This window comes from Aurantimonas sp. C2-5-R2 (assembly GCF_036549495.1).
GTDB lineage: Bacteria > Pseudomonadota > Alphaproteobacteria > Rhizobiales > Rhizobiaceae > Aurantimonas > Aurantimonas coralicida_A.
In genome coordinates this window covers 1-48,614 of record NZ_JAZHLJ010000029.1, presented here as the reverse complement: position 1 = coordinate 48,614, position 48,614 = coordinate 1, and the positions used below count along the sequence as shown (strand labels likewise).

General features: G+C 64.6%; 51 protein-coding genes and 1 pseudogene. 22 read left to right on the top strand and 30 right to left on the bottom strand.

Going from position 1 to position 48,614, the window contains the following annotated elements; translation table 11 throughout:
- Positions 1-305: 305 nt before the first annotated feature.
- The 4 genes from VQ044_RS13790 to VQ044_RS13775 all read right to left on the bottom strand — a co-directional run bounded on the left by VQ044_RS13790 (position 306) and on the right by VQ044_RS13775 (position 4,093).
- Positions 306-839 carry a hypothetical protein gene (locus VQ044_RS13790; RefSeq protein ID WP_442872918.1) on the bottom strand — a complete coding sequence of 178 codons (534 nt, stop codon included), beginning with the start codon at positions 837-839 and terminating at the stop codon, positions 306-308.
- An 84-nt stretch (positions 840-923) separates the two neighbouring features.
- Positions 924-2,036 (bottom strand): YcjF family protein, encoded by a 1,113-nt coding sequence (locus VQ044_RS13785; RefSeq protein WP_327647765.1) that lies wholly within the window; start codon positions 2,034-2,036, stop codon positions 924-926.
- Positions 2,033-3,484 carry a YcjX family protein gene (locus VQ044_RS13780; RefSeq protein WP_327625347.1) on the bottom strand — a complete coding sequence of 484 codons (1,452 nt, stop codon included), beginning with the start codon at positions 3,482-3,484 and terminating at the stop codon, positions 2,033-2,035. The genes VQ044_RS13785 and VQ044_RS13780 overlap by 4 nt, the downstream gene beginning before the upstream one ends.
- Positions 3,485-3,565: 81 nt before the next feature.
- A complete protein-coding gene (locus VQ044_RS13775; protein ID WP_327625346.1) occupies positions 3,566-4,093 on the bottom strand; it encodes a SixA phosphatase family protein in 528 nt (175 codons plus the stop codon).
- Between VQ044_RS13775 and VQ044_RS13770 the strand changes: the two genes are divergently transcribed.
- Both VQ044_RS13770 and dksA read left to right on the top strand, forming a co-directional pair.
- Positions 4,092-4,328, top strand: coding sequence for a hypothetical protein (locus VQ044_RS13770; RefSeq protein WP_327647764.1), 237 nt, complete (start codon positions 4,092-4,094; stop codon positions 4,326-4,328). The genes VQ044_RS13775 and VQ044_RS13770 overlap by 2 nt on opposite strands.
- Positions 4,329-4,388: 60 nt before the next feature.
- Complete coding sequence (gene dksA / locus VQ044_RS13765; RefSeq protein WP_327647763.1) at positions 4,389-4,805, top strand: RNA polymerase-binding protein DksA; 417 nt, start codon at positions 4,389-4,391, stop codon at positions 4,803-4,805.
- A gap of 319 nt (positions 4,806-5,124) precedes the next feature.
- Here the strand turns inward: dksA and VQ044_RS13760 are convergent, their stop codons facing one another.
- On the bottom strand, positions 5,125-6,708 hold the full coding sequence (locus VQ044_RS13760) for a hypothetical protein (RefSeq protein ID WP_327647762.1): 1,584 nt from the start codon (positions 6,706-6,708) through the stop codon (positions 5,125-5,127).
- Positions 6,709-6,952: 244 nt separating this feature from the next.
- Between VQ044_RS13760 and cckA the strand changes: the two genes are divergently transcribed.
- Positions 6,953-9,496 carry a cell cycle histidine kinase CckA gene (gene cckA / locus VQ044_RS13755; protein WP_442872920.1) on the top strand — a complete coding sequence of 848 codons (2,544 nt, stop codon included), beginning with the start codon at positions 6,953-6,955 and terminating at the stop codon, positions 9,494-9,496.
- 25 nt (positions 9,497-9,521) lie between these two features.
- On the opposite strand, the gene VQ044_RS13750 is transcribed toward cckA, so the two are convergent.
- Together VQ044_RS13750 and VQ044_RS13745 are read right to left on the bottom strand one after the other, a co-directional pair.
- Entirely contained in the window at positions 9,522-10,442 is a 921-nt protein-coding gene (locus VQ044_RS13750; RefSeq protein WP_327647760.1) for a pseudouridine-5'-phosphate glycosidase, read from the bottom strand.
- Positions 10,442-11,410: a carbohydrate kinase family protein gene (locus VQ044_RS13745; RefSeq protein WP_327647758.1), complete on the bottom strand. Its 969-nt coding sequence runs from the start codon at positions 11,408-11,410 to the stop codon at positions 10,442-10,444. The genes VQ044_RS13750 and VQ044_RS13745 overlap by 1 nt, the downstream gene beginning before the upstream one ends.
- A 164-nt stretch (positions 11,411-11,574) precedes the next feature.
- Between VQ044_RS13745 and recA the strand changes: the two genes are divergently transcribed.
- Both recA and alaS read left to right on the top strand, forming a co-directional pair.
- Complete coding sequence (recA, locus tag VQ044_RS13740; protein ID WP_327625337.1) at positions 11,575-12,651, top strand: recombinase RecA; 1,077 nt, start codon at positions 11,575-11,577, stop codon at positions 12,649-12,651.
- 166 nt (positions 12,652-12,817) lie between these two features.
- The gene (alaS, locus tag VQ044_RS13735) at positions 12,818-15,481 is read left to right on the top strand and encodes an alanine--tRNA ligase (protein ID WP_327647756.1); all 2,664 of its coding nucleotides are present in this window, start codon (positions 12,818-12,820) and stop codon (positions 15,479-15,481) included.
- 186 nt (positions 15,482-15,667) lie between these two features.
- On the opposite strand, the gene VQ044_RS13730 is transcribed toward alaS, so the two are convergent.
- Positions 15,668-16,879 (bottom strand): NADP-dependent isocitrate dehydrogenase, encoded by a 1,212-nt coding sequence (locus VQ044_RS13730; RefSeq protein ID WP_327647755.1) that lies wholly within the window; start codon positions 16,877-16,879, stop codon positions 15,668-15,670.
- Between the two features lie 179 nt (positions 16,880-17,058).
- On the opposite strand from VQ044_RS13730, the gene VQ044_RS13725 reads away from it, so the two are divergent.
- The 3 genes from VQ044_RS13725 to murI all read left to right on the top strand — a co-directional run bounded on the left by VQ044_RS13725 (position 17,059) and on the right by murI (position 20,176).
- On the top strand, positions 17,059-18,537 hold the full coding sequence (locus VQ044_RS13725) for a carboxylesterase/lipase family protein (protein ID WP_327647753.1): 1,479 nt from the start codon (positions 17,059-17,061) through the stop codon (positions 18,535-18,537).
- An 89-nt stretch (positions 18,538-18,626) separates the two neighbouring features.
- Positions 18,627-19,400: an RNA methyltransferase gene (locus tag VQ044_RS13720; RefSeq protein ID WP_327647752.1), complete on the top strand. Its 774-nt coding sequence runs from the start codon at positions 18,627-18,629 to the stop codon at positions 19,398-19,400.
- Positions 19,397-20,176 (top strand): glutamate racemase, encoded by a 780-nt coding sequence (gene murI, locus VQ044_RS13715; protein WP_327647750.1) that lies wholly within the window; start codon positions 19,397-19,399, stop codon positions 20,174-20,176. The genes VQ044_RS13720 and murI overlap by 4 nt, the downstream gene beginning before the upstream one ends.
- 19 nt (positions 20,177-20,195) lie before the next feature.
- Here murI and VQ044_RS13710 read toward each other — a convergent pair whose 3' ends face one another.
- Positions 20,196-20,705, bottom strand: a complete 510-nt coding sequence (locus VQ044_RS13710; RefSeq protein ID WP_327647748.1) for a hypothetical protein — start codon at positions 20,703-20,705, stop codon at positions 20,196-20,198.
- 153 nt (positions 20,706-20,858) lie between these two features.
- Between VQ044_RS13710 and VQ044_RS13705 the strand changes: the two genes are divergently transcribed.
- Together VQ044_RS13705 and rpsD are read left to right on the top strand one after the other, a co-directional pair.
- The gene (locus VQ044_RS13705) at positions 20,859-21,017 is read left to right on the top strand and encodes a YqaE/Pmp3 family membrane protein (RefSeq protein ID WP_206454445.1); all 159 of its coding nucleotides are present in this window, start codon (positions 20,859-20,861) and stop codon (positions 21,015-21,017) included.
- Between the two features lie 223 nt (positions 21,018-21,240).
- Complete coding sequence (gene rpsD, locus VQ044_RS13700) at positions 21,241-21,858, top strand: 30S ribosomal protein S4 (protein ID WP_327625351.1); 618 nt, start codon at positions 21,241-21,243, stop codon at positions 21,856-21,858.
- A gap of 395 nt (positions 21,859-22,253) precedes the next feature.
- Here rpsD and VQ044_RS13695 read toward each other — a convergent pair whose 3' ends face one another.
- On the bottom strand, positions 22,254-22,907 hold the full coding sequence (locus VQ044_RS13695; RefSeq protein WP_327647747.1) for a glutathione S-transferase family protein: 654 nt from the start codon (positions 22,905-22,907) through the stop codon (positions 22,254-22,256).
- 399 nt (positions 22,908-23,306) lie between these two features.
- Between VQ044_RS13695 and ttcA the strand changes: the two genes are divergently transcribed.
- Both ttcA and VQ044_RS13685 read left to right on the top strand, forming a co-directional pair.
- Positions 23,307-24,203 carry a tRNA 2-thiocytidine(32) synthetase TtcA gene (gene ttcA, locus VQ044_RS13690; RefSeq protein ID WP_327647766.1) on the top strand — a complete coding sequence of 299 codons (897 nt, stop codon included), beginning with the start codon at positions 23,307-23,309 and terminating at the stop codon, positions 24,201-24,203.
- A complete protein-coding gene (locus VQ044_RS13685) occupies positions 24,200-25,024 on the top strand; it encodes an inositol monophosphatase family protein (RefSeq protein ID WP_327647745.1) in 825 nt (274 codons plus the stop codon). The genes ttcA and VQ044_RS13685 overlap by 4 nt, the downstream gene beginning before the upstream one ends.
- Before the next feature lie 28 nt (positions 25,025-25,052).
- On the opposite strand, the gene VQ044_RS13680 is transcribed toward VQ044_RS13685, so the two are convergent.
- The 10 genes from VQ044_RS13680 to purC form a co-directional block, all read right to left on the bottom strand.
- Positions 25,053-26,330, bottom strand: coding sequence for a multidrug effflux MFS transporter (locus VQ044_RS13680; protein WP_327647744.1), 1,278 nt, complete (start codon positions 26,328-26,330; stop codon positions 25,053-25,055).
- Between the two features lie 165 nt (positions 26,331-26,495).
- Positions 26,496-26,843, bottom strand: coding sequence for a Grx4 family monothiol glutaredoxin (gene grxD / locus VQ044_RS13675; RefSeq protein ID WP_327647742.1), 348 nt, complete (start codon positions 26,841-26,843; stop codon positions 26,496-26,498).
- Positions 26,844-26,988: 145 nt separating this feature from the next.
- A complete protein-coding gene (locus VQ044_RS13670) occupies positions 26,989-27,222 on the bottom strand; it encodes a BolA family protein (protein WP_327647741.1) in 234 nt (77 codons plus the stop codon).
- Between the two features lie 97 nt (positions 27,223-27,319).
- Complete coding sequence (purL, locus tag VQ044_RS13665) at positions 27,320-29,545, bottom strand: phosphoribosylformylglycinamidine synthase subunit PurL (RefSeq protein WP_327647739.1); 2,226 nt, start codon at positions 29,543-29,545, stop codon at positions 27,320-27,322.
- 113 nt (positions 29,546-29,658) lie between these two features.
- Positions 29,659-30,165, bottom strand: a complete 507-nt coding sequence (locus VQ044_RS13660; RefSeq protein WP_327647738.1) for a hypothetical protein — start codon at positions 30,163-30,165, stop codon at positions 29,659-29,661.
- Position 30,166: 1 nt separating this feature from the next.
- Complete coding sequence (locus tag VQ044_RS13655) at positions 30,167-30,559, bottom strand: hypothetical protein (protein ID WP_442872921.1); 393 nt, start codon at positions 30,557-30,559, stop codon at positions 30,167-30,169.
- 20 nt (positions 30,560-30,579) lie between these two features.
- Positions 30,580-31,260 (bottom strand): phosphoribosylformylglycinamidine synthase subunit PurQ, encoded by a 681-nt coding sequence (gene purQ / locus VQ044_RS13650; RefSeq protein WP_327647735.1) that lies wholly within the window; start codon positions 31,258-31,260, stop codon positions 30,580-30,582.
- A complete protein-coding gene (locus VQ044_RS13645) occupies positions 31,257-31,514 on the bottom strand; it encodes a hypothetical protein (protein ID WP_327647733.1) in 258 nt (85 codons plus the stop codon). Before VQ044_RS13645 ends, purQ begins: the two co-directional genes overlap by 4 nt.
- Before the next feature lie 21 nt (positions 31,515-31,535).
- Positions 31,536-31,778 (bottom strand): phosphoribosylformylglycinamidine synthase subunit PurS, encoded by a 243-nt coding sequence (gene purS, locus VQ044_RS13640; RefSeq protein ID WP_327625317.1) that lies wholly within the window; start codon positions 31,776-31,778, stop codon positions 31,536-31,538.
- Positions 31,779-31,848: 70 nt separating this feature from the next.
- Positions 31,849-32,613: a phosphoribosylaminoimidazolesuccinocarboxamide synthase gene (purC, locus tag VQ044_RS13635; RefSeq protein WP_327625316.1), complete on the bottom strand. Its 765-nt coding sequence runs from the start codon at positions 32,611-32,613 to the stop codon at positions 31,849-31,851.
- 260 nt (positions 32,614-32,873) lie between these two features.
- On the opposite strand from purC, the gene VQ044_RS13630 reads away from it, so the two are divergent.
- Together VQ044_RS13630 and VQ044_RS13625 are read left to right on the top strand one after the other, a co-directional pair.
- Positions 32,874-33,194: a DUF1476 domain-containing protein gene (locus VQ044_RS13630; protein WP_327625350.1), complete on the top strand. Its 321-nt coding sequence runs from the start codon at positions 32,874-32,876 to the stop codon at positions 33,192-33,194.
- Positions 33,194-33,964, top strand: coding sequence for an HpcH/HpaI aldolase family protein (locus tag VQ044_RS13625; RefSeq protein ID WP_327647732.1), 771 nt, complete (start codon positions 33,194-33,196; stop codon positions 33,962-33,964). The genes VQ044_RS13630 and VQ044_RS13625 overlap by 1 nt, the downstream gene beginning before the upstream one ends.
- Before the next feature lie 10 nt (positions 33,965-33,974).
- Here VQ044_RS13625 and VQ044_RS13620 read toward each other — a convergent pair whose 3' ends face one another.
- From VQ044_RS13620 to VQ044_RS13590, 7 genes are all read right to left on the bottom strand, one after another.
- Positions 33,975-34,535 (bottom strand): RBBP9/YdeN family alpha/beta hydrolase, encoded by a 561-nt coding sequence (locus VQ044_RS13620; RefSeq protein ID WP_327625314.1) that lies wholly within the window; start codon positions 34,533-34,535, stop codon positions 33,975-33,977.
- Between the two features lie 113 nt (positions 34,536-34,648).
- The gene (locus tag VQ044_RS13615) at positions 34,649-34,831 is read right to left on the bottom strand and encodes a hypothetical protein (protein WP_327647730.1); all 183 of its coding nucleotides are present in this window, start codon (positions 34,829-34,831) and stop codon (positions 34,649-34,651) included.
- Positions 34,832-34,922: 91 nt separating this feature from the next.
- Complete coding sequence (purB, locus tag VQ044_RS13610) at positions 34,923-36,233, bottom strand: adenylosuccinate lyase (RefSeq protein WP_327647729.1); 1,311 nt, start codon at positions 36,231-36,233, stop codon at positions 34,923-34,925.
- Positions 36,234-36,325: 92 nt separating this feature from the next.
- On the bottom strand, positions 36,326-37,075 hold the full coding sequence (locus VQ044_RS13605) for a DUF2259 domain-containing protein (protein ID WP_327647728.1): 750 nt from the start codon (positions 37,073-37,075) through the stop codon (positions 36,326-36,328).
- Between the two features lie 32 nt (positions 37,076-37,107).
- Complete coding sequence (locus VQ044_RS13600; protein WP_327647726.1) at positions 37,108-37,431, bottom strand: hypothetical protein; 324 nt, start codon at positions 37,429-37,431, stop codon at positions 37,108-37,110.
- Entirely contained in the window at positions 37,428-38,483 is a 1,056-nt protein-coding gene (locus tag VQ044_RS13595; protein ID WP_327647725.1) for a P1 family peptidase, read from the bottom strand. Before VQ044_RS13595 ends, VQ044_RS13600 begins: the two co-directional genes overlap by 4 nt.
- A gap of 4 nt (positions 38,484-38,487) precedes the next feature.
- The gene (locus VQ044_RS13590) at positions 38,488-39,597 is read right to left on the bottom strand and encodes an ABC transporter substrate-binding protein (protein WP_327647724.1); all 1,110 of its coding nucleotides are present in this window, start codon (positions 39,595-39,597) and stop codon (positions 38,488-38,490) included.
- 209 nt (positions 39,598-39,806) lie between these two features.
- On the opposite strand from VQ044_RS13590, the gene VQ044_RS13585 reads away from it, so the two are divergent.
- From VQ044_RS13585 to VQ044_RS13550, 8 genes are all read left to right on the top strand, one after another.
- A complete protein-coding gene (locus tag VQ044_RS13585) occupies positions 39,807-40,313 on the top strand; it encodes a flavin reductase (protein WP_327647723.1) in 507 nt (168 codons plus the stop codon).
- Positions 40,314-40,349: 36 nt separating this feature from the next.
- The gene (locus VQ044_RS13580) at positions 40,350-41,267 is read left to right on the top strand and encodes an AAA family ATPase (protein WP_327647721.1); all 918 of its coding nucleotides are present in this window, start codon (positions 40,350-40,352) and stop codon (positions 41,265-41,267) included.
- A complete protein-coding gene (locus VQ044_RS13575; RefSeq protein WP_327647719.1) occupies positions 41,264-42,523 on the top strand; it encodes a vWA domain-containing protein in 1,260 nt (419 codons plus the stop codon). The genes VQ044_RS13580 and VQ044_RS13575 overlap by 4 nt, the downstream gene beginning before the upstream one ends.
- A 76-nt stretch (positions 42,524-42,599) precedes the next feature.
- Positions 42,600-42,929, top strand: coding sequence for an XdhC family protein (locus VQ044_RS13570; protein WP_327625304.1), 330 nt, complete (start codon positions 42,600-42,602; stop codon positions 42,927-42,929).
- Entirely contained in the window at positions 42,929-43,645 is a 717-nt protein-coding gene (locus VQ044_RS13565) for an XdhC family protein (RefSeq protein ID WP_327647717.1), read from the top strand. The genes VQ044_RS13570 and VQ044_RS13565 overlap by 1 nt, the downstream gene beginning before the upstream one ends.
- A complete protein-coding gene (locus tag VQ044_RS13560) occupies positions 43,642-45,297 on the top strand; it encodes a molybdopterin-binding/glycosyltransferase family 2 protein (RefSeq protein WP_327647716.1) in 1,656 nt (551 codons plus the stop codon). Before VQ044_RS13565 ends, VQ044_RS13560 begins: the two co-directional genes overlap by 4 nt.
- Positions 45,298-45,358: 61 nt before the next feature.
- Positions 45,359-46,138, top strand: a complete 780-nt coding sequence (locus VQ044_RS13555) for an SDR family oxidoreductase (protein ID WP_327647715.1) — start codon at positions 45,359-45,361, stop codon at positions 46,136-46,138.
- Between the two features lie 418 nt (positions 46,139-46,556).
- Complete coding sequence (locus VQ044_RS13550) at positions 46,557-46,838, top strand: usg protein (protein ID WP_327625300.1); 282 nt, start codon at positions 46,557-46,559, stop codon at positions 46,836-46,838.
- A 23-nt stretch (positions 46,839-46,861) separates the two neighbouring features.
- On the opposite strand, the gene VQ044_RS13545 is transcribed toward VQ044_RS13550, so the two are convergent.
- From VQ044_RS13545 to VQ044_RS13535, 3 genes and pseudogenes are all read right to left on the bottom strand, one after another.
- The gene (locus tag VQ044_RS13545) at positions 46,862-47,896 is read right to left on the bottom strand and encodes an endonuclease/exonuclease/phosphatase family protein (RefSeq protein WP_327647714.1); all 1,035 of its coding nucleotides are present in this window, start codon (positions 47,894-47,896) and stop codon (positions 46,862-46,864) included.
- A gap of 91 nt (positions 47,897-47,987) precedes the next feature.
- Positions 47,988-48,152 (bottom strand): annotated as a pseudogene (locus VQ044_RS13540) (JAB domain-containing protein); the annotation flags it as partial.
- A gap of 104 nt (positions 48,153-48,256) precedes the next feature.
- Entirely contained in the window at positions 48,257-48,487 is a 231-nt protein-coding gene (locus VQ044_RS13535; protein WP_327647713.1) for a helix-turn-helix transcriptional regulator, read from the bottom strand.
- Between the last annotated feature and the right edge of the window lie 127 nt (positions 48,488-48,614).

Genomic DNA, 48,614 nt, shown 5'->3' with positions numbered 1-48,614 from the left:
ATCACCGGGACCCCCTCGAAATTCCTCGCAGCTTCTTTGAACGCATCACTGCCGCCGCGTGCTACCCGGCGTGAATGGCCAAAGTCGAGCTTAGATCAACAGTGTCCTGAACGCCGGAGTTCTGTAGGCCTAAATTTTCCGATCAGAGCGTGTACTCCGAACGTCAGCCTTTTCTGCAGAGCTACCGTTCATCTAAACGGAACGCGAGAGGCAGTGAAGACATCGTTTCAAAGGTCCTGTTTCATAGGTCTGACACTTTGGCCTCAGCTTTTCGTCCACGCTGCGTCTACCGGCAGCCCGCTTTCCTACTTCGTCAGCGCGCTCTGACGGGTGCCGCCGGTGCGCTTCAAATTCATGCCGATGACCGGCACCAGTTCGGACGCCACGCGGACCGAGACGGTGATCGCCATCGCGCCGGCTCCGTCGAGGCGGGCGATCATGGCGCCCTTGAGCTGCTTGCGGTCGAGGCCGACGACGATGCGGTCGCCGTCGACATTGCCGGAGACGATATCGAGGCCCTTGCCCTTGGCGCCGTCCTGGAAGGCGCCGGTATAGCCCTTGCCGGAACGCACCACCTCGGCCCGCATCGGCTGCGAGAACACGCCGACGCGGCAGGAGCCGTCCAATTCCATGCCCAATTTCTTCGGATGCTGGGAGCCGGCGAAGTCGCAGACGAATTTGGTGCCCTTGTATTTGCCGGCAACGATCTCGCCGGGTCCCGACCACTGGCCGACGACCTGGCGGAAGAACGCCTCGTCAGGTTCGGCAAGGGCAGGCGTCGCCAGCGCCGAACCGGCGGCGACGGCGAAAGCGAGACCGGCGGTCAGCATGCGGGACATGGGGCGAACCTTCCTGGCAGACGTAGTAGCTGGAACAGGCTGCCTTTATCGCCCGGAAGGGTTAATCAAGCCTTGCCGCGGTCTTCACGATTTGTCGCGTGACGTGTCATCCGAGGCTGACCGGGACGGCCGAATCGCGCCGATTGCGGTGAGATCGCCGAGGACGTCGCCGATCGACGGCCGGCGAACCCGCAGGAAGGGCAGGGGCCGGCAGAGATCCATCGCGGCAAGGCCCACGCGAGCTGTCAAAAGCCCATTGACCACGCCTTCACCGAGCCGTGCCGACAGCTTTGCCGCGACCCCGTGGCCGAGCAGTTGCTGCATGACGCCGTCGCCGATCGCGATCGTCCCGGTGACGGCCAGATGCGCCACCACGTCGCGGGTCAGCCGCACCAGGCCGAGCGTGCCGGGCCGGGCGCCGTAGAGTTCCGACATGCGGCGGATGAGCTTGACGGTCTCGAACAGCACATAGGCGACGTCGACCAGTGCCTTCGGACTGACGGCGGTGACTACCGACACCCGCTTGGCCGAAACGAGAACGAGGGCGCGCGCCTCGGCGTCGAGCGGCCCGAGCAGCTCGCGTTCGGCCAGCGCGATGAGATCGGCGCCGTCGATCACCTCGTCGTCGAGTTCGGCCATCCGCGCCCGGCCGTGGGCGGTCTTCGGCCGTTCGGAGAGAAGTGTGGTCAACGTTCGCACGACGGTTTTCGCGTCCGCGGAGGAATTGGCCTCGTAGGCGGCGAGCGCGGCCTGGCGCTCCCGGTCGACGGCGGCAAGCCGCATCAGGCCGATGATTTCCCGCAGGGCCACGCCAAGCGCGCCGACGACGAGCAGGATGGCAACGACGAGCGCCGCCCATCCGAGCCACTGCGACCGGGCGAACAGATCCCGAATCAGGGCGTCGACGGCGAGGCCGACACCGAGCGAGACGAGAACCCCGAGGGCGCCGAGGAACAATTTGCCGAAGGAGAAGCCGTGGCGCCGCCGTGCGGTCTGCTCGATCTCAAGCTCCAACATCGCCTCACGCTCGATGGCGTCGTCAGGCTCGATGGTGATCCGCGCCAGATCCTCGATGGCGCGCGGGGACCGCCCCGGCGTTGCGGTCTTTTGCTCCTGGTCGGAGCGGGGAATGCCCGCCTCTTCCAGCCGATACGCGCCGGGACGCCGGCCGGGACGGGGGCTCTCGTCGCCGCTCATGCCAGGCGATCTCCCAACAGGAATTCGAGGGCCCGGTCGAGCCGGATATGCGGCAGCGAGAGCGTCATCCCGGCCGCGTCGCGTTCGAGCTTCGGCGGCTTGAAGCGCACGAACCGGATTGGGTCCGCCGCGCCGCCGTCGCTGTCGACGAACAGCCGCGCGGGATCGGCAGGCAGATCGCCGGGAAAGATCGCGGTCTCGGTCTTGCCGTCGAAGGTTTCGTCGCCAATCGTCTCGCCGGCCGCGGGGGTGCCGACGATGACGGGCAGCGTGTCGCCGCGGTCATCGACGCTCGCCTCGCGGGTCGCCCGGATCGCGGCAAGGGCGAGAACGTCGGTTCGGGCGCCGGAAAATTTCGCGCGAGCGATGGCGTCGTCGAGCATTCGGCGAACGATGGATTCGAGCCTGCGATGGCTGTCGCGGTGGAGATGGTCGGCCTTGGTCGCGGCGACGAGGATGCGATCGATCCGCCTTGTCAGGAACGATCCGAGCCAGCTTGAGCGGCCGGGACGGAAGCAGGCGAGGATGTCGGCGAGCGCGGTTTCGAGATCGCGGACGGCCTCGGGGCCGGCGTTGATCGCCTGCATCACGTCGACGAGCAGGATCTGGCGGTCGAGCCGGGCGAAATGCTCGCGGAAAAAAGGTTTTACCACCACCGTCTTGTAGGCCTCGTAGCGCCGCGCCAGCAGCGCCGCGAGCGAGCCCTTCGGATAGGTGTGGCCGGGCTCGACCGGCAGCGGGGCGAAGGTGAGGGCGGGGGAGCCTTCGAGGTCGCCCGGCATCAGGAATCGCCCCGGCGGCAAAGTCGACAGGGCCGTCCTGTCGGCGCGGCAGGCTGTCAGATATTTGGCGAAGGCGGCGTGCAAGGCCTGGGCTGTCGGCTCGTCGGCCGGGGCTGCGAGATCCACCGTTTCGAGCAGCGCGAGATAGTCGCTGGCGAGAGGGCGGCGCGAGGGCAGCCGGGCGCGCGCGATCGCTTCAGTCGAGAAAGTCGAGAAATCCTTGTCCAGCAGCGGCAGGTCGAGCAGCCATTCGCCCGGATAGTCGACGATATCGATCGATAGCCGGCCACCGGAAAACATCCGTCCCCAACCCGACGCCGATTCATACTCGATCGTCAGCCGCAATTCGGAAATCGCCCGGGTCGATTGCGGCCAGGCCCGCTCCTCGAGGATCGTGCGGATATGGTCCTCATACTGGAAGCGCGGCACCGCGTCGTCCGGCTGCTCCTCCAGATAGCTGCGCAGGATGCGTCCCCCGGCCTGGGCTCCAAACAGCGGCAGCCGGCCCCCATGCAGGAGGTTGTGGACCAGCGCGGTAATGAAGACCGTCTTGCCGGCCCGCGACAGACCGGTGACGCCGAGACGCACGGTCGGGTGGAAAAGGCCGGTCGTCCGATCGGCGAAGGTATCGAGGACGAGACGGGCCTCGTCGGCAAGAGAGGTCATAGGCTGGGCGAAAATCCTCTGGAGACGGGCTGTCGGCGATATAGGCAGTGACGATGGGCGTCGAAAGTGCGCCTCCTTCGTCTAACGCAGATCATGGGGATCGACGAATTCGCGCAGCCGGCCGGTGCCCCGTTCGATCGCGTCCAGCGGCCCTGAAAACTCCACGACAGCGAGGCCGCAGGTGGGGAAGCCCATCCGAATGGCTTCGATGGCGGCGGGATCGCCATCCGCGATGAGCGACAGGGTGAATTCCTCGATCACCGGATTGTGCCCGACGAGGAGGATCGCATCGCAATCGCCGTGGCGCCGCGCGGCGTCGTAATAGGCCTCGACTCCCATGGCATAGAGGGCGTCCGAGGCTTCCTCGCGGCCTTCAGTCGGAAGTTTGGGGCGAATCCGGTCATAGGTCTCGCTCGCCCGCTTCGCCGTCGAACACACCACCACGTCGAAGCGGTAGCCTTTCCTTGCGATGAACTCCGCGAGCCGGTCGGCTTCCTTGCGTCCTCGCGCATCCAGCGGACGGTGGTGGTCGCGCTGGCCGGGAAGGGCCCACGATGAATGCGCGTGGCGCAGGATGTAGAGGCGGCGGCTGGGCGATAAGGCGGACATGGCGATGGACTATGCCGAAACGACGGCATCGGGCAATCCGGTGACGGTCAAGCGCGCGCGCTGCTTACCCGGAAAGGCGGCATCGCGGCTCTTCATGCCGAAACCCGCGAACGCACGGGCCGGCACGGATCTCGCCTGTCATAGCCGTGTCACGGCGCTGGTCGATGATTCCCCTCGAAAAGCGAAGAAAAACGGGATGTTAGAAACCCGTTCACTTTCAAGTTGTAGTCTATGAACAACTTGTTCGCTGCGGAAAGCGTCGTTATAAGCCCGATTGCGTGAACGGAGGTGCGTGATGAGCGAGACACTCAATATCGAGGCGACCTTGTCCGAGGACGGGCAGTTCATGAATGATGGCCAGAGGGATTATTTCCGCAAGAAGCTGCTGGCTTGGAAGGCGGAAATCCTGCGCGAGTCGCGAGAGACGCTTGCCGCCCTGGCCAATGACAACAGCAATCTCGCCGACGCGGCCGATCGCGCCTCGTCGGAAACGGACCGCGCCATCGAGTTGCGGGCGCGCGACCGCCATCGCAAGTTGATCGCCAAGATCGACGATGCGCTGGAGCGGATCGACGAGGGCACCTACGGCTATTGTGAAGAGACGGGTGAACCGATCAGCCTGAAACGGCTGGACGCCCGCCCGATCGCGACGATGTCCCTGGAAGCGCAGGAGCGGCACGAGCGCCGCGAGAAGGTCTATCGGGACGAGTAGCTCCTCGGACGGGGCCGCTTACACACCAAGATTTCGGCTGGCGCCTATAGGCTCAGCCAGCGAAAATTTGGTTTGGTCCCGAGTGACGGGGCGTGAATCGAAGAGCCACTGAACTCCCTCCATCACTGGTTTTCCGCACCTGCCATTTCGGCGGATGAGCCGCTACCAGCCACCGCTCTCTTCCAAGATCCTCGCATACACCCTGCCAAATGTGTCGATGTCAGAGCAGCGACCGGCCTCGGTATCGTGCGGCGGCACGCCTTGCCTTCAGGGTTTCAGCGTCAGACGCACACGAATAAGTTTCCGGGGATTGCCCGATTCAGTTGGCCTTGCGATCGCTGTCGTCGCCGAAATTGAAGTCGCCCAGCAACCGTTCCATTTCCTCTTCGAGTGTCAAAGGCACTGGCGCCGCGGCGGTGCGGGGCGGCGTGTCCGGCTGAACTGCCGAGCGAGGAGGCGTATCGCCTCCGGTGGATGAGGCAGGCGGCGCTGGTGCGACAACGCGCGGTGCCTCGGTCGCCGTCGCGGGATCCGGCTCTGATCTGGAGGCCTCGACTGGGGGCGCTCCGCGCGGCGCATCCGCACCTGGATCGCCGTCGTCGGGCTTGTCGGCGAAGAAGGCGTCGTTGCCAAAATCCGCATCCATCTCGGCCGAAAGGAAGTCCTCGAGACTCGGCTCGGCATCCGGAACGGACGGACGTTTCGGCGCGGCCTCTGTCTGGCTTGAGGACGTGGAACTCCCCCCGGCGGCAGGCGGCCCCGAACGCTGCCGATCCCGCTGGTCGGGACCGGCAAGCGATGTGTTCGCGTTATCTTGAGGTATCGTCGCCTCGGCTGCTTTAGGGGCTGGCTGCGGCATTTCCGGCGGCGCTTTGCGATTTTGTATCGCCGTGGCGAAGCTCCTGACCGACAGCGGCTGCCGCGGCGGGTCCCGGCGATCGACGGCATCGACGGCAATGGCCGGTGCGGTCGCATCCTGCACGCGTTCGAGGGTTGGGGACTGGGCGCGATTCATTTGCGCGCGCAGATCGGCGCGGGGCTGCTCGGCCTTGGAGGCCATCGGATCGCGTTGCACATCCGGCACTGCCAGCGACGGCTCACGTCGGCCGGAGGCAGGCGAGGCGGGGAGCGCCGCGTCCGATTTGGAGGCGGGAGACTCCGACGAGACGTTCCCGGCATCCGTCGTCGACCGGCTCTGCCGCAGGTTGAGCGTCGGCGTCGCGATGGAACGTGGAGGAAGGCTCCGCGCGGATGCGGGCGAGCAATCGGTATCTATTTCCGGGATGGGGGCCGCACTGTATGCGGGCGCCTTGGCCTGTTCGGTGCCGGCCGCCATTGGAGCTGGCGGGACCGTCGGGGCCGGAGGCACCGGCAAGGGCGCCGTCATCGGCGCGGGACGGGACTTGTTCTCGGATGGGGTCCGCGATGCGACCGCTTCCTGGTGGCGTGGTTCAGGGCGTGGAGCCAGCGGTTTCGCTTCCGGGGCAGGAATCGGAACGGGGATCGGTGCGACACCTTGAGCGGATGCGGGTTCCGGCGACATATCGTCTTCGAATTCCGGGAAATCGCCGCGTGGTTCGTCCCGACGGGCGCCAGTCGTGGCTCGAACGCGCAGAATGCTGCCCTCGATGAGAACGTCGTTCTGCCCACCGACGAGCACGAGATGTTCGACCTCGTCGCGTCGCACCAAGACGAGGCGGCGTTTCTCGTCGATTCGGGCGACATCCATGACCGCCAGTCGCGGAGCGCTCCCCTTGAAGCCGATGCCGATTCGGCTGCCGAAGGCTTTTTTGGCGAGCACGATCATCAGTATTGCCAACAGGCACACGGCGGTCGCCACGATCGCCACCCAGACGATTGACGCGAGACTTTCGCCTACTAGGTCGACGATCCATTGGGGCATGGGCGCGATTTCCTCCTGCGGCGCCGGAGACCAGCGAAGTTTCCTTCCGTCGCCCAACCCGGTTGACCGATCTTTCGGTCCGGGGCAAGTGCAACGTCAGCTTGGCTGTTCATAATGCGTGGACAACGGTGCGCGAAGTCAGCATGGGCATTTTTCGTGGTCTTGGTTGAATAAAGCTTGGACGCGATCACTCGCCTCGGATTCGCTTTTGATTCATAGTTGCGGCAAGCAGGGGCGAATCGACATGGATGGAGCGGCGATGGGCGCGGCCGAGAAGCCTTTGATCGACCGGGCTGCGGCCGCATCGGGTGTGCGGCGCCTGCTCGTTCTGGGTGGCTTGTTGACCGTCCTGGCGGCATCGCTGGCGCTGTTTGGCCACGCCTATGGCGCAATCGCGCTGCTGGTGATCTTCGGTGGCCTCGCCGTGGCTGGAATCGCCGCGATCTTCGCCACCGCACTCGGCTTCGTGCAATTCACCGACCGAATCGGCGAAGGCGCGATTGCCAAGGACTTTCTCGATACCGCGCGCAACGGGACGTTGATCGTCGATCGCAAAGGGCGAATCATCTACGCCAACAGTGCCTATGGCGAAACGACCGGCGCGACGACGGCCGCTGGCGTGAAAACGCTGGAACGGCTGTTGGCGCGTGAACCGGAGGCCTCCGAGGCGATCTATTTCCTCGCCAATCTGGCGCGTGAAAATCGTTCCGGCCAGCGCGAGTTTCGTCTGCCGCGCAGCCTCGCAGCGATGGCGGCTGGCAACGGCACGCCGCATTGGTATCGGGCCTCGGTGCGCCCGCTCGCGACCTCGCGTGGAACGCTGCAAGCCTGGCAGATTCTCGATATCACCGCCGACCGCCAGTCGCAGGAAAGTTCCTTCCAGGATCTCCAGCACGCGATCGACTATCTCGACAGGGCGCCCGCGGGTTTCGTGGCGACGGACGCGGATCTGAAGATCGCCTATCTCAACGCCACGCTGGCCGGATGGCTGGGCGTCGATCTGGTAGAGTTCAAGCCCGGCGAGCTTTCCCTTCTCGATTTCGTGCCGGAAGCGTCAGGCGCGTTGCTGGCGCCCAATGCCAGCGACGATGACGCGGACGGAACCAGCATCGTCGATCTCGATCTCATCACCCGCGACGGGCAAAGCCTTCCGGTGCGGCTCCTGCGCAAGCCGGTGGCAGACGACGCCGCGGCGCCGGGGATCGTGCGAACGCTCGTTCTCAGCCGCAGCGCGAAGAGCGAAGCGGCGGATACGGCGGAACTGGCCGAGGCGCGTTTCACCCGCTTCTTCAATTCGTCCCCCATGGCGATCGCGGCGCTGGACGAGGACGGGCGCGCGATCCGTTCCAACGCGGCCTTCCGGCAGGTCTTCGGTCTGGATGCATCCGGCGGCACCGCCGAGATCGTCGGTAGCATCCGCGAAAGCGATCGCGATGGTCTGCGACAGGCGCTCGCTGCCGCGGTTCGCGGGCAAGCTGGAATCGCGCCTGTCGATGCCGAAATTCTGGGCGAGAGGCCGCGCTCTGTCCGGCTTTATATCAGCGCGATTCCGAAGGCCGGACCGGACACTCACGAAGCGGCGATTCTCTACGGTGTCGAGATCACCGAGCAAAGGGCGCTGGAGGAGCAATTCGCCAAAAGCCAGAAGATGCAGGCGATCGGCAATCTGGCCGGCGGTATCGCCCACGACTTCAACAACGTGCTGACGATCATCACCGCGTCTGTGGACTTTCTCCTGCTCAACCATCGCACCGGAGATCCCTCGTTCCAGGACCTTTTGCTGATCAAGCAGAGCGCCAACCGCGCTGCCTCGCTGGTGCGCCAGTTGCTGGCCTATTCGCGCCGGCAGACGATGCGGCCGAAGATGCTCAACCTCACCGACGTCGTCGCCGACATGCACCTGCTCCTGAAGCGTGTCAGCGGCGATCACGCCAAGCTGGAGCGTCATCACGCCCGTGACCTGTGGCCGGTGATGGCCGATATCGGCCAATTCGAGCAGGTGATCACCAATCTGGTTCAAAATGCCCGCGACGCGATGCCCGACGGCGGAACGATCACTATCTCCACTCGCAATGTCGAGGCCGCCGAAGCCCGCGGCTTTGCATATGCGGAACTGACCGAAGGCGAGTATGTCCTGGTCGAGGTCGCGGACACCGGAACCGGGATTCCATCGGACCTCGCCGAACGCATTTTCGAGCCGTTCTTCACCACCAAGGAGATCGGCAAGGGCACTGGCCTTGGCCTGTCGATGGTCTATGGCATCGTCAAACAGTCGAGCGGCTTCATCTTCGTCGACTCCAAGGCCGGCGAGGGCACGGTCTTTCGAATCTTCCTGCCACGGCACATCCCAGATCAGGTCGCGGCGGCGAAAATCGCGGCGAGTGCGATCGCCTCCTCAAACGCCAAGCTCGACCTTTCGGGAACGGCGTCGATCCTGCTCGTCGAGGACGAGGATCACGTGCGGGCCGGCAATGTCCGCGCTCTCAAGATGCGCGGCTACGACGTCCACGAAGCCGCCTCCGGCATCGAGGCGCTGGAAGTGATGGAAGAACTGGACGGTCAGATCGAGCTCGTGGTCTCCGACGTGGTCATGCCGGAAATGGACGGGCCATCGCTGCTCCGCGAGATGCGCAAGAAGCGACCGGATCTGAAATTTATCTTCGTGTCGGGCTACGCCGAGGACGCGTTCGCCAAGAACTTGCCGGAGGGCGAAAAGTTCGGCTTCCTCGCCAAGCCGTTCTCGCTGCGCGAACTGGCCGTCGCCGTCAAAACCATGATTGACGAATAGGCTCGAACCGCTGCCGCTTCCCAGCTCACGCGGTCTTGGCCATGGCGACGGCGATGCGTCCGGCCAGCCGCGCGTTGGCCTCGACCAGCGCGATGTTGGCGGCGAGCGAGCGCCCCTCGCTCAAATGATACATGCGATCGAGCAGGAACGGCGTGACGGCCTTGCCGCTGATCCCTTGGACTTTCGCGTCGCTGAGGGCCTGTTCGATCCAGCCCTCGACCATTCCGCGCGGCAACGCCTGATCCTTCGGCACCGGATTGGCGACCAGCATACCCCCGCCGATCGAAAGAGAGCTCCGCGCTCTCTGAAAGGCGGCGATCTCGTCCGCCGTATCGAGCCGAAGGGGGGCGGGCAGGCCGGATTCGCGCGACCAGAAGGCAGGTAACTCATCGGTGCCGTAGCTGATGACCGGAACGCCTTTTGTCTCCAAGACTTCCAGGGTTTTATTGAGATCGAGAATCGCCTTCGCCCCGGCGCAAACCACGATAACCGGCGTTCTCGCAAGCTCCTCCAGATCGGCGGAAATGTCGAAGCTCGTATCGGCGCCGCGATGAACGCCGCCGATACCGCCGGTGGCGAAGACGCCGATCCCGGCGAGATCGGCGGCGATCATCGTCGCAGCGACCGTGGTCGCGCCGGTTCGCCCCGTGGCGACGGCATAGGCAAGGTCGGCCCGCGACAGCTTCATCGCATCCCGGGTCGTCGCGAGTGCGTCCAGTTCCTGGTCGTCGAGTCCGACAACCAAGTGCCCATCCAGAACCGCGATGGTCGCTGGGACGGCGCCTTGCTTGCGTATGATCGCCTCGACATTGCGGGCCATGTCGCGGTTCTGTGGATAGGGCATGCCGTGGGTGATGATGGTCGATTCCAGCGCCACCACTGGCCGTCGGCTGCGAATCGCATCAGTGACCTCGGCAGAGGACCTGAACGGGAGCGTCACGGACATCACAGCGACCTTTCCGGTAAATGAGGATCTGGCAGAGCCGCGGCGCCCTCCTGGATCAGTCGAGGGAAATCGCGTGGCGGAAACGGATCGACAGAAATCCGGATCGATGACGCTACCAGGCCCGCGCGGACGCAATCGATCCATTCACGCCCCTCGCAAAGGCCGACGAGCGCGGCTGCGGCCAGCGTGTCCCCGGCGCCGGTGACGTCCCTTGGAATCACGACGGGGGGCTCCTGGAAGGCGATCGTCTCGCCGTCAATCACCACGACTTGCCTCGGTCCATCGGTAATGACGGCGCGCCGTGCACCGAGTTCGATCAGGAGTTCGGCGAGGAGCCTGGGGCTCGTGCCAGAACTGGCCTCGACCAGGCTTGCCGCCTCGGCATGCGAAAGAAACAGCGCCGAAAGCGAGCGAATTGCCCCGTGCAGGCGGCGAACTTTGGCGGGCGAGACACCTATCGCCGCGATGGGACGCCCGCCGGCGGCCTTCGCCAGCGCGTCGATCGATCCGCTCGGCAGGTTCGCGTCGACCAGCAATGCGTCGACCTCATCTATCGCTGCCCTGACATGCCGCCGCGTGAACACGCGCGGAACCAGGAGATCGTAAAGGCCCATGTCCGCGACGCCGGCAACAAGCTCGCTCCGGTCGTCCAATATGGCCGTATAGGTTGGTGTCGCCCGGTCGATCCAGGTGATGGAGACATCGGTGAACTTGCGAGCGGCGATTGCCTGGGCAATTCGGTAGCCGTCGGAATCGCCGCCCCTGGCGCTTTGCAGCACCACCGCGCAACCGAGCGCGTCCAGCGTCAAGGCGGCGTTGAACGCGGCACCGCCCGGCATGTCGAAGAAGCGGCCGGGGTTCGACGCGGCGGGACGATACGGCGCATCGGCCTTGGCGCGCCGGTCGATATGGGCCGCACCGACAACGAAGACGGAGAGGGAATGAGATGAAATTCCGGACTTCTTCATAAAACTTTAACAGACAGTGAGAGCGGACTGCGATTCGGCTTGCGACGATAAACCGGAACAAACCAGGAATATGGGCTTGCCCAATGAGAACAAATAGCGTACACGTTTGGTTCAGGCCGCATCATTGCACCCCCGTCCAACGCGTGGAATAAGGTCCCGTCTCCATGGCACAGAACACACTCCGTCTCGTCGAGGAAAATTCGTTGGACAAGAACAAGGCTCTCGATGCCGCGCTTTCGCAGATCGAGCGGGCGTTCGGCAAGGGCTCGATCATGCGGCTCGGCGCGAACGAGAAGATCGTCGAGATCGAAACCGTGTCGACGGGCTCGCTCGGACTCGACATCGCGCTCGGTGTCGGCGGGCTGCCGAAAGGCCGGGTCATCGAGATCTACGGGCCGGAAAGTTCGGGCAAGACGACGCTCGCCCTGCATACGATCGCCGAGGCCCAGAAGAAGGGCGGGATCTGCGCCTTCGTCGACGCCGAACACGCGCTGGACCCGGTCTATGCCAGGAAGCTCGGCGTGGATTTGGAGAATCTGCTGATCTCGCAGCCCGATACCGGCGAGCAGGCCTTGGAGATAACCGACACCCTGGTTCGCTCGGGCGCGATCGACGTGCTGGTCATCGATTCGGTCGCGGCGTTGACGCCGCGGGCGGAAATCGAGGGCGAGATGGGCGATTCCCTGCCGGGCATGCAGGCGCGACTGATGAGCCAAGCGCTGCGTAAGCTGACCGGTTCGATCTCCCGCTCTAAATGCATGGTCGTTTTCATCAACCAGATCCGCATGAAGATCGGCGTAATGTTCGGTTCGCCGGAGACGACCACGGGCGGCAACGCCTTGAAGTTCTATGCCTCGGTTCGTCTGGACATTCGCCGTATCGGCGCGATCAAGGACCGCGACGAGGTCGTCGGCAACCAGACCAAGGTCAAGGTCGTCAAGAACAAGCTGGCGCCGCCGTTCAAGCAGGTTGAATTCGACATCATGTATGGCGAGGGCGTGTCGAAGACCGGAGAACTCATCGATCTCGGCGTCAAATCCGGGATTGTCGAAAAATCCGGCGCCTGGTTCTCCTACAACAGTCAGAGACTGGGGCAAGGGCGCGAGAATTCGAAGAATTTCCTGCGCGACAATCCCAGTGTCGCCAATGAGATCGAGGCCCTGATCCGCCAGAACGCCGGCCTGATTGCCGAGCAACTGCTCGTCGATCCCGGCGGCGAGGACAGTGCCGACGAGGGCTGAACCGCCGGGCTCCGGTCGCGGCCGTCGCTGAGATGCGCGCCGGCGAACCGGAGCTTGATGGACACTGCTTCCGGGCCTCTGTACAAAGCGCCTTCGATAGGGATCGGAGGCGCTTCTTTGCGTGGTCCGGCCGTGTTTTTCCGTCAGTTTTCCGAAGGTCGCATTCATGAGTGGCGTCAACGAAATCCGGTCCGCGTTTCTCGATTATTTCGCGAAGAACGACCACGAGCCGGTCGCGTCCTCGCCGCTGGTGCCGCGCAACGACCCGACGCTGATGTTCACCAACGCCGGGATGGTGCAATTCAAGAACGTCTTCACCGGCGTGGAGAAGCGTCCTTACTCCCGGGCCGTCACCTCGCAGAAATGCGTGCGCGCCGGCGGCAAGCACAACGACCTCGACAATGTCGGCTATACCGCCCGCCATCACACCTTCTTCGAGATGCTGGGGAACTTCTCTTTCGGCGATTATTTCAAGGCTCGGGCGATCGAGCTCGCCTGGAACCTGATCACCAAGGAGTTCGATCTGCCGGCGGACCGGATGCTGGTGACCGTTTTTTCCGAAGATGAAGAGGCGGCCACCCTCTGGCGCAAGATTGCGGGGCTGCCCGACGACCGCATCATCCGCATCGCTACTTCGGACAATTTCTGGTCGATGGGCGAGACTGGCCCGTGCGGCCCGTGTTCGGAGATCTTTTTCGACCACGGCGAGGGCATTCCCGGCGGGCCTCCGGGCAGCCCGGACGAAGACGGAGACCGGTTCATCGAGATCTGGAATCTGGTCTTCATGCAGTTCGAGCAGCTCTCGGCCGACGAGCGCATGGAACTGCCGCGTCCGTCGATCGACACGGGCATGGGGCTGGAGCGGATCGCAGCCGTCCTCCAAGGCGTCCACGACAATTACGATATAGATCTGTTCAAGGCGTTGATCGAGGCGGTCGAGGCGGCGGTCGGTTCGCGGGCCGAGGGCGACAAGATTGCCAGCCACCGGGTCATCGCCGACCATTTGCGGGCGACCGCGTTTCTCATCGCGGACGGGGTGCTGCCGTCCAACGAGGGACGCGGCTACGTGTTGCGGCGGATCATGCGACGGGCGATGCGCCATGCCAAGTTGCTCGGTGCCCGTGAACCGGTGCTGTTCAAGGTGCTGCCGACGCTGGTCGCCGAGATGGGCCGTGCCTTTCCCGAACTCGTGCGGGCCGAGGCATTGATTTCGGAAACACTGAAGCTTGAGGAGAAGCGATTCCTGCAGACCCTTGATCGCGGTTTGACGCTGCTGACGGATGCGACCGAAGGCATGGGCGCCGGCCAGAAGCTCTCCGGCGAGACGGCGTTCAAGCTTTACGACACCTACGGTTTTCCGCTCGATCTGACGCAGGACGCACTGCGCCAGCGCGGCATCGAGGTCGATCTCGATGCGTTCAATACGGCGATGGCGCGCCAGAAGGCCGAGGCAAGGGCCAGTTGGTCCGGCTCCGGCGATGCGGCGTCTGAAAATATCTGGTACCCGATCCGCGAGCGCGCCGGTGCGACGGAGTTCCTCGGCTACGATACCGAGCGGGCGGAGGGCGTGGTTATGGCGCTGGTCAAGGACGGGCAGGAGTTGGACCGTGCCGAGACGGGCGAGGAGATCTTCGTCGTTCTCAACCAGACGCCATTTTACGGCGAGTCGGGCGGCCAACTCGGCGATGCCGGCATGATGCGCGGCGACAAGGTCGAGATCGAAATCAGTGATACGCAGAAGGTGGCGGATGGTTTGTTCATCCATCGCGGCACGGTCAAGACGGGCGCGGTTCGCGGCGGCATGCCGCTCGACCTTCAGGTCGATCATTCGCGGCGGTCGCGTATCCGGCTCAATCATTCGGCCACCCATCTTCTTCATGAGGCACTGCGTCAGGTGCTGGGAACCCATGTGGGCCAGAAGGGCTCGATGGTCGCGCCGGGGCGGCTGCGCTTCGACTTCTCCCATCCCAAGCCGTTGGACGCAGCGGAGATCGCCGAAGTCGAGCGGCTGGCCAATCGGATCGTGCTGCAGAACGCTTCGGTGGAAACCCGGCTGATGGCTGTGGACGACGCGATGGCGGCGGGAGCGATGGCGCTGTTTGGTGAGAAATACGGCGACGAGGTCCGGGTGGTCTCGATGGGGACGGCCGAGGAGGGCGAAAAGGCTGGCCGGCCGTTCTCGATCGAGCTCTGCGGCGGCACGCATGTTGCCGCGACCGGCGACATCGGGTTGGTCCATATCGTCGGCGAGAGCGCTGTCGGTGCCGGCGTGCGGCGCATCGAGGGGCTCACGGGCGAGGCGGCGCGGGCCTACTTCGTCGAACAGGACGAGCGCGTGCGACGCATGGCGTCGGCGCTGAAGGTCGCGCCCGCCGAGGCGGCGGAGCGGTTGGAGGCGGTCGTCGAGGAGCGGCGTCGGTTGGAGCGCGAACTCGCTGAGGCGAGGAAGCGGCTCGCGCTCGTGGGTGATGGTGCCGGACAGGGTTCGTCCGCCGCGCCGAAGGATGTCGGTGGCGTCAGCTTCATGGGACGGGTACTCGAGGGCGTCGCCGGCAAGGATCTCAAGAGCCTCGTCGATGAGGCCAAGGCCGGGCTCGGCTCCGGTGTCGTCGTGTTCGTCAGCGTCGCCGACGGCAAGGCCAGCGTCGTCGTCGGCGTCACGCCGGATCTGACCGAGCGGTTCGACGCGGTGTCGCTGGTGCGGCAGGCCAGCGCGGCGATCGGCGGCAAGGGCGGCGGCGGTCGTCCGGACATGGCGCAGGCCGGCGGGCCCGACGGGGATAAAGCGAGCGACGCGGTGTCCGCTGTCGAGGCGGCGCTGGCGGCCTGACCGCCGTGGTCGGTTGGACGGGTTGCTTTTGAAGGCTCGCAGCAGGCGACCTTCTGCGCGGTGCCTGATTCACGGGTATCGGGTTGCGTCGGCATTGGCCCAGCGCTGGCGCTAACGAGCGGACAGCATGAAAAAGGGGAGCGGCCCGGCCGCTCCCCTTTTTCTATTTGCGCGTGACGCTGGCGCTCAGGCCATCGCCTTCTGCAGGTTTTCGTCGATCTTGTCGAGGAAACCGGTGGTCGACAGCCAGGGCTGGTCAGGGCCTATCAGCAGCGCCAGATCCTTGGTCATAAAGCCGCTTTCGACGGTGGAGATGCAGACCTTTTCCAGCGTGTCGGCGAAGCGCTTCAGCTCGGCGTTGTCGTCGAGCTTGGCCCGGTGCGCGAGGCCGCGCGTCCAGGCGAAGATCGAGGCGATCGAGTTCGTCGAGGTCTCCTGGCCCTTTTGATGCTGGCGATAGTGCCGCGTCACTGTGCCGTGCGCGGCTTCCGCCTCGACGGTCTTGCCATCGGGGGTCATCAGCACGGAGGTCATCAGGCCGAGCGAGCCGAAGCCCTGCGCGACCGTGTCGGACTGGACGTCGCCGTCGTAGTTCTTGCAGGCCCAGACGTAGCCGCCGGACCACTTCATCGACGATGCCACCATGTCGTCGATCAGGCGATGCTCATAGACGATGCCCTTGGCGTCGAACTCGGTCTTGAACTCTGCGTCGAAGATCTCCTGGAAGATATCCTTGAAGCGGCCGTCATACTGCTTGAGGATCGTGTCCTTGGTGGAGAGGTAGACGGGGTAGCCGCGCTGCAGGCCGTAATTCAACGATGCGCGGGCGAAATCCCGGATCGAATCGTCGAGATTGTACATCGCCATGGCGACGCCGGCTGCCGGAGCGTCGAACACCTCGTGCTCGATCGTCTCGCCGTCCTCGCCGACGAATTTGATCGTCAGCTTGCCCTTGCCCGGAAACCTGAAGTCCGTCGCGCGGTACTGGTCGCCATAGGCATGGCGGCCGATGATGATCGGCTTGGTCCAGCCGGGTACGAGGCGCGGCACGTTCTTGGCGATGATCGGTTCACGGAAGATGACGCCGCCGAGGATGTTGCGGATGGTGCCGTTTGGCGAGCGCCACATCTTCTTCAGGTTGAATTCGCTCACCCGGCCCTGATCGGGCGTGATCGTGGCGCATTTCACGCCGACGCCGTACTGCTTGATCGCATTGGCTGCGTCGATCGTCACCTGGTCGTCCGTCGCGTCGCGATGTTCGACACCGAGATCGTAATATTTCAGGTCGATGTCGAGATAGGGGTGGATCAGCTTTTCCTTGATGAAATGCCAGATGATCCGGGTCATCTCGTCGCCGTCGAGTTCCACGACCGGATTGTCGACCTTGATCTTTGCCATCGGCGCCTTCCTTGAAAACAAATCGGCGGCCTGAGGGGCCGCGCAGGTGACGAAAGGAAGCGGGGCCGCTTCCCGAAGCTCAGCGCGCCCTATAGCACCGGCACCCGTCGGCGCAAAGCAGTGTGGCCGTTTCGCGGGAGCAACCGGGCTGGCGGATGCTGAAATACCAGGAGTCAAAAATGCCGAAGTCGGTTTTCGTGGAGGCGCCCTGTGGGCTGGTGCGCGGCTTGGAGGAGAACGGCATCGCCGGATTTCGCGGTATTCCCTATGGCGAGCCGCCGGTCGGCCGGGCCCGCTTTGCCGCCCCCAAACCCGCCCGGCGATTCGCGGCGATTTTTCACGCTGACAGTTATGGGCCGGCGGCGCCGCAGCGCCGATCGCTGCCGGAGCCGTTCGCCAGGCTCTCCCCAGTGACGCGTTCCTTCAGTGAGAGTTGCCTCAATCTGCATGTCTGGACCCCGGACATAACCGGGCGAAGACCTGTTTTGGTCTTCATCCATGGTGGTGGTTTCATCATCGGCGCGGGCGCGCAATATCCCGGCGACGATCTCGCTCGTCGCGGCGACGCCGTTGTGGTGACGTTGAACTACCGCCTGGGCTTCTTTGGCTTCAATGCCTTCGCCGAGATCTTTCCGGGCGACGATCGCTTCGTCGCCAACGCCGGCCTTCTGGATCAGCGTCTGGCACTGGAATGGGTGCGAGACAACATCGCGGCCTTCGGCGGCGATCCCGACCGCGTCACCATCGCCGGCGAGTCGGCCGGCGCGGCGTCCGTCGCGTTTCACCTCGTCGCGCCGCGGTCGCAGCCGCTCTACGCCCAGGCTATCCTGCAGTCCGGAACGCTGAACCTCTTCTACACGCGCGAACGGGCAATGGAGGTGAGCCGGGACGTTCTGCGGATACTGTCGCCAAACGGTGAGCGGGAGCGGCTCTTCCGGATGGATCACGACGCCTTCGCCGTGGCCACGCGATCTCTGGCGGACAAGCACACCGGGATTTTGTCCCGCCCGTATCTCGATGGTGCCGAGCTTCCCGACGCGAGCCTGTCGGCGCTCTATGGCGCGATGAAGCCGGTGCCGCTGCTGATCGGGACGAACCGCGACGAATTCTCGCTTTTCAGCGAATTGTCGATGTTCCGCATCGACAGCCGCAAGGGCGCGCTGGCGAAGTGGGTCGAAAGCGCGGCGGGGGCCGAGACTGCGGGGTGCATCTCCCGGCTTTATTCGGACGACCGGGACGGGCGGATCGGCTTCGGAACCGATCTCCTGTTTCGGATGGCGGCGATCCATCAGGCCGATGTTCATTCGAGCCGCGCGCCGACCTTCATGTATCGTCTCGACTGGGAGGCTAAAGGGCTGCTGTCGCGCCTGGGCGCCACCCATTCGGTCGATCTGCCACTCCTCTTCGAGGACTTCCTCAAGCCGTTTCGCGCCGTTTACCTCGGCATTCTGCCGGACCCTCGGCGCCAAGCGCTGGCCGAGCGGATGCGGAGCCACTGGATGTGCTTCGTCAACCAAGGCCGACCGGGAGAAGACTGGCCCGCCTATGAAGCCGACACCCGCGAGACGAAAATCTTCGCGCTCCCCGATCGTGTGCTGTCCGATCCCGAACGTGACCGCCGCGTCGCGTGGCAGGGGGTCGACGGCTATACGTTTTAAGCGATCGCAGGCCGGCAAAATCGCGCCACGACTTGGCGGGGCGGAAGGAGCGCGCTATCAGCCGTGCGGCAAGAAGGATCGCGAATTTGATGCCCGCCCGCACCCCTCCCACGCCGGAACCAGGACCGGTGATCGTCCTCGTCGAGCCGCAGCTCGGCGAAAACATCGGCATGGTCGCGCGGGCCATGGCGAATTTTGGTCTCGTCGATCTGCGCCTGGTCAAGCCGCGCGACGGCTGGCCGAGCGACAAGGCAAGGGCCGCGGCGTCCCGTGCCGACCACGTTATCGACGCCGTCCGTCTGTTCGATTCGGTCGAGGCGGCGGTGGCCGATCTGACGTTCATCCTCGCCACGACGGCGCGGGCGCGCGACAGCTTCAAGCCGGTGCGGGGGCCGGAGACGGCGGCGGGCGAATTGCGGGCGCGAATCGGTGCCGGCCAGCCCGCCGGTATCCTGTTTGGCCGGGAGCGTTTCGGACTGTCGAACGAAGAGGTCGGGCTCGCCGACGAGATCGTGACATTTCCGGTCGATCCGGCGTTTGCCTCGCTCAATATCGCCCAAGCCGTGCTGTTGATGAGCTATGCATGGCGCATGGCGGGCACGGACGATCCGGCCAAGCCGCGCTTCGCCGCGCCCGAGGCCCCGGCGGCGAAGAAAGCCGATCTTCACGGGCTGTTCGGACACCTGGAATCCTCGCTGGCCAAGACGGGATATTTCCATCCGCCCGAAAAGCGCGAGGTGTTCGTCCAGAACCTTCGCACCATGCTGACCAAGGCCGGCTTTTCCGAACCCGAAGTGCGGACCCTGCGCGGTGTCGTCAAGGCGTTCGATTTCGCCATCGCACGGGGAGAGGGCGCGAAATGAGCGATCCCATTCTGGTCTTCGATTCCGGCATCGGCGGCCTGACGGTTCTGCGAGAGCTGAGAACCGTCATGCCGGATCGCCGTTTCGTCTATGTCGTCGACGACGCGGGCTTTCCCTATGGCGATTGGGAGGAGGCGCCACTGGTTCAGCGCGTCTCGGGCCTTTTCACGGAGTTGATCGCGACCCACCGGCCCACCGCCGCCGTCATCGCCTGCAATACGGCTTCGACGCTGCTGCTGCCGGAGTTGCGGGAACGCTTCTCCATTCCTTTCGTCGGCACCGTGCCCGCTATCAAGCCGGCGGCCGAGCGCACCCGTTCGGGCCTCGTCAGCGTGCTTGCGACCCCAGGCACCGTGCGGCGCGACTATACACGCGGCCTGATCGACAATTTCGCGCGCCAATGCGAGGTGACGCTGGTCGGCTCCCAGAAGCTGGCCGGTATGGCGGAAAGCCATATCCGGGGGCAGGCGGTCGACGGAAAAGCCCTATGGGGCGAGATCGCCGAGTGCTTTGTCGAGCGGGACGGACGGCGCACCGACATTGTCGTCCTTGCTTGCACGCACTACCCGTTTCTCGCCAACATATTCCGCAAGCTGGCGCCGTGGCCGGTCGACTGGCTCGACCCCGCCGAGGCGATCGCGCGGCAGGCATTCAAGGTGTCAGGCGCGGCCGTTGCGGCTGAGCTGCCGGAGGGCTTCGACCATGCGGTCTTCACCTCCGGCGCGCCAGACCACGCGACCCGGCGACTGATTCACGGATTCGGGCTGGCGCTGTGAGCCGTTCCGCGGGCTGAAATCAACCGCGCTGAAAGGTAAGATCCGAGACCGTCACTGCCTTGCCGTCGATCTTTTCCACAACCTGCATCCGGAAGGATTTTCCGCCAGGGTTCTTGATCAGCATCCGCGCCGTGTTGTCATCATAAATGACGCGGCCCCAGGTCACCCTGAGATCGAGCGTATCGCCCTTCAGCTTGCCGACAAGGCGGGCCGGGCCGCTGGATGAGCCCGTATAGCTTCCCGAATAGGTGCCGGTCGCTGGATCGAGTTTGAGGTCGGCGCCGATCGTCCGACTCATGATCAGCATGGCCCGGCAGGTTCCGGCCAACGAGAACGAGGTCTTGCTGCCGCGGCTGCCCGCGACCTTGCAACTCACATTGTTCGGTCGCGGGAGTTGCTCCACCTTCACCGAACCGCCGCCGGTCCAGCCACCATCGTAGCGGGCGAAATAGTCGGCTGGCTGGGCAATGGCCACAAGAGAGGAAACGGCCAGGAACGCAGCGGTCGACGGGAACATCAGGGGCTTCATGGCGGATCCGTTTCTTTGGCTGGTTAGCGGCCCAGCTTTGGCGAGCCGTTGCGGCCGATTGATGACGAATTGCGCCGCAAAATCGTGCCGAGGGGAACGACCTCGCGCGGTTGGCGTTGGTCCGTCAACACACTCACGAAGGCTTGACCGCACATGGATATCATTCGCATCATCGTCGCCATCCTCCTGCCGCCGCTCGGCGTCTTTCTGCAGGTTGGCCTGGGCAAGCATTTCTGGATCAACGTTCTCCTGACGCTGTTTGGCTACATCCCCGGTATCATCCACGCCATTTGGGTCATCGCGAAGTACTGAGGCCGGTATCCGGATGGGTCGTTGACACCCATGCGGCCGGCCGTTAGGAAGCACTCATCCGGTTGGGATCCGTTCCAGCCGGTTTTTGACGTGTCCCGTGGACGGCATCGCCTCGTGCCCATGCCGTCCTGTCAGTCCGCGAAAACGGCGGGCAGAGGAGGGCGCGTTTCCTTGAAAGCCCGCGGACGGTCCGCCGAGCTTCGTTGCTATTGAAGGAAATGCGATGAGCAAGCGCGCATCAGCGAAATACAAAATCGATCGCCGCATGGGCGAAAACATCTGGGGACGTCCCAAGTCCCCGGTCAATCGCCGTCAGTACGGGCCGGGCCAGCATGGCCAGCGTCGCAAGGGCAAGGTGTCCGATTTCGGCGTGCAGCTGCGCGCCAAGCAGAAGCTCAAGGGCTATTACGGCGACGTTTCAGAAAAGCAGTTCCGCAAGATCTACGAAGAGGCCGCACGCCGTCGTGGCGACACCTCCGAGAACCTGATCGGCCTCCTGGAGAGCCGGCTCGACGCCGTCGTCTATCGCTCGAAATTCGTCGCGACGGTCTTTGCGGCACGCCAGTTCGTCAACCATGGTCATGTCAACGTCAACGGCCGGCGCACGAACATCCAGTCCTACGTCTGCAAACCGGGCGACGTGATCGAGGTGCGGCCGAAATCAAAGCAGTTGGCCATCGTGCTCGAGTCGATCCAGCTCGCCGAGCGCGACGTGCCGGAATATATCGAGGTCGATCATCAGAAAATGGTCGCGACCTACCAGCGTGTGCCGGGCCTCCACGATGTGCCGTATCCGGTGCAGATGGAGCCGAACCTGGTCGTCGAGTTCTACTCGCGCTGATAGCCGTTCGACCCGTTACGAATGCGAAGGCCGTCCCTCGGGGCGGCCTTTTTCTTTGGATTCGTGGCAAGTCCCTGTGCGTCAACATATCGGCGTTACGATGGCTGTATGATAGGGGTCGACGCTCGCGGAGTGTCCTCGGCTGATTCAGAAGACCGGAGGGACGGCGGAATTCATGGGCGGGGACGTGGACGGCGGGCCTCGAACGGTGGTGACCGACGCCGCCAAGGAGCGGATCAAGCTCCGGTCGAACTGGTTGTACGGCCTATCGATCGTGACGTTCGCCATCGGGACGCCGGCTTCTTCCACCTGGGCCGTATTCGATTCAGGTCTAGGGTCAAGGCTAATAAACTGAACGAATAACTCGGATGACGACTTCGACCCCAGGACGGACCTCAACCGGTCGGTTGCTTGCCGGTGTTAGCCGCCCATTGAGCGTCAAAGGCACGCTTGTAGGCGGGCCGCGCTTCGCCGCGGGCCAAATAGGCGGAGAGGTTCGGATAGTCGTCCAGCATACCCGACGCTTTCAACCGGAGCAGCACCGACACCATCATGAGGTCGCCCGCGCTGAACGCGCCATCGAGCCAGTCGGCATCTCCAAGGCGACGGGAAAGCTGGCCCAGCCGGTTCCGGACGCGATCCTCGACGAGAGGCATGCGTTGCGCGGACCAAGACTTGTCGTCCTCAAGGAGCTTGGCGGTTTCGAGTTCAAGGATCGGCGGCTCCACCGTGCTGAGCGCGGCGAACATCCATGTGATCGCGCGCGCCCGGGCATTCGCATCGTCTGGCAACAGGCCCGCATGGCGCTCCGCGATATGGAACACGATCGCCCCCGTCTCGAACAAGCCGAGACCGCCTTCTTCGTAGGTCGGAATCTGCGCGAAAGGATGAAGCGCCAGATGTGCGGGTTCCTTCATCGCCCTGAACGAAACAAGACGAACCTCGTAGGGTTGGGCCACTTCTTCTAGCGCCCAGCGAACGCGTGTATCACGCGCCAGTCCCTTGCCGCCATCGGGTGACCGTTCAAAGGCGGTAATGGTGATGGTCATCGTGAGGCTCCTCCTTTGCATCGCGGCAACCGTTATCTTTTGGCTCGGTCAATGAGTCCTGTCCCTAGGCTTTTGGTCGACCGTTGGCCTGTTCATCCTGGCGCTGGTTCGTCTTTTCATCGCTTGAATCCTACATCTGAGGGCATTCCGCAATCTGAAGGAACTGGACGAATGACCCTTTGTCAGATCGTCCTTCTGTCGATAGTGCCGCTCGGCGCTCTGGCCTTGCTCGGCGCTTCCTGCTGGCATGACCGGCGTCATCCGCCGAAACCTCCTCCCGTCGAGCGATGATGACGACGGAACTCGATTAGTCTATCGCGGGATGGCCGTCCCTCGGGGCGGCCTTTTGTTTTGCGACGTCGCCGTTTAGACGGAGGCGAAACGGGGGAAGGGACGATGATGCTGGAGGAAGATCGCCGCGACGCCGCTAATCCGACCGACGAAGTCGGCGAACCGGAAAGCGAGGCCGAGGGCGCCCATCCGCTGTTTCGCGACGTTCCGTCTTCGGTCGGTTTCAAGAAACTGCGCAAGCGCCTGTTGCGTGAAATGCGCGAAACGATCGCGCAGTGCGCCATGGCGCGGCCCGGCGCCCGCTGGCTCGTTGGTATCTCCGGCGGCAAGGATTCCTACGCGCTGCTGGCGCTGCTGCACGACCTCAAATGGCGCGGCCTGCTGCCGGTCGATCTTCTGGCCTGCAATCTCGATCAGGGCCAGCCGAACTTTCCCAAGCACGTCCTGCCGGATTTCCTGACCCGCTTCGGCATCGCGCACCGGATCGAATATCGCGACACCTATTCGGTCGTGACCGAAAAGGTGCCGGAGGGCGCCACCTATTGCGCGCTGTGTTCGCGGCTGCGGCGCGGCAATCTCTATCGCATAGCGCGCGAGGAAGGTTGCGAGGCACTGGTTCTCGGCCATCACCGGGACGACTGCCTCGAAACCTTCTTCATGAACCTGTTTCATGGCGGCCGGCTCTCGGCCATGCCCGGCAAGCTTCTCAACGATGATGGCGACCTTCTCGTCCTGCGCCCGCTCATCCGGTCGGCCGAGGAGGATATAGCGAAATTCTCCGCCGCCATGGCGTTTCCGATCATCCCCTGCGATCTCTGCGGCAGCCAGGACGGGCTACAGCGCAATGTCACAAAACAGATGCTCGCCGACCTGGAGCAGCGGTTTCCCGGCCGCAAGCAGGTGATGATGCGGGCGCTGTCGAACGTGCGGGCCGGGCACCTGCTCGATCCGTCGCTGTTCGATTTCGCCTCTCTTTCTCCTTCGTCCGAAAGCCGAGACTCTTGACCCACTCCGTCGACATCGAGCGCCTGGCCGAGATCCTGCGCGCTGCCGCCAAGGCCGAAATCATGCCACGCTTTCGCAACCTGTCGGATGCCGACATCCGTCAAAAGACATCGGCGACCGACCTCGTGACGGAAGCCGACGAGGCGGCGGAGCGCTTCATCGCGCGCGAATGCCGCGAGTTGGCCCCGGACGCGCTGTTCGTGGGGGAGGAATCTGTGGCTGCGGATCCGCACCTCCTCGACCAGCTTGATGGAGCCGAGCTCGCGATCGTCGTCGATCCGATCGACGGGACGGCCAATTTCGCCGCTGGTCTTCCGCTATTTGCGGTCATGGCTGCGGTGGTGGTGAAGGGCGAGACCGTCGGCGGCATCATCTATGACCCGTTGGGCGACGATTTCATGCTGGCGGAGAAGGGGGCCGGCGCCATCCGCAGGACCCCATCGGGAGAGACGCAACCGCTCAGCGTGGCAAAGCCTGTCGCGCTGGCCGACGCTGTGGGCTGCGTCAGCGCGACCCATTTTCCCGCCGACGAGAAGGCAGCCTTGCTGCCGCGTCTCGGAGCGGTGAAGATCGTCGGCAACTACCGCTGTGCCGGCCACGAATATCGCCTGCTCGCTTCGGGCGGCACGCATTTCTCGCTCTATTCGCAACTGATGCCGTGGGACCATCTGGCCGGATGTCTGCTGGTCGCCGAGGCGGGTGGGCATGTCGCCAAGGCCCACGGCTCATCCTATACGCCGAGGGACCGCGACGGCTCGCTGATCGCGGCGTGCGATTCCGGCCTCTGGCAGGATGTCCGTGACGGGCTGCTGCCCGTTTAGGCTCGCTGCCTCCCTCCCTGCTGTAAGCTTATTCGGCGGGGTTCTGACGAAGTGTTTCGCTTGCGCGAGGCGCGGGTGCGTTCTTCGGCTCGAACAGCCGAACCTCGGCCAGCAAGACCGAGACGAGAGCGGCGATTGACAAGATCGTGAAGCCGATCAGGATCGGGACCACGGTGCCATCGTAGACATAGCCGATTATCGCGCCGAACAGGCCGCCGCCGAACGTCTGCACGAAGCCGAGGACGGACGAAGCGGTGCCGGCGACCTCGCCGAGCGGATCCATCGCAAGGGCGTTGAAGTTCGTGCCGATGAAGCCGAAAAGGCAGAAATTCAAGGTCAGAACCGGAACGAAGAACCAGAACGGCGCGGCCCCACCCATGGCGAAGGCGACGATCAGATGGAGGACCGCAAGCAGCAGGAAGCCGACCAGCGCGCCGTGGGAGAGACGGCGCATGCCGAAGGTCTCGACCAGCCGCGAATTGAGGAAGGAAGCAGCGGCCATGAACACGGCCGTCGCGGCGAAGACGAGAGTGAAGGTCGGGCCAAGGCCGTAGACCTCCGTGTAAAGCTGTTCGGCCTGGTTGAGGAAACCGAACAACACGCCGAAGATCAACGCCGTCGCGACGGTGTAGCCGAAGGCGACCCGATTGGTCAGGACGATCCGAAACGCCTCGAGGATGCGCCTGCCGGTCAGTTCCCGTCGGTTCTCGGGGTGCAGCGTCTCGGGCAGGCGGATGGCCGTCCAGATCGCGACGAAGACGCCGAAGACACCGATCGCCAGGAAGATCTCGCGCCAGTCTCCGAACAGCATGATCAACTGGCCGATGTTCGGGGCGATCACCGGCACGGCCATGAACACCATCATCACTAGCGACATGACGCTGGCCATACGCCGGCCGTTGAAACAATCGCGGACGACGGACACGGCTATGACGCGGGTGGCGGCCGCTCCGATTCCCTGGATCACGCGCAGCGCCAGCACGACCTCGAAGCTCGGCGAGAAGATTGCCGCCACCGAGGCAAGAACGTAGACTCCAAGGCCGAAAAACAGGATGGGGCGTCGCCCAAACCGGTCGGAGAGCGTGCCGTAGACGATCTGGGCGCCACCGAAACCGAGGATATAGGCGGTGATAACCAACTGGCGCTGGTTCGCGTCGGCGACCCCGAGCGCCGAGCCCATCTCCTGCAATGCCGGGATAAAAATGTCGATCGCCGCCGCGTTCAATGCCATCAGGCAGGCAATCATCGTCACCAACTCCCAATAAGGGAGCCCGCGCGTTTCGTCGTGGTTGGACGCGTTGGACATGGTTGACCTCTCGAAAGGGGTAAGCGGAGACCTACTCCCGATCAAAGAAAATGCAAGTTGTACTTATAAAATTGCCGGTTCGTGAGGAGAACTATCCGTCAACAAAAAACCCGCGCGCCGAGGCACACGGGCTTCCATTCGAAATTAGGACTCAGCGGACCAAAGTCAGCCGTTGGCAGCGGCCGGTACAGTCGTTGCCACGCCGTTTTCGCCGAAAAAGGTCTGAAGCTCGCCGGCCTGGAACATCTCGCGGACGATGTCGCAGCCCCCGACGAACTCGCCCTTGACGTAGAGCTGGGGAATCGTCGGCCAATCGCCGTAATCCTTGATGCCCTGACGCAGATCGTCGGACGAAAGGACGTTCACGCCCTTATACTCGACGCCCAGATAGTCGAGCATCTGGACGATCTGACCGGAAAACCCGCATTGCGGGAAAGCGGGTGTGCCCTTCATGAAGACGACGACGTCGTTCGTCTTCACCTCGTTGGCGATCCATTCGTTAATGGCGGTCATGGCATTTCCTAACTTATGAATGTGGGGAGGAGAGCGGCTTTTCGATGCTGACCATCCGGCTGTCAAATAGGCGCAGATAGGCGAGCGTGCGGCTCGACAAATTGTCCGCAACTGTATCGTCGATCTCGCTCATCTCGCCAACATACTACTTCGGCGCGCTGGTTTGTAGGGCGAGGGCGTGGAGTTCCCCGCCCATGTTGCCCTGCAAGGCCTTATAGACCATTTGATGCTGCTGCACCCGGGATTTGCCGCGAAAGCTCTCCGAGACGATCTCCGCGGCGTAGTGGTCGCCGTCGCCGGCCAGGTCACGGATCGTCACCTCGGCATCGGGGATCTTGCTCTTGATCATCTTCTCGATGTCGCTGGCGTTCATGGGCATGACGGGTCTCCTTGGTCCGGCGTCCGGAATCGCGAACCTTGTGGGATGATAGGGATCGCACCGGGTGCAATCAATCGGGGGGGGGGCCGTCTCTCGCTCAGGCGGCGGCGGCCGGTTCGATGATCTCGCCCGACATGTAGGACGGGAACCAGGATTCGTGCGCGATCGTCAACGCCGCGACGGACAGATCGAGCCGGCCGTCGATGACAAGCCGGGAGCCGCCAGCCACGCCGAGCCGGCGCACAGGCACGCTGGCTTCCGCAGCCTCGGTCTCGATCGCTTCGGCGACGTTCGCTGCGATCGCCACGACATAGCGGGCTTGATCCTCGCCGAAGAGGAGCGCATGGCCCGCTCCGCTGCCGGCGTCGATCCGGGTGCCGCGATCGGAGGCCATGCACATTTCTGCGACTGCGACCGCGAGACCGCCATCCGACAGATCGTGGCAGGTCGCGACACGGCCGGAGCGGATAAGGCCGCGAACGAAGTCGCCGTTGCGCTTCTCCTCCGCAAGGTCCACCGGCGGTGGCGCTCCGGCTTCGCGCCCCTCGATCTCGCGCAAATAGATCGTCGCGCCGAGATGGGAGCCGTCCCGGCCGACGAGGAACAGGATGTCGCCCTCTTTCAATCCGCCGACGCGGGCGGTCCTGGTGCGGTCATCGATCAGGCCGACGCCGCCGATGGTCGGGGTCGGCAGGATCGCCTCGCCGTTGGTCTCGTTGTAGAGCGAGACATTGCCGGAGACGATCGGGAAAGCGAGGGCCTCGCAGGCCGCGCCGATCCCCTCGACCGCCTTGACGAACTGGCCCATCAGTTCCGGCTTTTCCGGATTGCCGAAATTGAGGTTGTCGGTCGCCGCCAGCGGTTCGGCGCCAACGGCGGTCAGGTTGCGCCAGCATTCAGCGACGGCCTGGGCGCCGCCCTGGAACGGGTCGGCCTCGCAATAGCGGGGCGTGACGTCGGAGGAAAAGGCGAGCGCCTTGGTCGGGTGGCCGTCGACACGCACGACGCCGGCGTCGCCGCCGGGGCGCTGCAGGGAGTTGCCCTGGATCAGCGTGTCGTATTGCTCGAACACCCAGCGGCGCGAGCACAGATCCGGCGAGCCGAGCAGCGACAACAGGGCGGCGCCGTAGTTCGCCGGCTCGGCGATGTCCTTTGCATGGAGCGCCTGTGCCGGCTTCGGCTCGATCCACGGGCGATCGTATTCCGGCGCCTCGTCGCCGAGTTCCTTGATCGGCAGGTTGCCCACCTCGCGACCCTCGAACAGGATGCGGAAGCGCAGATCGTCGGTGGTGCGGCCAACGATCGCGAAATCGAGCCCCCACTTGACGAAAATCGCCTCGGCCACCTCGCGTTTGTCGGGGTCGAGCACCATCAGCATGCGTTCCTGGCTCTCCGACAGCATCATCTCGTAAGGCGTCATCGCTGTCTCGCGCACCGGCACCTTGTCGAGGTCGAGCTCGATGCCGAGCCCGCCCTTGGCGCCCATCTCCACGGCCGAGCAGGTCAGGCCCGCCGCGCCCATGTCCTGAATGGCGATGACCGCGCCGGTCTGCATGAGTTCCAGACACGCCTCGAGTAGGCATTTCTCGGTGAAGGGATCGCCGACCTGCACGGTCGGCCGCTTTTCCTCGATGTTCTCGTCGAATTCGGCCGAGGCCATGGTCGCGCCGCCGACGCCGTCACGGCCGGTCTTGGCACCGAGATAGACGACCGGAAGGCTGACGCCCTTGGCTTCCGACAGGAAGATCGAATCGGTCCGGGCGAGGCCCGCCGCAAAGGCGTTGACCAGGCAATTGCCGTTGTAGCGGGAATGGAAATTGACCTCGCCGCCGACCGTCGGCACGCCGAAGGAATTGCCGTAACCGCCGACGCCGGCGACCACTCCGGCGACCAGATGACGGGTCTTGGGATGGTCCGGCGCGCCGAAACGGAGCGCGTTCATCGCCGCGATCGGCCGCGCACCCATGGTGAAGACGTCGCGCAGAATGCCGCCGACGCCGGTCGCCGCCCCTTGATAGGGCTCAATGAAGGAGGGGTGGTTGTGGCTCTCCATCTTGAAGACCACCGCCATGCCGTCGCCGATATCGACGACGCCGGCATTCTCGCCCGGCCCCTGAATGACGCGCGGCCCCTTTGTCGGCAGCGTCCGCAGCCAGCGCTTCGAGGACTTGTAGGAACAATGTTCGTTCCACATGGCCGAGAAGATGCCGAGTTCGGTCATCGTCGGCTCGCGGCCGATCAACGACAGGACGCGCTCATATTCATCCGGTTTCAATCCGTGGGCCGCGATCAGTTCCGGGGTGATGTCGGTCTCGGCGGTCATGGCGTGTCCTGGGCGTTGGTCTGCGCTTTGGGTAATCGGCCTGTTACCATCTGCGGCCGTGTCGAAAAAGCCCGAGCCGGTCGGATGGAGGCAGCGATCCGGGTCTGTTCATCTCAGCCGGCGCGGGCGGAGACATAGGTCATCGATGTCGCCCGGCAGACACGCGTATCGGCGGCCCGCCGCAGCACGACCGTATCGTCGTCCACTTGCGAGATCGGCTCGCCGTAAAGGCGCCGGGCAATTACCACCAGCGCCACGTCGTAACCGCCCTTGGCCGCGGGCGAGCGCACGCAAATCCCGTAGCCGCCGACTTCGCCTGTCGGCACGAAGCTCGTCGCGCGTTCGACGGCGCGGCGCCGATAGATCGCGGCGGCGGTGCCGTTCACATAGGCGATCTCGGCCGGGGTTAGCTTGCCGCCCGAAACGGGCGCGGCCGATGGGGCGGCTCGGTGTGCGATCTTGTCCGGTTCTGCATCAGCGGCGGTTGGGAACGCCGCCGCGATCGTCACGGTAGGTGACGCCAGGCCGGACGCGGTTCCGTTGGTCGCGGCGCAGGCGGAGAGGCTGCCGGCCACAAGAAGCAGGACGCCAAGGGCGCCGGATCGGCGAAGCGCGCTCATATCAGGCCGAACACGTCTTGGCGCCGGCGCGCCAACGGGCGAGGTCGGTGTCGATGCGGCTTGCGAGAGCCTCATTCATCAGCGGCCCGTAGACCGAGACATTCGCCGAGTCGGACTGGGCTTCCACGACCAACAAAGGTCGTGCTTCGAGCTGACCGCGCGGCACCAGCAGGAAGCGCGGCCGGCCGGAGAAGGAGGAGAGTTCCGGCGCGAGGCTGTAGCGGGCAAAGGCCGGATCGCCCGACTTGAACCAACAGCGATTGGCCGCCAGCGCCAGCCGCTCCATGCGGTCGAGGCCGGAATCGGCCGTCGCGCCTGGTTGGTCCTGGTTCGTGGGGCCTGCGGCACAGGCGCCGAGGGCGAGCGTGAATATCGACGCCGCGAAGACGGCCATTCGTCCGAAGAGCACTTCTCTCACGCGGCGGCGCTCGCGGTCATGCCGAGGGCGCCCTCGAAGATCGCGCGGCCGTCGGTGCCGCCGTGCTCCGGCTCGACGAGGTTTTCCGGGTGCGGCATCATGCCGAGGACGTTGCCGGCGTCGTTGACGATCCCCGCGATGTCGCGGATCGCGCCGTTGGGGTTGGTGCCTTCGGCATAGCGGAACACGATCCGGTTCTCGCCTTCGAGACGCGCCAGCGTGGCCGCGTCGGCGAAGTAATTTCCGTCATGATGGGCGACCGGGCAGCGGATCACCTGGCCCTGGCGATAATTGGCGGTGAAGCGCGTCGCGGCATTGACGACTTCCAGCTTCACGTCCCGGCAGACGAAGCGCAGCGAATTGTTGCGCATCAAGGCGCCGGGCAAGAGCCCTGCTTCGCACAGGATCTGGAACCCATTGCAGACGCCGAGGACCGGAACGCCTTTGGCCGCCGCGTCGGCGACGGCGCGCATCACCGGAGCGCGCGCGGCGATCGCGCCGCAGCGCAGATAATCGCCGAACGAGAACCCGCCCGGGACGACGATCAGGTCAACGTCGGGAAGCGCGGTCTCGGTCTGCCAGACCGTGAGCGGCGCCTTGCCGGTGATCGCGGTCAGCGCCGCGATCATGTCGCGGTCGCGATTGAGGCCGGGGAGGATGATGACGGCTGTGTTCATGGATTATGATCAAACGGTCGCTGGGGTTCGGCCATCTCGCACAACTCCACACGCCGCTCGATCCGTTCGAGACGGTCGTCGTGACGGCCGAGCACGCCATACATATTGTGAATGTCCGTCTGCATGGACAGAAAGTGACCGCGTATCGAAATCAATTCCTGCTTCACTTCCGCAAGCCCGTGGTCGAGCTTGTCGAACCGCTCGTGAAAGCGTTTCATCAGATCGTATACTAGCTCGTTCGTGACCTCTGCCATCACCCCGCTCCGGAGCCACCTTTACGCGATCTCGACAGTGTAATTCTCGATGACCGTGTTGGCGAGGAGCTTGTCGCACATCCGGGAAAGCTCAGACCGCGCCGTCGCCTCGTCCTTGGCGTCGACTTCGATATCGAAGACCTTGCCCTGCCGGACGGCGCCGACGCCGGCAAAGCCGAGATGGCCGAGAGCGCCCTCGATGGCCTTGCCCTGCGGGTCGAGGACACCGGTCTTGAGAGTGACGACGATGCGAGCCTTGATCACGATATGCGCCTGTCCCTGGAATAAACGAGCTTGAGTGCCGGTGCCGGCTGCTTGGAGGCTCTGCGCCGCCTTACTTGACCAACACCGGCCCGGAGGGGCGGGGCGGCTCGTTTTCATTCATGATCCCGAGCCGGCGGGCGACCTCCTGATAGGCCTCGACGAGACCGCCCATGTCTTGGCGGAAGCGATCCTTGTCGAGCTTGTCGTGGGTCTGGACATCCCACAGCCGGCAGGAATCGGGAGAGATCTCGTCGGCGACGATGATCCGCATCATGTCGCCCTCGAACAGCCGGCCGGTCTCGATCTTGAAATCGACGAGCTGGATGCCGACGCCGAGGAACAGTCCGGACAGGAAATCATTGACCCGAATCGCCAGGGCCATGATGTCGTCGATCTCCTGCGGGCTCGCCCAGCCGAATGCGGTGATGTGCTCTTCGGAAACGATCGGATCGTCGAGCGCGTCGGCCTTGTAATAGAACTCGATGATCGAGCGGGGCAGGACGGTGCCCTCCTCGATGCCGAGGCGCTTGGCGAGCGAGCCGGCGGCGATGTTGCGCACCACCACTTCGAGCGGGATGATCTCAACCTCCTTGATCAGCTGCTCGCGCATATTGAGGCGGCGGATGAAGTGGGTCGGAATCCCCATCTTGTTCAGATGCGAAAAAATGTATTCCGAGATGCGGTTGTTGAGAACGCCCTTGCCGTCGACGACCTCGTGCTTTTTCTTGTTGAACGCGGTGGCGTCGTCCTTGAAGAACTGCACCAGGGTGCCAGGCTCCGGGCCCTCATAGAGGATCTTGCCCTTGCCTTCGTAGATACGGCGGCGACGTGTCATCATGGAACTCTATCGTGAAGGAAGCACCGGCCCTGGCCACGGTGCGAAGACGGCTGACGATGGTGCGGCTGAATAGACCATACGGCCCGCCTTAACAATCGTTTCGGCAATTGCTCTGCGGGAAGTCGTGCGGCAAGCGCCGCAAATCAAGGCCTGATAACGCCGCTTGAAACGAAATCGCGCTTCAAAAACGCGGCGCAAGACCGTATGTCAGACGAAAGGCCGGTGGATCGGACGGTCGATTCTTACCAAGGAGGAACATCATGTCCATGAACGACCGCGAGCGCGATTTCGAGTCCCGCTATGCCCATGACCAGGAATTGCGGTTCCGGATCGAGGCGCGCCGCAACAAGCTGGTCGGCCTCTGGGCGGCTGAGAAGCTCGGGAAGAGTGGTGAGGAAGCGAACGCCTACGCCCAGGAGGTCATCAAGGTCGACTTCCTGTTGCCCGGTGACGACGATGTGGTCCACAAGATTCGCGACGATTTTGTCGCGGCCGGCGTCGAACAGTCGGAGCATCAGATCCGCAAGCAATTGGCGCACTTTCTGGCGGAAGCCGAAACCCAGATCCGCAGCGCCTGATGGCCCTCCCTCGACTTCGTGATCGCCTGGGCGAGGGGGGCTTCGTCGTCTCCGCCTGGCTCGGCCTGATCGATCCGGTGGTTCATGAAGCGTTTCTGCGCGCCGATTTCGACGCCGTGACCTTTGACGCCCAGCACGGCCTGCACGACACTGCCAGCCTGCGGGCCGGCATCGAACGCGCGGTGCTGCTCGGCAAGCCCGCGCTGGTACGCTTGCCGATCGAGGACCGGGCGCTCGCCGCGCGCCTTCTCGACTTCGGTGCCTCGGCCGTGATGATGCCGATGATCGAAACCGCCGACGAGGCCCGCGCCTTCGTGGCGGTGGCGAAATATCCGCCGTTCGGGCAACGGTCTTATGGCCCGACGCGTGCCGGCGAACTGCATGGCTACGCCGATCGCGCCGACTACGTCACGGACGCCCGTAACGAAACGCTGGCCTTCGCCATGATCGAGACCGGTGCGTCAGTCGCCAATCTCGAGGCGATCCTGGCGGTCGACGGCCTCGACGGTGTCTTCGTCGGCCCCTCCGATCTGTCGATCGCTCTGTCCGGCGATGGGACGCTCGATCCGCGCGGCGCGCAGGCCGAGGCGGCGATCAAACGAATTGCCGCGGCGACGTCGGCGGCCGGCAAGATCGCCACGATCTATGCCGCGACGCCGGAGGACGCCAAGCGGTACCGGGAGTATGGCTATCGTCTGGTTTGCGTCAGTTCCGACCAGGCCGTGATTGCAGCGGGGGCGCGGGCCCTTGCCGAGGCCGTTCGCGGCTGAACGCGGCTGGTCAGGCCGGCATGCGCAGTCCGGTCATGAACTTGCCGAAGGTGAGCAAGCCTTCGGGCCAGGGGCCATGGCCGCTCTCGGCGTTCATATGGCCGGCCTCGCCGGCATCGATGAACAGCGATCCCCAGGCGCCGGCGATGTCCTCGGCGGCCTCGAAGGACGAGAAAATGTCGTTGCGGCTGGCGACGACGACGCTGGGAAACGGCAGCGGATCGCGTGGGTAGGGTCCGAAGGTGCGCAGGTGTCTCGGGCGAATCGCATCGTTCTCCACCTCCGGAGGCGCGACGAAGAACGCGCCCGCCACTGGCCGTTCGAAGCGCGGGATCGCCTGCACGGCGGCCGCGACGCCGAGCGAATGGGCGACCAGGACGACCGGCCGGGCGGAGGTGTTCACGGCATCCGCCACCGCGGCCATCCAGTCGTCGCGGACGGGCTTCGTCCATTCGGCCTGCGGCACACGGCGCGCCGTTGACAGCCTGCGCTCCCAACGGGTCTGCCAGTGATCTTCAGGAGAGCCCTTGTAACCGGGCAGGATGAGGATATCGGCTTCGGCAATGCGCATCGGCGGGACATGCGAATGCGAGCCGCGCAAGTCAAGCCGTCAGGGCATCGGTTTTCCATCCTCGTACCCTGTCGCGGTTCAAGACAGCTGACAGGCGGGCCCTTGTCTCGCCGCTACGTGGCCGGCTCCTCGGCGGCCGGCGCCGGGGACAGTTCGTCCTCCGTCAAAATCGCTCGGTCCGGCGTTGCGGTGAAGAAGAAGAAATAAACCAGGAACGCCAGCGCGGCCACGGCGATCGCGATCCAGATCATGTGCCGGCGGCTGTTGGTTCCGGAGCGATCCGACGTGTGAGGCATAGCGATGTCCTCCGTTCCAGCGCCCGTCCGATCCGACCTTGTCGCGATCAGGCCGGGCGCATTGGTGCAACGACGATCGCAGGCGCGGGGTTCAACCGGCGCGGCCGAATACCCGCTCGAAGATCGTCCCGACGTGCTTGGTATGATAGCCGAGGTCGAATTTTTCGCGAATCTCGGCTTCCGGCAGTGCGGCCGTCACGTCCTTGTCGGCGAGGAGTTCCGTCAGGAAGTCCTTGTCCTCCTCCCACACCCGCATCGCGTTGCGCTGCACAAGCCGGTAGGCATCCTCGCGGGAGACGCCGGCCTGGGTCAGTGCCAGCAGCACCCGCTGGGAATGGACCAGGCCCTTGAACTTGTTGAGATTGGCCAGCATCCGCTCGGGATAGACGAGCAGCTTGTCGACGACGCCGGTGAGACGCACGAGCGCGAAGTCGAGCGTCACCGTGGCGTCCGGCCCGATCATCCGCTCGACCGAGGAATGGGAGATGTCGCGCTCATGCCAGAGCGCGACGTTCTCCATCGCCGGCAGGGCGTAGGAACGGACCATGCGGGCGAGGCCCGTGAGGTTTTCCGTCAGCACCGGATTGCGCTTGTGGGGCATCGCCGACGATCCCTTCTGGCCCGGCGAGAAATATTCCTCCGCTTCCAGCACCTCGGTGCGCTGCAGGTGGCGGACTTCGGTCGCCAGACGTTCGACCGACGAAGCGATGACGCCGAGCGTTGCGAAGAACATCGCGTGCCGGTCGCGCGGAATCACCTGCGTCGACACCGGCTCGGCCTCAAGTCCCATGGCCTTGGCTACATGCTCCTCGACGCGCGGATCGATATTGGCGAAGGTGCCGACGGCGCCCGAGATGGCGCAAGTGGCGATCTCCGCGCGGGCGGCGACGAGGCGCTCGCGACAGCGCTGGAATTCGGCATAGGCGAGAGCGAGCTTGACGCCGAAGGTCGTCGGCTCGGCATGGATACCGTGGGAGCGCCCGATGGTGATCGTGTCCCGGTGCTCGAAGGCGCGGCGTTCGAGCGCGGCGAGCAGGCCGTCGAGATCGGCGAGGAGCAGGTCGGAGGCCTTGGTCAGCTGCACGTTGAAGCAGGTGTCGAGGACGTCCGATGAAGTCATGCCCTGATGAACGAAGCGGGCGTCCGGGCCGACGATCTCGGCAAGATGCGTCAGGAAGGCGATGACGTCGTGCTTGGTCTCGCGCTCGATCACATCGATCCGGTCCACATCGAAGGTGGCGGCATTGCCCTTTTCCCAGATCGTCTTCGCGGCGCTCTGAGGGATGACGCCGAGCTCGGCGAGTGCGTCGCAGGCGTGGGCCTCGATCTCGAACCAGATCCGGTACTTCGTCTCCTGCGACCAGACGTCGACCATCTCGGGGCGGGAATAGCGGGGGATCATGGCGCGGATTCTTTCAGCTATATGATTGGGAGGACGGCTGCCGTCTAACAGAGCCGACGCCGCGCCTCAACGCTTGCCGAAGCGATCGCTCATCAGTCCATTGGCAGCGGGTTGGCGATGTAGCGCAGGTCCGGTCCCTCAAAGCCGACGGATTTCACGCTGATGATCGCCACCGCCGAAAAGCCGCCGGTCGGCCGCTCGTAGACGCGGATCTCGGACAGAGCATAGTCGAGCGGGCAGCCGCGGCTCTCCGGGATCGCGGCATCCTCGTGGATCAGCGCCGCCGAATCGCCCGGCTTGGTGGCGATGCGGACCAGCCGATAGCCGTAGGACGTGCCGAACACTTCGCAGGCCTTGCCGCCGCTGAGCGGGATCGGCTCCAGTCGAAGCTCGACCGGCTTGTCAGGCGTTGGCTCGATGGGGCGGGGCAGGAAGCGAGCGCGGTACGGATCGGCCGACAATTCGGTCGGCGGATTGGCGACGACCAGTGAGCCGGGATGCGCCTCGGGATCATAGGTCGTGAACAGCTCCTGGGCTGCCTCGCGAGCCTGCTCGCTGGCATCCGCGATCCCGGCGCCGTCCGCCTCGATCCGGATGCGGACGGGGGAGGGTGGCAGAAAGCGGTCCTCGGCGAGATCGAGGAAGAAAATCTCGGCATAGGGGAAGCCGGACCCATCCTGGATGCCGGATTGCTCGAATGCGAAGATTTTGCCGTCCTCGGAGAATCCCAGCGATTCGAGCCTTGCCGCGTCACCGGCCGAGGCAGGCGAAGCGAATCCCGGCAGCGCCACCAGCAGGACTGCCGCCGCGGCGGCGATCTTTGGAAGTTGCGGGGGCGTCATCGTCGGTCCTCACTTGCTGGCCGCGGGGAGTGCTACTTTTGCGCGACGATACGGGTGCACGAAAAATTGTCGCCGCTGGCCTCGGAGAACCACCCCATCGAATCGCCTGTAAAGCCGGAAAGAGTGATGAAATAGTCATCGGCGAACAACAGCGTGTAGGAACCGTCGCTCCCTTCCTGAACCTCTTCGATCGGCAGGTCCTCCGATCCGTTGTTGTAGGTGGTCGGGGTAAAAGTGAAGATCGCCACCTCGCAGTCCCAGGTGCCCAGGAACGGCAGGTCTTCGGCAGATGCGGTGGTCGACGCCAGCAAGGTCGCGATGGCTGTGGCCGCTATCGTGTTCGTGACGTTTTTCATGGGGCCGTTCTCTCGCTGCCGGCTCTGCCGGACGCCATCCGCGGATCACGAAGGATCGACCATGTTGCCTGTCGATCGCCCTCGGCGGATACTGCGGTGTAAATAGCGCGCGCGACGGCGCGGGCCATGGTCGCCGCAGCCGCTGCGGCGAGTTCCACACGGCCGATCGGCTCCGGCAGAATTCCGCTGCCGCCGGTGGCCAGCGCGAAGACGAGATCGCCGTCGAAATCGGTGTGCGATGGCCAGATCGCCTTGGCGTAGCCGTCCTGCCCGGCAATCGCCAGCCGCTTGGCCGCAGCCTTGTCGAGCACGGCGTCGGTGGCGATGATTCCGATGGTCGTGTTGGCGCCCATCCGCGCGTCGAGCTTGGTTCGCGGGGCTGTCGCGCCCGGAGGAAACGGTTGCGGCAGGCCGAGGCCGCCGAACTCGTCGCCCAGTTCGAAGGGCGCCGCCCAGAAACTGCGCCCGGCCCCTATCGTCGCCGAGCCGACGGCATTGACCGCGACGAGCGCCGCGACCGTGATGCCGTTCGAGAGTACGGTCGACGCCGAGCCGATGCCACCCTTCACCGTCGCCGTTGTGCAGCCGATGCCGGCGCCGACGGTGCCGATCGCAAAATCGGCCTTGGCCGAGCGTGCCGCGTCGTAGCCGAACTCGCGATAGGGCGGATAGCGGCCCCAGGCCTTTGCCCCGCCATTGGCGAGATCGAACAGGATCGCCGCCGGCACGATCGGCACGCGCACGTCGCCGACGGCAAAGCCGCGGCCATTTTCGGCGAGCCAGGCCTGGACGCCCGACGCGGCGTCGAGGCCGAAGGCGGACCCGCCCGACAACACCAGCGAATCGACCTCGGCGACGGTGTTCTCCGGCGCCAGCAGATCGGTTTCGCGGGTTCCCGGTGCGCCGCCCAGAATAGCCACGGACGCGATTGATGGCGTGTCGAGAATGACGACCGTCGTGCCGCTTTTCAACCGTTCGTCGCCGGCATGGCCGACCCTGACCCCGGCGACGTCGCTGAGGAGATTGCGAGTGCCAGGCCGCCAGGCGCTCATGTCCTCAGCCCCCGGTCTCGTCGACGAAGCCGTTACCGCGCCATTCGAAGACGCGGTAGAGATCGAGGTCGGAATCGCCCTTGGCGTCGAAACGGATCGGCCCCAGCACGGTCTGGAATGCCTCGTCGCCCAGGATTTCGGCGATCGGCCGGCCGGTTTCCCGGCTTTGGCCGACCGCTGCGACGGCGATCTGCGTTGCCGCGTATGCGGGGCCGAAATAGCCTTGCGGTCCGGCCATTGGTCCTTCGTCCGGGCCGCCGTCTTGAAGTTCTGGGACGTGGATTCGCGGCGCGACCGCAACGATGCCGTCCGGCAGCGGCACGTCGTCGCTCGTCTCGTCGAATAGTGCCTCGCCGCCGACAATGTCGAGGGCAAGCCCGATCTCGGCCGCGTCGCGCGCGATGATCGCGACGTCCGGCCGGTCACCGGCGATGAAGAACCGGCTGACGCCGGTGCGCTCCAGGCGCCTCACCAGGCCGAACTGCTTTTCCTCGGCGGGCCGGTAATTGTCGATCGTCTGTGGTTTCATGCCCTGGTCGGCGAGGAGCCGGCGGACCGCGTCGGACAATGCCCGCGCAGCGATCGAGCCGTCCTCCAGGAGGCCGAAGGGCTCGGCCTTCCAGCGCGCTGCCAGATAGCTTGCGGCCGCCGCAGCTTCCTTGTCGGAACGCGGCGCGACGCGCCAGACGAGAAAGCCGGTCCGCTCGCGCCGGTCGGTGAGGCGGTTGGCCCGCACGCCAACGTCTATGGTCGGAATCCCTGCCTGCGTAAGGATCGGGAGCGCCGCCTCGATGGCGTCGGCGCACAGGAAGCCGACGACGACGGAGGCATTCATGGCGACGAAGCTTTCGGCCGCTTGCTTGCCGCCATTGGCGGAACATTTGGTGTCGGCCTCCACTACCTCGACCACCTGGCCGTCGGTGCGTTTCGCAGCCGCCGCGCGTGCGCCATCTGCGAGCTGCCGACCGAGAATGCCGGCGCTGTCGGAAAGCGGTGCCGCTACGCCGAGCGTGATCGGCTCGCCCGTGTCTTGGGCCTGCGCCGGCAAAAGCGTGATCCCCATCAGGCCGAAGGCGGCAAAATACCGGAGCTGGGTGAGAAAGAAACGCGTCATGCCTGCGAGTCTAGTCGACCGTCCGGACGATGGCGAGACGGAACCGGCGTATCCACGGCGGTGTCGTGATGCCGGCTCGCGCCATAACGGGAATGACCGGGAAAGCCTGTCTGGATGGGGGCCCGCGATGGATTGCGACGAGACCCCGTGCGAATCCGCCATCCCCGCCCTATGTTTGACGCGAACGGCTCGGGACCCGGGCGCAATGAATGGAATATGGTTTGCTGACGACATCGACGATCGACCGCGACAGCTTTCGCGACGCGATGAGCCGGTTTGCCTCGGCGGTTCACCTGGTGACGACGGACGGCCCAGCGGGCCGGCGTGGCGTGACGGTCTCGTCTGCCTGTTCGGTGTCCGACGAACCGGCGACGCTGCTTGTCTGTCTCAATACGTCGAGCCCGGCCAACGACCGGTTTGAGAACAACGGTAATTTCGCCGTCAATCTGCTGTCCGAAGACAGCGAGGCGATCGCTCGCGCCTTCGCCGGTGAAGGGCAGCTCGAGTCGGACGCGCGTTTCGCCAAGGGCGAATGGGAGGTACTGCAAACCGGCGCGCCTTTGCTGGTCGGTTCGCTGGCCGGGTTCGATTGCCGGATATTGGAAGCCAAAATCGTCGCCACGCACCGCGTGCTGATCGGCGAGGTGGTGGCGATCCGCACAGGATCGAAATCGCCGTCGCTGGTCTATCTCGACCGGACCTATCGCAGCCTCTAGCGTGGGCCATCGGAGCGTCTCAGGGAAAGGGTATCCGTGACATCGAAACTGCCGGCATCGATCGACGAGACCGAAGCGCTTCTCGACGGACAGAACTACGTGGCGGACAGGTCGCTCGCGACCGTCCTGTTTCTGTCGCTCAAGATGGGGCGACCGCTGTTTCTGGAAGGCGAGGCCGGCGTCGGCAAGACCGAGATCGCCAAAGTGCTGGCCGCGGCGCTGGGCCGGCCGCTGATTCGCTTGCAGTGCTATGAGGGGCTCGACGTCTCCTCGGCGCTCTACGAATGGAACTACGCCGCGCAGATGATCGAGATCCGGCTGCGCGAGGCCTCCGGCGATACGTCCAAGGACGCGATGCGCTCGGACATCTTTTCGGAGCGCTTCCTGATCCGCCGGCCGATCCTGCAGGCGCTCGAAGGCGAGCCGGGCCGCGCGCCGGTGCTGCTCATCGACGAACTCGACCGCACCGACGAGGCCTTCGAGGCGTTTCTTCTGGAGATTCTCTCCGACAATCAGGTCACGATCCCGGAACTCGGTACCATTCGAGCCGCCGAGCCGCCGATCGTCATCATCACCACCAATCGCACCCGCGAGATCCACGACGCGCTGAAGCGGCGCTGCCTCTATCATTGGGTCGATTATCCGGCGTCCGACCGCGAACTTCAGATCGTGCGACGCAAGGCACCGCAAGCCAATGCCGAACTGGCGGCTGAACTCGTTGCCTTCGTGCAAAGGCTCAGAAAGATCGATCTGTTCAAGGCGCCGGGTGTCGCCGAGACCATCGACTGGGCCAACGCCCTGACCGAACTCAACGCCGTTGCGCTGGACCCCGCGCATGTCTCCGATACGCTGGGGGTGCTGTTGAAATACCAGGACGACATCCAACGCATGGAACGAGGCGAGGGCCGCGAGATTCTCGCCGAGGTGAAGCGCGACCTGGCAAGGGTTCCATGAGCGCCGTCGCCGATCCGCCGAAAGTGGCGGCAGATCCGGACGGCAAGCTCGCGGACAACATCGCCTATTTCGCCCGGGCGCTACGCAAGGCGGGACTGAAGGTCGGTCCCTCCGCGACGCTCGACGCGATTGCGGCGGTCAAGGCGGCGGGGTTGACCAGCCGCGACGATTTTTATTGGACGCTGCATGCGGTGCTGGTCACTCGCCATGAGGACGATGCGGTGTTCGCGGAGGCGTTCCGGCTGTTCTGGCGCTCGCGCGAGCTGATCGAAAAGATGATCGCCATGTTCTCACCGAAAGCCCCGCCACGCCAATCGGAGCGGGAAAAGAAGCGGGCCGGCGAGGACCGTGCCGCCGAAGCGATGTTCGAGGGCGCTCGGGACCGGATCACCAAGCAGGAACGGCCGGAGATCGAGATCGACGCCAGTCTCACGGTGTCCGGCAACGAGGTGCTGCGCCAGAAGGATTTCGCGCAGATGTCGGTACGCGAGATTGAGGAGGCCAAGCAGGCCATCGCCGCGCTGCGCCTGCCAGCGGACTGGATCGCGACACGCCGGTTTCGCCCCGATCCGCGCGGTGATCGAATCGACCCGAGAGCCATGATGCGGGCCTCGATGCGGACCGGCGGCGACCTCGTCTTGCCGAAATTTCGTTCTCGCCGCGAGATTCACCCGCCGCTGGTGGTCCTCGCCGACATCTCCGGCTCGATGAGCCAGTACACCCGAGTTTTTCTGCACTTCATCCATGCCCTGACCGAGAAACGGCGCCGGGTGCATACGTTTTTGTTCGGCACGCGGCTGACCAACGTCACCCGGCAGATGCGCCACAAAGATCCCGACGAGGCGCTCGCTGACTGTGCCGGCGCGGTGAAGGACTGGTCCGGCGGAACCCGCATCGGCGAGGCATTGGCGAGCTTCAACCTGACCTGGTCGCGCCGGGTGCTGACCCAGGGCGCGGTAGTGATCCTGATCACCGACGGGCTGGAGCGCGATTCGGTCGACGAGCTCTCGAAACAGATGGAGCGGCTGCATAAATCCTGCAGGCGGCTGATCTGGCTGAACCCGCTGTTGCGCTTCGACGGATTTTCCGCCCGCGCCAAGGGAGTCCGCGCCATGCTGCCGCATGTGGACGAGTTCCGCTCGGTGCATTCGCTGGAGGCGATGAGCGCGCTCTGCGAGGCGTTGTCGGGTGGCGGGGGCCGGGAGACCGATCCGCGCTGGTGGATGGACGCCGCCGATCGTGCGATGGCGGCGTAAGGGCAGGCTCTGCCGACGCTGGTGCCGGGTCGGCTGCGGCGATATCGTGTGCCGCGCCTTTGAGGAGGGTCAGATCATGTCCCAGACGATCCATGAGTTCGATGTATTGAAGACCGCCGAGGCGTGGGCCGGCGAGGGGCGGAGCCTCGCGCTCGCCACCGTCGTGGAAACCTGGGGCTCAGCGCCGCGGCCGACCGGCAGCCAGCTGATCATCGATGCCGACGGCAATTTCGAGGGCTCGGTCTCCGGCGGCTGCGTCGAGGGCGCTGTGGTCACCGAGGCAGTCGACGTGATCGAGGCGGGCGAGCCGCGCATGCTGGAATTCGGGGTCGCCGACGAAACCGCGTGGCGGGTGGGTCTGTCCTGCGGCGGGCGCATCCGCGTCTATGTCGAACGGGTGAACTGATGGACCGTGTGCTTCTGGCAGATCTGAACGTCGAGCGCGCCGCCCGCCGGGCCGCCGTCGTCGTCACCGCTCTGGCGAATGGCGCCCAGCGGCTCGTGCGCGAGGCGGAGGTTGTGGGCGATCCGCTCGCCGAGCCGATCGGGCGGGTGATCCGTTCCGGCAAGTCCGGGATCGTCCAGACCGATCACGGCGAGGTTTTCCTCAACGCCCATCTGCCGCCGCCCCGGCTCGTCGTCGTCGGCGCGGTCCATATCAGCCAGGCGCTGGCGCCGATGGCGAAGCTGGCCGGTTATGATGTCGAGATCGTCGACCCGCGCACGGCCTTTGCCACCACGGAGCGTTTTCCGGATGTTGCGCTTGTCGCCGAATGGCCCGAGGTGGTGCTGAAAGCCCGCCCGCTCGACGCCTATACCGCCGTCTGCGTCATCACTCACGATCCGAAGATCGACGATTATCCGCTGATCGCGGCGCTCCAGGCCGGGTGCTTTTACATTGGCGCGCTGGGCAGCCGGAAGACCCATGCGCGGCGGGTCGAGCGACTGACCGACGCCGGGATGTCCGCCCAGGCGATGGACCGTATCGAAGCGCCTATCGGCGCCGATATCGGCGCGTCGACGCCGGGCGAGATCGCCGTCGCAATCCTTGCTTCGGTCATCGAGGCGTTTCGCAAGCGCAAGATGTTCGCCGAGCGCCGGGGCGAGACCGAGGCGGCATGATCTTCGGCGAGCTACCCGTTGTGGAGGCCGAGGACACGATCCTCGCCCACTCCCAGAGGCTCGGCAAGCGCCGGCTGAAGAAGGGCACGCGACTGACGGCGGCGGACATTGCCGCGTTGCGCCAAGCCGGTATCGCCGCCGTCGTCGTTGCGCGTCTCGAGCCGGGCGACCTCACCGAGGATCAGGCGGCGGCGGCGATCGGTGCCGCGCTTGGCGGGGCGGGAATTCGAGCGGGCGAGGCCGGAACCGGCCGTGTCAATCTCTTTGCGGAAACAGCGGGGCTGTTCCTGCCGGATCGCGCCATGGTCGACGCGCTCAACGCCATCGACCCCGGCGTGACCCTCGCGACGCTCGGCGAATACGCCCCCGTTGAGGCAGGGCGGATGGTGGCGACGGTGAAGATCATCCCGCTGGCCGTTTCCGGTGCGGCGGTCGAGGCGGCCGTGCGGCTCTGTTCGCGCAATACCGCGCTTCGGCTCGCGCCGTTTTCGCCGAAGCGCGTCGCGCTGGTCCAGACGGAACTTCCGGGCGTCAAGCCGAGCGTTCTCGACAAGACCCGGGCCGTCACCGAAACGCGGCTGTCGACCTCCGGCTCGATGATCGTCGGCGAGATCCGCTGTGCCCATGAGGTGGGCGCCCTGACCGATGCTCTGCGGCGGCGTGAGACTGCGGATGTGACGCTGATCTTCGGCGCCTCGGCGGTGATCGACGGCGGCGACGTCATCCCGGCGGCGATCGCGGCGGCAGGTGGCCGGATCGACCATCTTGGCATGCCGGTTGACCCCGGCAATCTCTTGCTTCTCGGCACGTTGGACGGCCGGCCGGCACTCGGCGCGCCCGGCTGCGCGCGCAGCCCCAAGGAAAACGGCTTCGACTGGGTGCTCGATCGATTGCTGGCCGATCTCCCGGTGACCGGCGACGACATTCGGAAGATGGGCGTCGGCGGGCTTTTGATGGAGATCGCCTCGCGGCCGCAGCCGCGAGAGGCGGACAGCGCGGTCGAGGAGCCAATCGTCGATATCGTCATTCTCGCCGCCGGCCGGTCGAGTCGCATGGGCGGGCCGAACAAGCTGCTGTCGACCTTCGAAGGCATCCCGCTGATCCGGCGCTCGGCCGAGACCGCGCTGGCGGCGAAGCGCGCAGGGCGTGTGCGGGTGGTCGTCGGGCATATGCGGGAAGAGATTGTCGCGGCTTTGGATGGCCTCGCCATCGACATCGTCGATAACCCCGCATTCGCCGACGGGCTCTCGACCTCGCTCAAGGCCGGGTTCGCGGCATCGTCCGGAGCCGACGGCGTTCTTGTCATGCTGGCCGACCAGCCGTTCCTGACGCCCGCGGATCTCGAGCGGCTCATAGCGGCCTTCATGCCGTCCGGCGCGGGGTCGATCGCGGCGGCCTTCGATCGCGGCCGACGGCGCAATCCGGTCGTGGTCTCGACGGTCTATCGCCCTGAAATCATGGCGCTTTCGGGAGATGTCGGGGCGCAAGGCGTGATCGCCGACCATCCCGACGCCGTGGTCGAGGTGGAAATCGGTGCAGCCGCGAGTGTCGACGTCGATACCCAGGAAGCGGTGCGCGCGGCGGGCGGCACGGTTGCACGGAGCCATCGCGATGAGTTCTGGCAAAGTGAATCATCAAAGCCGGCTAAGTGATTGGCTGAGAATCAGGAATCGCCTATGCCGTTAAGCGGCTGAGGACGAGTGGGAGGACGACATGGATCTGGGGCTGGCAGGAAAATACGCGATCGTCTGCGCATCGAGCCGGGGGCTTGGCCGGGGCTGCGCCACCGAGTTGGCGCGGGCCGGCTGTACGGTGGTGCTCAACGGTCGTGACGAGGAGGTGCTGAACGCGACGGCAGAAGCCATCTCACGGGAGATCGGCGCCGACGTCATTCCCGTTGTTGCCGACGTCTCGATCCCGGACGGCCAGGCCCGGCTCGTCGGCGCCGTGCCGCAGGTGGACATCCTGGTCAACAACAATGGCGGGCCGCCGCTGCGCGATTTTCGCGCGCTCGGGCGCGACGATCTCCTGGCCGGCGTCACCGGCAACATGATCGCGCCCATCGAGATGGTGCAGCGCGTCATCGACGGCATGACCGAGCGCCGCTTCGGACGGATCGTCAACATCACCTCCAGCTCGGTCAAGGGGCCGATTGCGGGTCTCGACCTGTCCAGCGGCGCGCGCGCCGGGCTGACCGGCTTTCTGGCCGGGGTCGCCCGCACCGTCGCCGGTCAGAACGTGACCATCAACCAACTGCTGCCGGGCGCCTTCGACACCGATCGGCTGCGCTCCAATTTCGCGGCGGCGCAGAAGCGTGAAAACCGCAGTCTTGACGACATCCGCGCCGACCGAGCCGCCGGCATTCCGGCCGGGCGCTTCGGCGAGCCGGACGAGTTCGGCAAGGCCTGCGCATTCCTGTGCTCGGCGCATTCGGGCTACATCACCGGCCAGAGCCTGCTGATCGACGGCGGCGCGTTTCCCGGGGCGTTCTGAGGCCCATACGCTCCGGTTGGCGTCGGCGCGCCGCGGCCGAGGTGAACAATCCCGGGAAATGACGGGTCCTGTGGCGCGGAAAGCACTGTTCGCGCTTGAACTTCGGCGCCCGGTAACACATCATTAACTCTTAGAGGCCGTTTCGAAACCCTGCCAAGACCAGCCTCCATGGTTCACCCGGGACGCCCAAACCCGCGGAAATCGGGTATNCTTAGAGGCCGTTTCGAAACCCTGCCAAGACCAGCCTCCATGGTTCACCCGGGACGCCCAAACCCGCGGAAATCGGGTATCATGTCATTGCGGAGCGACCATCCGAGGGGCCTTTGAACCCGCCGCAGTGAGTTTCGAAACGGACTCTTAGGTCGCAGCATTTCTAATGCCGGCCGATGCCCGGCTGGCGCAGCGAAAAGGTGCGCCGATGACCATCAAGACCGCCGATCCGCAATTCGAACGGATGTTGCAGGGCTATGGCCTGACCACGGCGGAGGTCCTGTACCGGATGCCGGACCATCCCAGCTTCCTGCAGACTTTCGCCTGGCAATTCGAGGATCTGGCCCCCGAATATCCGCGACTGCGTCGTTTTCTCGACCATTGGGAACGCGAGATCGAGGCGGCGATCCACTCGGTGCGGATCATGCATGCGGGCCTGATCAAGCCGCGCGAACTCCGGTTGGTGAAGGATGGCGGCTATCTGCACTGAAGCCGTAGAGGGAAGGGCGCTCGTTAGCCGGTTTCGGCGCCCCGCGCCGGGTCGAGTTTGAAGGTGACGCGGACCACGCCGTGGTCGCTGGTCCCTTGCTCGTGCTTCGGATCGTAGTGGAGGTGATCATTGACGATATCGAGCCCGTCGAACGCCCAAACCCGGTTGCGGCTGTTGTCATAGAGTTCGCGGCTGACCAGCAATTGGTCGAGCGACTCGTAATTGTTGTTGAAGATGTGGGTGTAATAAACGTCGCGGGTGGAGCGGTATTCCTGCAGCGTCTGCGCCGTATAGAGGTCGATGTCGCCGCCGCCGCGGCTTTCACCGACGAGAAAGCGCGGCTGGCCGGTCAGGATGTTCATCGTGTTCGACAGGGTGCCGTCGTTGATGTCGCCGAGCACGATGACCGGCTCGTCGGTTCCCTTCATCCGTCCGGTCAGCATGAAGCGGAGCGCCGTAGCTTCGGCGGTCCGGCGAATGGTGGACAGGGCGCCGCCGATCGCCCCGCTGTGCTTGGAATGCACGTCGCGTTGGTACCACGGCTCCCGAAAGATTCGCGTCGGTCCCTTCGACTTGAAGTGACAGACATAGACGTGGATCGGGGTCGCGCGGTCGGACGGCTGGATCCGGAAATGCAGGACCGGCCGCGAGAAGCTGGAAAGGCTGATGAATATCTTTTCCGTCTGCGGGTCGTCACCGCCGCTCGAAAGAACGAGACCTTCCGGAAACCGGCTGATCCACTCTGGCTCGCCGACGAGGATCTCCTTGCGAACGGCAGCCGCGCACACGATCATGCCGCCGGCATGGGCGTCGGGCACGAGAGCGGTGTAATCCGCGGAAAGTCCGGCGTCGGCGAGCGCGCGATCGAGCGATGCGGCGTGCCAAAGCTCCTGGAACGCCCAAACGTCTGAGGGCAGAATTTTGAACATCCGGGCCGTGAACGCGATTTTCTCGCCGTACTCGTCGGCTGTCCAGCCGTCGCGACCATACATGTCGAGGCCCGGCTCGTTCAGATTTCGCAAGTTGAACGTTGCGATCGTGAATCGCTCTCTGGCCATGACCGTTCTCCTATGCGCTCATTCTAACCTTACGTAAGATTCTTATCAAATGCGTGACGATCATATGGTTCGCGATGAACAATCGCGTCGCTCAGATCAATCGCAGGCCCTTGAGGCTGGCATGACCGGCCTTGCCGATGATGATGTGGTCATGCACGGAAATACCCAAGGGTTTCGCCGTCTCGACGATGGTGCGGGTCATGTCGATGTCGGCCCGTGACGGCGTGGGATCCCCGGACGGGTGGTTGTGGACCACACCATCAGATTCATTAAGTAGTTGAAAATACTAAATATTATTGCCTGTCAGATTCTGATGGGGTCGGTTTTTGGGATCGGATGTTTTGCCGACCCCTGCGATTATCATCGTTGATCCCCCTCTCTAATTCCGAGGCGTTTTGCCGCACGACACATCACGATATTTTTCTGATCCCAGGCCTCGATCTCGTTGACGGGATAGAGAACTGACTTGCCCACTTTCACATAGGCGGGGCCTATTCTCATAGATCGCCAGTTTCGCAGTGTGCCGATGGTAATCGCCCCTCGGTAACGTTCCGCGACCTCTTCTGGGGTGAGATATTTCTGATCGGTCATGTTGCGTGGCCTCCGATAACGTTGTGGCCCGCCAATGAGGGAATGTCCCGGTCTCTGTTGAAACTCTGAAGTGGGCGGCGTTGCCCGCCTCGAGCCGTTAGGCTCGGGGTGCCGATTCCACTGAGGA

Coding starts and splice junctions, on each gene's coding strand:
- VQ044_RS13780 (WP_327625347.1), bottom strand. CDS start 3,484: ATGACCTCTCTTGCCGACGAGGCCCGTCTCGTCCTCGATACCTTCGCC.
- murI (WP_327647750.1), top strand. CDS start 19,397: ATGAGCGATCCCATTCTGGTCTTCGATTCCGGCATCGGCGGCCTGACG.
- VQ044_RS13590 (WP_327647724.1), bottom strand. CDS start 39,597: ATGACGCGTTTCTTTCTCACCCAGCTCCGGTATTTTGCCGCCTTCGGC.
- dksA (WP_327647763.1), top strand. CDS start 4,389: ATGAGCGAGACACTCAATATCGAGGCGACCTTGTCCGAGGACGGGCAG.
- ttcA (WP_327647766.1), top strand. CDS start 23,307: ATGCTGGAGGAAGATCGCCGCGACGCCGCTAATCCGACCGACGAAGTC.
- VQ044_RS13750 (WP_327647760.1), bottom strand. CDS start 10,442: ATGTCCGTGACGCTCCCGTTCAGGTCCTCTGCCGAGGTCACTGATGCG.
- cckA (WP_442872920.1), top strand. CDS start 6,953: ATGGATGGAGCGGCGATGGGCGCGGCCGAGAAGCCTTTGATCGACCGG.
- grxD (WP_327647742.1), bottom strand. CDS start 26,843: ATGACCGCCATTAACGAATGGATCGCCAACGAGGTGAAGACGAACGAC.
- VQ044_RS13565 (WP_327647717.1), top strand. CDS start 42,929: ATGGACCGTGTGCTTCTGGCAGATCTGAACGTCGAGCGCGCCGCCCGC.
- VQ044_RS13615 (WP_327647730.1), bottom strand. CDS start 34,831: ATGCCTCACACGTCGGATCGCTCCGGAACCAACAGCCGCCGGCACATG.
- VQ044_RS13620 (WP_327625314.1), bottom strand. CDS start 34,535: ATGCGCATTGCCGAAGCCGATATCCTCATCCTGCCCGGTTACAAGGGC.
- rpsD (WP_327625351.1), top strand. CDS start 21,241: ATGAGCAAGCGCGCATCAGCGAAATACAAAATCGATCGCCGCATGGGC.
- VQ044_RS13575 (WP_327647719.1), top strand. CDS start 41,264: ATGAGCGCCGTCGCCGATCCGCCGAAAGTGGCGGCAGATCCGGACGGC.
- VQ044_RS13545 (WP_327647714.1), bottom strand. CDS start 47,896: ATGGCCAGAGAGCGATTCACGATCGCAACGTTCAACTTGCGAAATCTG.
- VQ044_RS13760 (WP_327647762.1), bottom strand. CDS start 6,708: ATGCCCCAATGGATCGTCGACCTAGTAGGCGAAAGTCTCGCGTCAATC.
- purQ (WP_327647735.1), bottom strand. CDS start 31,260: ATGAACACAGCCGTCATCATCCTCCCCGGCCTCAATCGCGACCGCGAC.
- VQ044_RS13745 (WP_327647758.1), bottom strand. CDS start 11,410: ATGAAGAAGTCCGGAATTTCATCTCATTCCCTCTCCGTCTTCGTTGTC.
- purL (WP_327647739.1), bottom strand. CDS start 29,545: ATGACCGCCGAGACCGACATCACCCCGGAACTGATCGCGGCCCACGGA.
- recA (WP_327625337.1), top strand. CDS start 11,575: ATGGCACAGAACACACTCCGTCTCGTCGAGGAAAATTCGTTGGACAAG.
- purC (WP_327625316.1), bottom strand. CDS start 32,613: ATGACACGTCGCCGCCGTATCTACGAAGGCAAGGGCAAGATCCTCTAT.
- VQ044_RS13560 (WP_327647716.1), top strand. CDS start 43,642: ATGATCTTCGGCGAGCTACCCGTTGTGGAGGCCGAGGACACGATCCTC.
- VQ044_RS13570 (WP_327625304.1), top strand. CDS start 42,600: ATGTCCCAGACGATCCATGAGTTCGATGTATTGAAGACCGCCGAGGCG.
- VQ044_RS13680 (WP_327647744.1), bottom strand. CDS start 26,330: ATGTCCAACGCGTCCAACCACGACGAAACGCGCGGGCTCCCTTATTGG.
- VQ044_RS13605 (WP_327647728.1), bottom strand. CDS start 37,075: ATGACGCCCCCGCAACTTCCAAAGATCGCCGCCGCGGCGGCAGTCCTG.
- VQ044_RS13625 (WP_327647732.1), top strand. CDS start 33,194: ATGGCCCTCCCTCGACTTCGTGATCGCCTGGGCGAGGGGGGCTTCGTC.
- VQ044_RS13770 (WP_327647764.1), top strand. CDS start 4,092: ATGGCGATGGACTATGCCGAAACGACGGCATCGGGCAATCCGGTGACG.
- VQ044_RS13660 (WP_327647738.1), bottom strand. CDS start 30,165: ATGAGCGCGCTTCGCCGATCCGGCGCCCTTGGCGTCCTGCTTCTTGTG.
- VQ044_RS13720 (WP_327647752.1), top strand. CDS start 18,627: ATGCCCGCCCGCACCCCTCCCACGCCGGAACCAGGACCGGTGATCGTC.
- purB (WP_327647729.1), bottom strand. CDS start 36,233: ATGATCCCCCGCTATTCCCGCCCCGAGATGGTCGACGTCTGGTCGCAG.
- VQ044_RS13775 (WP_327625346.1), bottom strand. CDS start 4,093: ATGTCCGCCTTATCGCCCAGCCGCCGCCTCTACATCCTGCGCCACGCG.
- VQ044_RS13555 (WP_327647715.1), top strand. CDS start 45,359: ATGGATCTGGGGCTGGCAGGAAAATACGCGATCGTCTGCGCATCGAGC.
- VQ044_RS13670 (WP_327647741.1), bottom strand. CDS start 27,222: ATGCCCATGAACGCCAGCGACATCGAGAAGATGATCAAGAGCAAGATC.
- VQ044_RS13705 (WP_206454445.1), top strand. CDS start 20,859: ATGGATATCATTCGCATCATCGTCGCCATCCTCCTGCCGCCGCTCGGC.
- VQ044_RS13645 (WP_327647733.1), bottom strand. CDS start 31,514: ATGGCAGAGGTCACGAACGAGCTAGTATACGATCTGATGAAACGCTTT.
- alaS (WP_327647756.1), top strand. CDS start 12,818: ATGAGTGGCGTCAACGAAATCCGGTCCGCGTTTCTCGATTATTTCGCG.
- VQ044_RS13790 (WP_442872918.1), bottom strand. CDS start 839: ATGTCCCGCATGCTGACCGCCGGTCTCGCTTTCGCCGTCGCCGCCGGT.
- VQ044_RS13600 (WP_327647726.1), bottom strand. CDS start 37,431: ATGAAAAACGTCACGAACACGATAGCGGCCACAGCCATCGCGACCTTG.
- VQ044_RS13730 (WP_327647755.1), bottom strand. CDS start 16,879: ATGGCAAAGATCAAGGTCGACAATCCGGTCGTGGAACTCGACGGCGAC.
- VQ044_RS13695 (WP_327647747.1), bottom strand. CDS start 22,907: ATGACCATCACCATTACCGCCTTTGAACGGTCACCCGATGGCGGCAAG.
- VQ044_RS13535 (WP_327647713.1), bottom strand. CDS start 48,487: ATGACCGATCAGAAATATCTCACCCCAGAAGAGGTCGCGGAACGTTAC.
- VQ044_RS13710 (WP_327647748.1), bottom strand. CDS start 20,705: ATGAAGCCCCTGATGTTCCCGTCGACCGCTGCGTTCCTGGCCGTTTCC.
- VQ044_RS13725 (WP_327647753.1), top strand. CDS start 17,059: ATGCCGAAGTCGGTTTTCGTGGAGGCGCCCTGTGGGCTGGTGCGCGGC.
- VQ044_RS13785 (WP_327647765.1), bottom strand. CDS start 2,036: ATGAGCGGCGACGAGAGCCCCCGTCCCGGCCGGCGTCCCGGCGCGTAT.
- VQ044_RS13585 (WP_327647723.1), top strand. CDS start 39,807: ATGGAATATGGTTTGCTGACGACATCGACGATCGACCGCGACAGCTTT.
- VQ044_RS13655 (WP_442872921.1), bottom strand. CDS start 30,559: ATGGCCGTCTTCGCGGCGTCGATATTCACGCTCGCCCTCGGCGCCTGT.
- VQ044_RS13550 (WP_327625300.1), top strand. CDS start 46,557: ATGACCATCAAGACCGCCGATCCGCAATTCGAACGGATGTTGCAGGGC.
- VQ044_RS13595 (WP_327647725.1), bottom strand. CDS start 38,483: ATGAGCGCCTGGCGGCCTGGCACTCGCAATCTCCTCAGCGACGTCGCC.